The 48,726-nt window shown below is 42.0% G+C and carries 46 protein-coding genes and 1 tRNA gene (1 of these 47 cut by a window edge); 28 read left to right on the top strand and 19 right to left on the bottom strand.

Annotated elements, in window-relative coordinates; all coding sequences use genetic code 11:
- Nucleotides 1–102 precede the first annotated feature (102 nt).
- From CQ839_RS16990 to CQ839_RS16980, 3 genes are all read right to left on the bottom strand, one after another.
- Nucleotides 103–648: a hypothetical protein gene (locus tag CQ839_RS16990; protein ID WP_103669480.1), complete on the bottom strand. Its 546-nt coding sequence runs from the start codon at nucleotides 646–648 to the stop codon at nucleotides 103–105.
- A gap of 291 nt (nucleotides 649–939) precedes the next feature.
- Complete coding sequence (locus CQ839_RS16985; protein ID WP_181016228.1) at nucleotides 940–3,447, bottom strand: VIT domain-containing protein; 2,508 nt, start codon at nucleotides 3,445–3,447, stop codon at nucleotides 940–942.
- Between the two features lie 206 nt (nucleotides 3,448–3,653).
- Nucleotides 3,654–3,740: transfer RNA gene (locus tag CQ839_RS16980), tRNA-Ser, on the bottom strand.
- A gap of 284 nt (nucleotides 3,741–4,024) precedes the next feature.
- On the opposite strand from CQ839_RS16980, the gene CQ839_RS16975 reads away from it, so the two are divergent.
- Entirely contained in the window at nucleotides 4,025–5,347 is a 1,323-nt protein-coding gene (locus CQ839_RS16975) for an alpha-amylase family protein (RefSeq protein ID WP_103669478.1), read from the top strand.
- 118 nt (nucleotides 5,348–5,465) lie between these two features.
- Here CQ839_RS16975 and CQ839_RS16970 read toward each other — a convergent pair whose 3' ends face one another.
- Nucleotides 5,466–6,563 (bottom strand): WD40 repeat domain-containing protein, encoded by a 1,098-nt coding sequence (locus tag CQ839_RS16970; protein WP_103669477.1) that lies wholly within the window; start codon nucleotides 6,561–6,563, stop codon nucleotides 5,466–5,468.
- Between the two features lie 367 nt (nucleotides 6,564–6,930).
- On the opposite strand from CQ839_RS16970, the gene glyA reads away from it, so the two are divergent.
- From glyA to CQ839_RS16950, 4 genes are all read left to right on the top strand, one after another.
- On the top strand, nucleotides 6,931–8,229 hold the full coding sequence (gene glyA / locus CQ839_RS16965; RefSeq protein WP_103669476.1) for a serine hydroxymethyltransferase: 1,299 nt from the start codon (nucleotides 6,931–6,933) through the stop codon (nucleotides 8,227–8,229).
- 181 nt (nucleotides 8,230–8,410) lie between these two features.
- Nucleotides 8,411–9,751, top strand: coding sequence for a leucine-rich repeat domain-containing protein (locus CQ839_RS16960; protein WP_103669475.1), 1,341 nt, complete (start codon nucleotides 8,411–8,413; stop codon nucleotides 9,749–9,751).
- Between the two features lie 120 nt (nucleotides 9,752–9,871).
- Nucleotides 9,872–11,095, top strand: coding sequence for a leucine-rich repeat domain-containing protein (locus CQ839_RS16955; RefSeq protein WP_103669474.1), 1,224 nt, complete (start codon nucleotides 9,872–9,874; stop codon nucleotides 11,093–11,095).
- Complete coding sequence (locus CQ839_RS16950; RefSeq protein ID WP_219817799.1) at nucleotides 11,049–12,422, top strand: leucine-rich repeat domain-containing protein; 1,374 nt, start codon at nucleotides 11,049–11,051, stop codon at nucleotides 12,420–12,422. The genes CQ839_RS16955 and CQ839_RS16950 overlap by 47 nt, the downstream gene beginning before the upstream one ends.
- 187 nt (nucleotides 12,423–12,609) lie before the next feature.
- Here CQ839_RS16950 and lipA read toward each other — a convergent pair whose 3' ends face one another.
- The 5 genes from lipA to CQ839_RS16925 all read right to left on the bottom strand — a co-directional run bounded on the left by lipA (nucleotide 12,610) and on the right by CQ839_RS16925 (nucleotide 18,033).
- Entirely contained in the window at nucleotides 12,610–13,488 is an 879-nt protein-coding gene (gene lipA, locus CQ839_RS16945; RefSeq protein WP_103669473.1) for a lipoyl synthase, read from the bottom strand.
- 881 nt (nucleotides 13,489–14,369) lie between these two features.
- Nucleotides 14,370–14,729, bottom strand: coding sequence for a DUF3155 domain-containing protein (locus CQ839_RS16940; RefSeq protein WP_181016227.1), 360 nt, complete (start codon nucleotides 14,727–14,729; stop codon nucleotides 14,370–14,372).
- A gap of 168 nt (nucleotides 14,730–14,897) precedes the next feature.
- Nucleotides 14,898–15,350, bottom strand: a complete 453-nt coding sequence (gene nrdR, locus CQ839_RS16935) for a transcriptional regulator NrdR (protein WP_103669472.1) — start codon at nucleotides 15,348–15,350, stop codon at nucleotides 14,898–14,900.
- Nucleotides 15,351–15,652: 302 nt separating this feature from the next.
- Nucleotides 15,653–16,192: a hypothetical protein gene (locus tag CQ839_RS16930; protein WP_181016226.1), complete on the bottom strand. Its 540-nt coding sequence runs from the start codon at nucleotides 16,190–16,192 to the stop codon at nucleotides 15,653–15,655.
- A 314-nt stretch (nucleotides 16,193–16,506) separates the two neighbouring features.
- A complete protein-coding gene (locus CQ839_RS16925; protein ID WP_103669470.1) occupies nucleotides 16,507–18,033 on the bottom strand; it encodes a GUN4 domain-containing protein in 1,527 nt (508 codons plus the stop codon).
- Nucleotides 18,034–18,306: 273 nt separating this feature from the next.
- On the opposite strand from CQ839_RS16925, the gene CQ839_RS16920 reads away from it, so the two are divergent.
- From CQ839_RS16920 to CQ839_RS26065, 3 genes are all read left to right on the top strand, one after another.
- On the top strand, nucleotides 18,307–21,252 hold the full coding sequence (locus tag CQ839_RS16920) for a cation-transporting P-type ATPase (RefSeq protein ID WP_103669469.1): 2,946 nt from the start codon (nucleotides 18,307–18,309) through the stop codon (nucleotides 21,250–21,252).
- 297 nt (nucleotides 21,253–21,549) lie between these two features.
- Nucleotides 21,550–21,900 (top strand): Spx/MgsR family RNA polymerase-binding regulatory protein, encoded by a 351-nt coding sequence (locus tag CQ839_RS16915; protein ID WP_103669468.1) that lies wholly within the window; start codon nucleotides 21,550–21,552, stop codon nucleotides 21,898–21,900.
- A gap of 143 nt (nucleotides 21,901–22,043) precedes the next feature.
- Nucleotides 22,044–22,277 (top strand): hypothetical protein, encoded by a 234-nt coding sequence (locus tag CQ839_RS26065; protein ID WP_103669467.1) that lies wholly within the window; start codon nucleotides 22,044–22,046, stop codon nucleotides 22,275–22,277.
- Here CQ839_RS26065 and CQ839_RS16905 read toward each other — a convergent pair.
- Together CQ839_RS16905 and purF are read right to left on the bottom strand one after the other, a co-directional pair.
- Nucleotides 22,239–22,700 carry a VOC family protein gene (locus CQ839_RS16905; protein WP_103669466.1) on the bottom strand — a complete coding sequence of 154 codons (462 nt, stop codon included), beginning with the start codon at nucleotides 22,698–22,700 and terminating at the stop codon, nucleotides 22,239–22,241. The genes CQ839_RS26065 and CQ839_RS16905 overlap by 39 nt on opposite strands.
- Nucleotides 22,697–24,226, bottom strand: coding sequence for an amidophosphoribosyltransferase (purF, locus tag CQ839_RS16900; protein WP_103669465.1), 1,530 nt, complete (start codon nucleotides 24,224–24,226; stop codon nucleotides 22,697–22,699). The genes CQ839_RS16905 and purF overlap by 4 nt, the downstream gene beginning before the upstream one ends.
- Before the next feature lie 298 nt (nucleotides 24,227–24,524).
- Between purF and glpX the strand changes: the two genes are divergently transcribed.
- From glpX to CQ839_RS16885, 3 genes are all read left to right on the top strand, one after another.
- On the top strand, nucleotides 24,525–25,568 hold the full coding sequence (gene glpX / locus CQ839_RS16895; RefSeq protein ID WP_103669464.1) for a class II fructose-bisphosphatase: 1,044 nt from the start codon (nucleotides 24,525–24,527) through the stop codon (nucleotides 25,566–25,568).
- Between the two features lie 813 nt (nucleotides 25,569–26,381).
- Nucleotides 26,382–27,683 carry a glutamyl-tRNA reductase gene (locus CQ839_RS16890; protein ID WP_103669463.1) on the top strand — a complete coding sequence of 434 codons (1,302 nt, stop codon included), beginning with the start codon at nucleotides 26,382–26,384 and terminating at the stop codon, nucleotides 27,681–27,683.
- Nucleotides 27,684–27,878: 195 nt separating this feature from the next.
- The gene (locus tag CQ839_RS16885; RefSeq protein ID WP_103669462.1) at nucleotides 27,879–28,313 is read left to right on the top strand and encodes an HHL1-like protein; all 435 of its coding nucleotides are present in this window, start codon (nucleotides 27,879–27,881) and stop codon (nucleotides 28,311–28,313) included.
- Nucleotides 28,314–28,367: 54 nt separating this feature from the next.
- Here CQ839_RS16885 and CQ839_RS16880 read toward each other — a convergent pair whose 3' ends face one another.
- From CQ839_RS16880 to CQ839_RS16865, 4 genes are all read right to left on the bottom strand, one after another.
- The gene (locus CQ839_RS16880; protein ID WP_103669461.1) at nucleotides 28,368–29,072 is read right to left on the bottom strand and encodes a PleD family two-component system response regulator; all 705 of its coding nucleotides are present in this window, start codon (nucleotides 29,070–29,072) and stop codon (nucleotides 28,368–28,370) included.
- 38 nt (nucleotides 29,073–29,110) lie between these two features.
- Complete coding sequence (locus CQ839_RS16875; protein ID WP_103669460.1) at nucleotides 29,111–30,118, bottom strand: diguanylate cyclase domain-containing protein; 1,008 nt, start codon at nucleotides 30,116–30,118, stop codon at nucleotides 29,111–29,113.
- Nucleotides 30,105–30,482: a response regulator gene (locus CQ839_RS16870; RefSeq protein ID WP_103669485.1), complete on the bottom strand. Its 378-nt coding sequence runs from the start codon at nucleotides 30,480–30,482 to the stop codon at nucleotides 30,105–30,107. Before CQ839_RS16870 ends, CQ839_RS16875 begins: the two co-directional genes overlap by 14 nt.
- Nucleotides 30,483–30,563: 81 nt before the next feature.
- The gene (locus tag CQ839_RS16865; RefSeq protein WP_103669459.1) at nucleotides 30,564–31,727 is read right to left on the bottom strand and encodes a GuaB3 family IMP dehydrogenase-related protein; all 1,164 of its coding nucleotides are present in this window, start codon (nucleotides 31,725–31,727) and stop codon (nucleotides 30,564–30,566) included.
- A 261-nt stretch (nucleotides 31,728–31,988) separates the two neighbouring features.
- On the opposite strand from CQ839_RS16865, the gene CQ839_RS16860 reads away from it, so the two are divergent.
- The 3 genes from CQ839_RS16860 to CQ839_RS16850 all read left to right on the top strand — a co-directional run bounded on the left by CQ839_RS16860 (nucleotide 31,989) and on the right by CQ839_RS16850 (nucleotide 34,061).
- Nucleotides 31,989–32,945: a branched-chain amino acid ABC transporter permease gene (locus tag CQ839_RS16860; protein WP_103669484.1), complete on the top strand. Its 957-nt coding sequence runs from the start codon at nucleotides 31,989–31,991 to the stop codon at nucleotides 32,943–32,945.
- Between the two features lie 30 nt (nucleotides 32,946–32,975).
- The gene (locus tag CQ839_RS16855; protein WP_103669458.1) at nucleotides 32,976–33,602 is read left to right on the top strand and encodes a murein L,D-transpeptidase family protein; all 627 of its coding nucleotides are present in this window, start codon (nucleotides 32,976–32,978) and stop codon (nucleotides 33,600–33,602) included.
- A 222-nt stretch (nucleotides 33,603–33,824) separates the two neighbouring features.
- Entirely contained in the window at nucleotides 33,825–34,061 is a 237-nt protein-coding gene (locus CQ839_RS16850; protein WP_103669457.1) for a hypothetical protein, read from the top strand.
- Here the strand turns inward: CQ839_RS16850 and CQ839_RS16845 are convergent.
- Nucleotides 34,028–34,378 carry a type II toxin-antitoxin system PemK/MazF family toxin gene (locus CQ839_RS16845; RefSeq protein WP_103669456.1) on the bottom strand — a complete coding sequence of 117 codons (351 nt, stop codon included), beginning with the start codon at nucleotides 34,376–34,378 and terminating at the stop codon, nucleotides 34,028–34,030. The two genes, CQ839_RS16850 and CQ839_RS16845, sit on opposite strands and share 34 nt — an antisense overlap.
- The gene (locus CQ839_RS16840; RefSeq protein WP_258040768.1) at nucleotides 34,365–34,643 is read right to left on the bottom strand and encodes a hypothetical protein; all 279 of its coding nucleotides are present in this window, start codon (nucleotides 34,641–34,643) and stop codon (nucleotides 34,365–34,367) included. The genes CQ839_RS16845 and CQ839_RS16840 overlap by 14 nt, the downstream gene beginning before the upstream one ends.
- 80 nt (nucleotides 34,644–34,723) lie before the next feature.
- Between CQ839_RS16840 and CQ839_RS16835 the strand changes: the two genes are divergently transcribed.
- From CQ839_RS16835 to CQ839_RS16810, 7 genes are all read left to right on the top strand, one after another.
- Entirely contained in the window at nucleotides 34,724–34,954 is a 231-nt protein-coding gene (locus CQ839_RS16835; protein ID WP_103669454.1) for a DUF433 domain-containing protein, read from the top strand.
- Complete coding sequence (locus tag CQ839_RS26060) at nucleotides 34,951–35,088, top strand: DUF5615 family PIN-like protein (protein ID WP_374937748.1); 138 nt, start codon at nucleotides 34,951–34,953, stop codon at nucleotides 35,086–35,088. The genes CQ839_RS16835 and CQ839_RS26060 overlap by 4 nt, the downstream gene beginning before the upstream one ends.
- Nucleotides 35,088–35,477, top strand: a complete 390-nt coding sequence (locus CQ839_RS16830; protein ID WP_103669453.1) for a type II toxin-antitoxin system RelE/ParE family toxin — start codon at nucleotides 35,088–35,090, stop codon at nucleotides 35,475–35,477. The genes CQ839_RS26060 and CQ839_RS16830 overlap by 1 nt, the downstream gene beginning before the upstream one ends.
- A complete protein-coding gene (locus CQ839_RS16825; RefSeq protein WP_103669452.1) occupies nucleotides 35,455–35,766 on the top strand; it encodes a DNA-binding transcriptional regulator in 312 nt (103 codons plus the stop codon). The genes CQ839_RS16830 and CQ839_RS16825 overlap by 23 nt, the downstream gene beginning before the upstream one ends.
- A gap of 80 nt (nucleotides 35,767–35,846) precedes the next feature.
- Complete coding sequence (locus CQ839_RS16820) at nucleotides 35,847–36,122, top strand: hypothetical protein (RefSeq protein ID WP_103669451.1); 276 nt, start codon at nucleotides 35,847–35,849, stop codon at nucleotides 36,120–36,122.
- Entirely contained in the window at nucleotides 36,119–36,538 is a 420-nt protein-coding gene (locus CQ839_RS16815; protein ID WP_103669450.1) for a type II toxin-antitoxin system VapC family toxin, read from the top strand. The genes CQ839_RS16820 and CQ839_RS16815 overlap by 4 nt, the downstream gene beginning before the upstream one ends.
- Before the next feature lie 60 nt (nucleotides 36,539–36,598).
- On the top strand, nucleotides 36,599–39,367 hold the full coding sequence (locus CQ839_RS16810) for a COR domain-containing protein (RefSeq protein ID WP_103669449.1): 2,769 nt from the start codon (nucleotides 36,599–36,601) through the stop codon (nucleotides 39,365–39,367).
- 34 nt (nucleotides 39,368–39,401) lie between these two features.
- Here the strand turns inward: CQ839_RS16810 and CQ839_RS16805 are convergent, their stop codons facing one another.
- Together CQ839_RS16805 and CQ839_RS16800 are read right to left on the bottom strand one after the other, a co-directional pair.
- The gene (locus CQ839_RS16805; protein ID WP_103669448.1) at nucleotides 39,402–40,418 is read right to left on the bottom strand and encodes an aromatic ring-hydroxylating dioxygenase subunit alpha; all 1,017 of its coding nucleotides are present in this window, start codon (nucleotides 40,416–40,418) and stop codon (nucleotides 39,402–39,404) included.
- Between the two features lie 71 nt (nucleotides 40,419–40,489).
- Nucleotides 40,490–41,521 (bottom strand): aromatic ring-hydroxylating dioxygenase subunit alpha, encoded by a 1,032-nt coding sequence (locus CQ839_RS16800; RefSeq protein WP_103669447.1) that lies wholly within the window; start codon nucleotides 41,519–41,521, stop codon nucleotides 40,490–40,492.
- Between the two features lie 463 nt (nucleotides 41,522–41,984).
- On the opposite strand from CQ839_RS16800, the gene CQ839_RS16795 reads away from it, so the two are divergent.
- The 7 genes from CQ839_RS16795 to CQ839_RS16765 form a co-directional block, all read left to right on the top strand.
- Nucleotides 41,985–42,764, top strand: coding sequence for an ABC transporter ATP-binding protein (locus tag CQ839_RS16795; protein WP_103669446.1), 780 nt, complete (start codon nucleotides 41,985–41,987; stop codon nucleotides 42,762–42,764).
- Nucleotides 42,765–43,504: 740 nt separating this feature from the next.
- On the top strand, nucleotides 43,505–44,023 hold the full coding sequence (locus CQ839_RS16790) for a glyoxalase-like domain protein (RefSeq protein ID WP_103669445.1): 519 nt from the start codon (nucleotides 43,505–43,507) through the stop codon (nucleotides 44,021–44,023).
- A 127-nt stretch (nucleotides 44,024–44,150) separates the two neighbouring features.
- Nucleotides 44,151–45,323 carry a glutamine-hydrolyzing carbamoyl-phosphate synthase small subunit gene (gene carA / locus CQ839_RS16785; protein ID WP_103669444.1) on the top strand — a complete coding sequence of 391 codons (1,173 nt, stop codon included), beginning with the start codon at nucleotides 44,151–44,153 and terminating at the stop codon, nucleotides 45,321–45,323.
- 234 nt (nucleotides 45,324–45,557) lie between these two features.
- Nucleotides 45,558–46,652 carry a RuBisCO accumulation factor 1 gene (locus CQ839_RS16780; protein ID WP_103669443.1) on the top strand — a complete coding sequence of 365 codons (1,095 nt, stop codon included), beginning with the start codon at nucleotides 45,558–45,560 and terminating at the stop codon, nucleotides 46,650–46,652.
- A 376-nt stretch (nucleotides 46,653–47,028) separates the two neighbouring features.
- Nucleotides 47,029–47,586 (top strand): dCMP deaminase family protein, encoded by a 558-nt coding sequence (locus CQ839_RS16775; protein WP_103669442.1) that lies wholly within the window; start codon nucleotides 47,029–47,031, stop codon nucleotides 47,584–47,586.
- 9 nt (nucleotides 47,587–47,595) lie between these two features.
- Entirely contained in the window at nucleotides 47,596–48,045 is a 450-nt protein-coding gene (locus CQ839_RS16770; RefSeq protein ID WP_103669441.1) for a hypothetical protein, read from the top strand.
- 41 nt (nucleotides 48,046–48,086) lie between these two features.
- On the top strand, nucleotides 48,087–48,726 hold the 5' portion of the coding sequence (locus tag CQ839_RS16765; RefSeq protein WP_103669440.1) for a type IV pilin-like G/H family protein. It continues 278 nt past the right edge of the window; only the first 640 of its 918 coding nucleotides appear in the window; it begins with the start codon at nucleotides 48,087–48,089; its stop codon lies off the right edge, out of view.

Below are 48,726 nucleotides of genomic sequence, written 5' to 3'. Positions count from 1 at the left end.
TTGTTCTGGTGTCATGCTTTTACTGGCCTCTAAATTATTCTATTTTCCCTCCTTTTTCTCGCTTTTTCGCAAAAGTGACATGCTCCCTTGGTGCTCGCTAGTCTATTGACTTCTTTGGTTTCTTGCGGACAAACCAATTAGTCCGATAATCAATCCAATAATGAAATGCATTAATGCAATATTTACGTATGTAGTATTAGTCCCGTATAAGGTCAAAATTAAGATTGGAGAAACAAATATTCCCAATCCGATTGTGAGCAGAATGCTCCTGGAAATATTGCGGATTAGGCTCATTGGCTTTTTAGGCTTTTGCAATAGCCATCCACCAACACCAACAGCTAATCCCATAAAGCCAGAAATTAGAGGTGTAATAGGGCTACTAATTACTGTTGAAAATAATGTTAAGACAATCAATCCAATCCCAAAGACAATTAGTCCAGTCGTTAGCAAACTGCGGATAAAGCTTTGTGATGATGTCGATGTTCTCAAAAGCCATCCGATGTAACCTAAAATCAATCCGCTAGAACCAATCAGGAATGCCATAAATGCTGCATTTGGAGATGTAACAAAGATCCATATGGATAGAACAAATAATATAGCTCCAAAGGCGATCAGCAAGATTGTAAGTATACTGCGAGTTAAACTCATTGACACTCCTAGTTTTTTGTAAACTTGAATTGTTTCGTGTTGTAGATTTTTAAGAGAATTTGCAATTATAATTCTACTCTTAAATTGAGTTTAAACCGATAGAGCGGGATTCACAGTAGTGAAAAGAGAAAATAAGCGATCGCTTCATTTACATCAATGCCACCAAACCACTGATTAGCCTAATTTGATTATGCAACGCTAAAAATACAGCTATTTCCGATCAAACAAACCACAATAAAAAATTATTGTGGTTCAGGTTTGATCGCAAAGCACTTCAAATAAAATCAGTTGTCAATTTACATTCAATGTCAAACGAATAGTACCTGTTGCTGTTGATGGGAGGACAACATTTTGTAGCGATCGCTTGATCAAATCCACAATTGTCTTATCCTTCAGCGTCGAAGCCACATCATCTAGTACGAATCTTGTCAATCTGCCATTTTGAATTGGAATCTCCAAGATTACAGTGCCATTGAATCCAGTAGGAACGCTGATTGACTGCAACTGTTGCGCGATCGCTTGTTGGACAATACTAATATCAACACCCGCAATCCCTAAGATACTCACGATTTGGACTTTTGATACAGTAGATTGTTGACTTACTTTTGATGGTTCGGCAGGAGTGTTTTCGCTATCAACCTTAGGGCTGAGCCTAATGTTAAGCTGATCCTTGCCAGTAAAAGTAGTACCGCCTTGTACTCTGACTCGCGAATTATATAGCTGAGAAGGCATAGTCGTTGGGCTTGGGGCAGCGGGCTTGAGGCTTCGACTATCGGCGATCTCGCCTGAGGTTACGCCAAAAGTTACGCCCTGAGGCATTTCTACTGGAACATTTACTGTAACCTTACCGCCGTCAGGATTGACTCGCACTTCTTCACTCACCGCAACAAAGGCAGTGTATTGAGAGAGCAAGCGATAGTTGAGAGCAGTTTGAGTCACTGCATCAACTAAAGATTTGACTTCGCCGCCAAACATCTGATTCATTAAATCTTTAATGTGGGCGCGTCCCCATAGTTGGGCAATACCGAGATTACTATTGTCCTTCTCAAAATTCACATCAAGGGTTTGCTCGTAACGCTCACCACCAGCGGCGATACCAGTGATTTTGAGTTTGCCGTTAATGCGATCGCCCTTTTTGCCAAATAATACTAGAGGCTGCTCCGCAAATAGGTCAGGAGCATTGCTAGGATAGATTTCGGGAGCCGCGCCATCACCTTCCCATTTCACTTGAATATTAGTGAGAACAGGATTATTGATTTGACGGAAGAACTTCTCGGCAACTTCCTGCGTTGGTTCATCTTGACGCACGACTCGCGATGTACCACGCCCCATTTCGGCAACACGCTCTAGCAAGTAGCGATTAACGGAACTACCAACACCGAAGCTATAGAGACGGTTACCAGGTTTAAGATTTTTCTGAACGGCAGCGATTACTTCATTGTCGTTGCCAATATAACCATCGGTAATTAGTACCACGCTGCGAATACGTCCATTAGATGATGAAGGGAAGTTAGTTACAGCATTGATGCCATTCATTAATTCTGTACCTCCATTAGCATCAACTTGATCGATATAGTTCATCGCCTTTTGACGATTTGCCGCAGTATTTTGGAGAGGATAGCTAGAAAGCTGGCGAGTGGTGCTAGAAAAATCAATAATTGTGAAGGTGTCGTTTGGATTCAATCCATTGATAAAGCGACGCATCAGTTCCCTTGATTTGATAATCGGATCGCCAGATTGGGAACCTGATGTATCCATTAAAAACACAACGTCCTTGGGTACAATTTGATCGGCACGATAGGCGATCGCAGGAATCAGATAAGTTGCAAAGTGTGAGCCTTGGTCGGTTGTGGTTGTGAGGATCGTGGGCTGAGTGCGATCGCTACTGATTTTGTAACGCACAATCAAGTCTTTGTTAGGAATGTTATCGCCAGCCGCTAATTTTAGTTGCATGGTTTCGCCATTATTCTGAACATCAATGCGATGGGAAGTGGAGTAAAGATTGCGAATGGGAACGCCTGCATCAATTTGCAAGCTCACGGTAATATCATTGCCCGATCTCGTTTCAGGTTTCAGAACAGGTGGAGTAATTCGCGAGGCATCAGGGACTTGAGTAGTATTTCCCTTTGGATCGATCGCTGTTCCTGGAATATAGCGAGGTCCCACGACCATTGGGAATACAAACTCATAATCGCCTTGCTCAAATTTCAGGCTTTCGGTGTAGCGAATCGTCACCTTGATTTGTTCACCTGGTTTGATATTGGCAAGAGATTGCGTGAAGATATTATCCCGTTCCTGTTCTAGCAAACCCGCAGTGCGTCCTTCTTTGCGGGCGCGGTCATAGATTTCCTTGGCTTCTTCACGTTTTTTGATATCCCCTTTAATCACGCGATCGCCAATCTTAATTTCCATGTCATCGACAGCCGCTTGGTCTGGCAATGGGAATACATATATGGCTTCTAAGGGTTTGTCATAGGGATTCTGAAAAGTTTGGGTGACTTCTACCCTTGAAATGTTGCCAGATATTTTTCCTTTGACATCAGTATTGGTTAGGGTGAAAGCTTGTTGCTTGCGATCGGTGGTTTGGACATACAGCCCACCAACAGGACGATCTTTGTTTGTTTCGGCGCGAGGAGTGCGATCGCTAACTGGTTCGAGAATTCCTGTTCTAACCATAGTGCTAGGATTTTGTGGAGTTTTAGCGATCGGGCTAGACTGAGCTAAGGTGCGATGAGCGATCGCACCAGCAAGGATGATCGCAGCAGGTAAGGCGATATAGATAGGCTTAATTGATTTCATAGTAATTTCGCTCCTCAGCGCCTGCATCCTTGTGTTAGGCAGTTTTGCAAGCTGTTAGTGTTTCTTGATCTTGAGTCTCTCACTCTTAGTAAGGATTAGTTTCTCAGTTGCAGTTTTTGTAACGAGAAATTATGAAACCAATGTTTATAATTTTTTGCCCACAAAAAAGCGCTTGATGCTAGGCATCAAGCACTTTTTTGCTTTTACGGAGAGGGGGAGATTCGAACTCCCGTTAGGTGTGACCCCAAATCTGATTTCGAGTCAGACGCATTCAACCACTCTGCCACCTCTCCAAATATGTTTTGTAGTGTCTTTGGTAAGCAAAGCGATTGTAATAATATCACACTATGTATGCTTTGATAGCATAAATTGCTGAATTTCAGCAATTCTCATTATGAAACCGATTTTGGTTCATCACCGTCATAGGCGATTATCTCCGCAACTTGCTTTAATTAACTGAAATGAGATCACCTGCTCTAGCAGTAAATCCTTTAAAAAATCAGTACAATGTTTCCGTCCTTTACATCCAATCAGATTTTTCGACCATTTTTTCGACCATCATAGGGAAAGAATAACCATGCGAAATGTTACTCTCCATGCCTTTAATTGGCGATATACGGATATTATTGACAACCTTGATTCTATTCGAGATGCTGGATATGGAGCGGTGCTGATCCCACCTCCACTTTACTCAGATCCTAATGGCGATCAGTGGTGGCAGAGATATCAACCTAAAGATTATCGAGTATTGCTATCCCATTTGGGAGGCAAAAAGGATCTGGAGAGGTTGATTCAGGCTTGCCATGAGAGCACTCCCAAATTACAGGTGTATGCGGATCTTGTAGTTAACCACATGGCAAACGAAGCTCGTAAAGATCATTTCGATTTTCCAGGTGCAGCCGAGCTTGAGCGTTACCAAAAACAGCCTGCCTTGTTTGAGGAGAACCGATTATATGGTGACCTCAGTAAAGGATTATTTTCTGTTTTCGACTTTAACAATGCTGGTGAGATTGATAGCGATGAGTGGTCAAATCGAGATGCAGTAATCTATCAGAATTTATCAGGGCTACCTGATCTCAAAAATTCTGACTGGGTGTTGCAGCAGCAGACCGCTATGGTAGAGGCAATGATAGAGATGGGGTTTGATGGCTTTCGGATTGATGCCATTAAACATATCACCGAGCGAATGATTGATAACTTCGCTGATAATCCTAAGTTTCGAGATCGATTTTGGTTTGGGGAAGTTTTAACAGGTAGCGATCGCGATGAGCGGATATTCCTTGATCCATTTTTAAGGGAAACTTGGATTTCAGGCTATGATTTTCCTCTATTCCAAACTATGCGCGAAGCATTTGGATTTGGCGGTTCTTTGCGGTCATTAGCTCGTCCTGAAAGCCAAAATAATGCTTTGCCTTGGAATCGATCAGTAACCTTTGTAATTAACCACGATATTCCTCACAATGATGGATTTCGCTTTTGGTTATTTGATCCACAAGATGAACATTTGGCTCATGCTTACATCTTGGGACGCGATGGAGGAGTGCCTCTGATTTATTCTGACCATAATGAATCTCACCGTTCGCAAGACCGCGATCGCTGGTTAGATGTATACAAGCGAGCGGATATGGTGGCGATGATCCATTTTCATAATGCTGTTCATGGTCAGCCAATGGTTATCCTTTATGAAAGTGACTTATTGCTAGTATTCCGCCGAGGCGCAAATGGAATTGTGGCTATAAACAAAAGTGGATCGAACCAATGGGCAAATTTCAGCACTTGGGGACTAAAAAACCCTGCTAAATATCGAGATCTCATCCATCACAATGAGATGAACCTTTCTGGAAATACGCTGTCCCTATTTGTCCCACCCCGAACAGCCCAAATGTGGTTAGCCGAATAGCTGTCGCCAAACATGGCAGCACATGGAGCGCTATGTGCTCAAGCCCAAAGTAATAAATATTTATTGCTATAAAACCAAAAAAATTGAGTGGCGGCGCGAAGCGCCGCCACTCAATTTTTTAGCGAAAACCTTTGCCCTGTGAAGATTCTGTCCATAACATTAGCTCTCCGTCGGCATTTGCCGCCGCTAATTTTTTGCCCTGTGGGTGCCATTGCATCGCTGTAATCTCGCCCATTGGCGTTTCTAGCGCTTGCACCCAATCCTTAGCATCTTTCCAAATTGCGATTCTGCCATTCTCATCGGCGGAGGCAAGTACTTCAGATTTGGGCTTGAAGGCAACAAAGCCGACGATACTGTTATGTCCTTTGATCACTTCACCTTCCCAACCGACATTCAGATCAGCATGTTTTTCCCACACAACTACATCTGAGCCACTAGAGGAAGCTAATAACGGCGAAGTTTTGCTCGATGACCAATCAAAGCAACGAATCTTGCCAGGGAAGCCCTGCATCCGCCAAGGTGAGGCATCAAAGTCAGTACCAAGCCATTGCATCACCACAACCAAATTATCGAGGGTACTAGCAACTAAATATTCACCTACCCGATCCCAAACCAGTTTGGAAGTAGCTGTCGGCATTTCAAACCGAATCGGATCTTCATACCAATCCTTAGCTGTCCATACCTTAATACCACCATCACCTCCCACCGTGAGTAATTCGCCGCTTGGATGCCATGCGATCGCTAATACTGTTGATTGCTCAAAATGCAGAGTTGTCACAATATCGAGAGTCTCCGCGCTCCAGATTTGAACGTACTTGCCTAAACTAAATGCAAATTCGGGACGAGTGGGATGCCAAATCAGATGCTCAATCCATTTTGTACCAAGATCGAGGGTTGCCGCGATCGCAGGTTGATCGCCATCTAATTTCCACACTCGTACTTTGCCATCTTGCCCCCCAGCCGCCAGCCATCGCCCGTCCGCCGAAAATCCCAGACAATCCACTGAAATTTCTGTTGGTGCTTGTAATTCAATCAGCTTTTGGGTCAGATCGTTACCTGCCTTTGCATCATCAAACAGTACTGTCTCACCCGATGCAGTGGCAGCAGCGAGATATTTGCTATTGGGTGACCATGCGATCGCGGTGACATATTCACTGAGTGTAATTTGTGATTGAGGTTTGGGATTTAGAATAAGTGTGGTCTTAGGCTTGGGCATAGTAATTATTTGGCTGTCTCCATTTGTTGGCTCCCATGGATTTTAACTTAGCGCAAAGCGCTGTAAAACCAAAAAGAGAGTGGCGGCGCGAAGCGCCGCCACTCTCTTTTTAGTCTATAGCTATAATCACTGCGTGTTAGCATACTTTTACAGATATTTTCGTTCAGGCTAATCCAGCCGAGCTTTAGCAACCATTTAAGAATTGTCTAGATCCCCCTCAATCCCCCTTAAAAAGGGGGAAGAATTAATTCTCCCCCCTTTTTAAGGGGGGCTGGGGGGGATCTCTTAGAGCTTTTAATACTCAACAAGTAATTCTTAAACGTTTTTTCAGCCAACTTAATTTCAGACAATCAAGCAGCTTAGCAAAATGACAAACTTGTTTCCCATCCTCGCCGCATCCGATCCTCTTGTCGCAGGCTTTATCGGTAAAGAAACCGAGAGACAGCGCAATAATATCGAACTGATTGCCAGTGAAAATTTTACATCCCTCGCAGTTATGGCGGCGCAGGGATCAGTATTGACCAACAAATATGCCGAAGGGCTGCCATCCAAACGCTATTACGGTGGTTGTGAGTTTGTAGACGAGATCGAGTCGATCGCGATCGATCGCATCAAAGAATTATTTGGCGCAGCCCATGCAAATGTCCAGCCTCACTCTGGCGCACAGGCAAACTTTGCCGTATTCCTGACTCTGCTCAAACCAGGTGACACCTTCATGGGGATGGACTTGTCCCACGGTGGACATTTGACACATGGTTCACCTGTGAACGTTTCGGGAATGTGGTTTAACAAAGTTCATTACGGTCTAAATCAAGAAACCGAACAGCTAGATTTTGATTTGATTCGTGATTTGGCTTTGAAACATAAACCAAAATTAATCATTTGCGGCTATTCGGCATATCCCAGAATTATTGATTTCGTTAAATTCCGTGCGATCGCAGATGAAGTTGGCGCATACCTGATGGCAGACATCGCCCATATCGCAGGTTTAGTCGCGTCAGGACATCACCCCAATCCAATTCCCTATTGTGATGTCGTTACTACTACCACTCACAAAACTCTACGTGGACCTCGTGGTGGTCTAATCATGACTCGCGATGCTGCACTTGGTAAGAAATTCGATAAATCAGTCTTCCCTGGATCACAGGGTGGCCCCCTTGAGCATGTAATTGCAGCTAAGGCTGTTGCCTTCGGTGAAGCATTACGTCCTGAGTTCAAAACATACTGTGGACAGGTGATTGCGAACGCTCAAGCTCTTGCTGCTCAATTGCAAGAACGTGGATTCAAACTGGTTTCCAATGGAACTGATAATCACTTGTTGTTGGTCGATCTGCGTTGTATTAGTATGACTGGTAAGGTCGCAGACTTGTTAGTAAGCGGCATCAATATCACTGCTAACAAAAACACAGTTCCATTCGATCCTGAATCGCCTTTTGTGACTAGTGGTTTACGACTAGGTTCTCCTGCGATGACTTCTCGTGGCTTGAAAGAATCTGACTTCCGCGAAATTGGTAATATCATTGCCGATCGCCTTTTAAGTCCTGAGAGCGATGCTGTCCAAGCGGATTGTCTGGCAAGGGTTAAAACCTTGTGCGATCGCTTCCCTCTCTATCCTGAACTTGAGTACCCAGAGATCAGCATGAAGGAACCAGCTCTAGCCATCTAAGTAAAATCCAATTCAAAAAAGGGAAGAGTCATGACATGACTCTTCCCTTTTTTTTGGATTAATCGAATAAGTCTATCGGTGATAGCGATCACGAACGAATCTGCGATCGCTCACAACTAAAGATTTACAAGAGTGATAGCGTGTTTCCATGAATTTATAAAGAAATACAGCCAAAACTACCATGAAATCCTCATTGCGCTTTAGTATCATCTCAGCCGCTACATTGCTTTTTTCGCTTCAAGTTTCACAAGCAGAGGTAGTCTTAGCCGATAATCAGAGCTTTGAGCAATGGTGTTTGCAGAAGGATTCGCTTCCAGTAGAGACTAAGAAAACTGTTGAGGTAATGCTCAAGAAGTCTGGCACACAAGACTGCAAATTGTCTGATGTGAAGCTTAATAGCCTGTCTAAACTTCATCTAGGCGGATATGAAATTATTGATATTAAGCCTCTTGCGGGTTTAACTAAATTGATATCCCTCAATCTCAATAGCAACAAAATCAGTGATATTGAGCCTCTTGCGGGTTTGATTAATTTGACCACCCTTGATCTCAATAGCAACAAAATCAGTGATATTAAGCCTCTTGCGGGTTTGATTAATTTGTCTGAACTTTATCTTCACTTCAATCAAATCAGTAGTGTTCAGCCTCTTGCGGATCTAACGAAGTTGACTGCGATCTCTCTCATTAACAATCAAATCGCTGATATTAAGCCACTTGCGAACTTGACTAAGTTGACCTTCCTCAATCTCAGTATCAATCAAATTGGTGATATTAGTCCTCTTGTAGGTTTGACTAAGTTGACTTTCCTCGGTCTCGATCGCAATCAAATCACTGACATTAAGCCACTTATGAGTTTGACTAAGTTGACTGAAGTCGGTCTTGCAAATAATAAAATAAATGAAATTAGTGCTCTTGTGAGATTGACTAATTTGAAGAGACTAGATCTCAGTGGTCTTCAGTTTGAATTCAAGCCTCTCGATGACTTGAGCGCCTTTCCCGAATACAACCAAATACGTGATGTTGCAGATCTGGCGGGCTTAGTTAATTTGACTTACCTTAATCTTAGTGGCAACAAAATCAGTAATGTTGCACCTCTTGCAAGTTTGACTAATTTGACCAACCTCAGTCTCAGCTCCAACAAAATCAGTAATATTAAACCACTTGCGAACTTAACCAAGTTGACCAACCTCGATCTTCCTTTCAATCAAATAAGTGATGTTAAGTCACTTGAAGGTTTGACTAATTTGATCTATCTCAGTCTCAGCTTCAACAAAATAAGTGATATTAAGCCACTTGCGAGTCTAACTAATTTGACTGAACTCCAGCTCAATCATAATCAAGTCATCGATATAAAGCCACTTGCGAGTTTAACTAGCTTGATTGACCTCACTCTCTCAAGTAATCAAATTGTTGACGTTAGACCACTTGCGGGTTTGACTAAGTTGAAGGTACTTTATCTTGACAGTAATCAAATTAATGACAAATCTTGTCCAATCAAGCCAGAATCTATTTGTCAGTACTAAATATTCCGTAACTCGCAGATTTATTGGTGATGGCGATCGCAAATGAATCTGCGATCTGTCGAAACCAAAGAGTGATACGATATTTTTATGAATTTTACTATAGGATAAACCAAAATCAATATGAAACCATCTTTGCACTTTAGTATTACCTCAGCCGCTATAGTAATTCTATCGCTTCAAGTTGCACAGGTTGACGCTGCTCCAACCCACCATCAAAGTTTTGAGCAATGGTGTTTGCAAAAGGATTCTCTTCCAGTCGAGACTAAAAAAACAATTGAGGCGTTGCTCAATAATGCTGGCTCACAAGACTGCAAATTAGCTGATATGAAACTCAATAGTTTGTCTAAACTTTATCTGAGCGGATATAACATCACTGATATCAAGCCACTTGCAAGCTTGACTAAGTTAACAGAACTCAAGCTTGACGGGAATCAAATCAGTGACATTAAGCCACTTGCGAGCTTGACTAAGTTAACAGAACTCAAGCTTGACGGGAATCAAATCAGTGACATTAAGCCACTTGCGAGCTTGACTAAGTTGACAGAACTCAAGCTTGACTGGAATCAAATCAGTGACATTAAGCCACTTGCGAGCTTGACTAAGTTGACAAAACTCACTCTTTACTTCAATCAAATCGCTGACATTAAGCCACTTGCGAGTTTAACCAATTTGACAGAACTCAGTCTCTTCAACAATCAAATCAGTGATATTAAACCACTTGCGAGTTTGACTAAGTTGACTGTTCTCGTCCTCAACAACAATAAAATCAGTGATGTTAAACCCCTTGCGAGTTTGACTAAGTTGACTGGTCTCTGGCTCAGCGACAATAAAATCAGTGATGTTAAACCCCTTGCGAGTTTGACTAATATGACTATACTCATTCTCAGCAACAATCAAATCAGCGAGGTTAAACCCCTTGCGAGTTTGACTAATATGACTAGACTCATTCTCAGCGACAATCAAATCGGTGATGTTACGACTCTTGCGGGCTTAACTAATCTGACTGGTCTATTTCTAAATGGGAATCAAATCAGTGATGTTGAACCTCTTGCGGGTTTGACTAATTTGTCGAGTCTCTCTCTCTACAAAAATCAAATCAGTGATATTAAGCCTCTATCAAGCTTAAACAATTTGATTTTACTCATGCTTGACGACAATAAAATTATTAATGTCAAGCCGCTTACAAATTTGACTAATTTGACTTACCTCCATCTAGGCGGAAATCAAATCGCTGACATTAAGCCACTTGTGGGTTTGACTAAGTTGACTGAACTCCATCTAGGCGGAAATCAACTTAGTGACAAATCTTGTCCAGTCAAACCAGAATCTGTTTGTAAGTACTAAATATTCCGTAGAGCGATCGCATCTGATTCTCAATCACTTCATAGAGCGATCACAATATTTATTGGTGATGGTGATCAAGAATGAATATGCGATCGCACACAACCAAAGTTTTATAAGAGTGATACGATATTTTTATGATTTATGCTGTAAAGCAACCAAAATCAATATGAAATCATCTTTGCACGTTGATATTGTCTCAGCCACAGTACTAATTCTATCGTTCCAAGTTTCACAGGTTGATGCGGCTCCAACCAATAATCAAAGCTTTGAGCAATGGTGTTTACGGAAGAATTCTGTTTCAGTAGAGACTAAAAAGACGGTTGAGGTAATGCTCAAGAGATCTGGCACGCAAGACTGTAAGCTAGCTGATATGAAGCTCAATAGCCTATCTACACTTTCGCTCAACGGGACTCAAATCAGTGATATTAAGCCACTTGCAGGTTTGACTAAGTTAACAGAACTCTATCTCGGTGACAATAAGATTAGTGATATTAAGCCACTTGCGGGTTTGACTAAATTGACTTATCTCTATCTAGGAAACAATCAAATTAGTGACATTAAGCCACTTACAGGTTTGACTAAGTTAACAGAACTCTATCTCTTAAGCAATAAAATCGCTGACATTAAGCCACTTGCGAATTTGACTAAGTTGACTTGGCTCTCTCTCAACAGCAATAAAATCATTGATATCAAGCCTTTTGTGGGCTTGACTAATTTGACTCACCTCAATCTTAGTAGCAATCAAATTAGCGACATTAAGCCCCTTGAGAGTTTGACTAATCTAACGGCACTCTTTCTTGGCGAGAATAAGATTGGTGATATTAAGCCGCTTGAAGGTTTGGCGAATTTAACTTTTCTCTCACTCAGCAGGAATCAAATCACTGATGTTAAGCCACTTGCTGGTTTAACTAATTTAATGATCCTTTATCTCGGTAAGAATCAAGTTAGTAATGTTAAGCCACTTGGGGGGGTGCCTAAGTTGGCTAACCTTTATCTCGACGAGAATCAAATCAGTGATATTAGGCCACTTGCAGGTTTGACGAATCTAACGGAGCTCTCACTCGGCGGTAATCAAATCAGTGATATTAAGCCACTTGCGGGTTTGACCATGTTGGATCGACTCTCACTCAGCGGTAATCAAATCAGTGATGTTAAGCCACTTGCGGATTTGATTCATCTAACGGTACTTTCACTCGGCGGTAATCAAATCAGTGATGTTAAGCCACTTGCGGGATTGACTAAGTTGACGTACCTCGGTCTAAGTAACAACAAAATTAATGACAACTCCTGCTCAGTCAAACCTGAATCTGTTTGCACATACTGGTAGTCCTAAAAAGGAAAGGATTTATATGGTAAAGAGGGGCGGCGCTTAGCGCCGCCCCTCTTTACCTGTTTAGCACTACCCACATACTAAACATTCCGTAGCGCGATCGCATGTTTGATGTAGGAAATAGGCGATCGCTATGTTTATATATCATTAAAACATCAGAACAATGCTTATTGTACGCCAATTCCTAGATATCAGATTTAGGATACAACTTCATTAATGCTTGAACCTGCTCTGCATGGTAGGAACTGCGCGTAAGCGGCGAAGAAACAACTTGCAGAAATCCCATCGCCTCACCAGCAATTCTCCATGCTTCAAACTGCTCAGGTGTTACAAACTCATGCAAAGTCAAATGCTTTGCTGAAGGTTGCAGATATTGACCAATGGTAATAATATCGCAATCCACAGCTCTCAAATCACGCATCACCTCCAAAACCTCTTCATAGGTTTCGCTCATGCCCACCATAACGCCTGACTTGGTATAAACCCAAGGCGCAATTTCACGAGCTCGACGTAATAGCTCTAAACTACGTTGATATTCGCCCTGTGGACGCACTCGCCGATAAAGCCTTGGCACAGTCTCCGTATTGTGATTAAGTACATGGGGACGAGCTGCCAAAATTGTTGCTAAGGCTTCCCAATTAGAGCAAAGATCGGGAATAAGAAGTTCAATAGTAGTTTGTGGCATCAACTTACGAATCTCTTCGATGCATCTTACAAACTGGGAAGCACCGCCATCGGGCAAATCATCACGATTAACAGAAGTAACGACAACATGCTTAAGCTTCATCCGTCGGACTGCTTCACCCAAATTAATTGGCTCCATCGGATCGAGAGCTTGAGGTTTTTTCTCAAAGTCAATATCGCAGTAAGGGCAAGCGCGAGTACAAGCTGGCCCCATAATCAAAAATGTGGCAGTACCTTGGTTAAAGCATTCGCCAATATTTGGACAAGATGCTTCTTCACACACAGTATTTAGCCCCAAGTCGCGCAAGACTTCTTTCACATTACCAACGCGCTCCCACTGCGGGGCTTTAACTCGCAACCAATCTGGTTTGACTGCCATATTTGTAATTACCTATATCTCTAGCCTATGCAGTTCATGCAATTTTTGCAACATTTTGTATTCTAACATTATGGAATTGTATAGAGTTTCTCAATAGGCTTTCTTTGCAGCATTTCTCATTATAAAAATCGGTTGTTTGAAAGCCCGCCGTTGGCGGGCTTTCAAACAACCGATTTTGGTGTTTCCAGCGCCGAAGGCGCTGGAAACACCAAAATCGGTTTCATAATGAGAATTACTGCTTTCTTTGCTTGAGAAAAAATTTTTAGCTTTAGCTTTAACTTTTTAAATCTCCCAAGTTTCATATATCTAGTTCTTACACTCAGTAAATTCCATGTTAAATCCCAAAGACTTGTCGCTAAGTGGCTGATCTGCGTATTTTTTGGGTTTAATGTCTAATACCAAAACACAAAATGGCTGCGCCACTTTGTGTCTTTAAAACCCTTACAGGGTTTGTTTTTTAATTCGCAGAAGTGTTGTCACACTTTTGTGAATTGGGATAAAAGCATAGTAGAAATGCAAATACAGCACTTTATACCGTATCTGAATCGAGTCGTAAAAAAAATCCAGAAGTGACATTTCACTTCTGGAAGATGTAATAAAACAGTTCAGCAGGTAATATCTGTACAAATAAATAAAATCCCCATTTTCCAGCTACATAAATAACTGTAAAATTTTTAAGTATATTTAACTAGACAACAAATCAAATATACTTAGCAAATGAATTTACTTTTTACAGCAATTTATAAATAAATCCAGATTTCTTCAAATTGCCACGGTGGACTCCGCTTGTAGAAGAAATAAGGATCTATATATAAAAATGCTAAAAAAGTGACCAATACAAAAACCGAGATTTTTGGTTACTCTGATCGGACGATAAAAATTTATCTACAGCCAACCAGTGCAACTTCTCTTTCTTCGGGTGGTTTTAGACTAGGGAACAAGAAGTGATTTTCTTCAACATACTGTGCTCCAAATAGTCCTTTTTCTGCCCAAAAGTATCGATCTGTTGTGTGCTCGTTACGTCTTACAAGCAACAGTGCTGGAGGAAGAATGCCATGTGTATGAATGTACTTTCGTGCAGCCGTCACGGGCTTGTCTTCACCGCTATCGATACTAAATTGAGGAATATGTTCTAGGATTTTGCGCCCTTCTTGGCGACGTCTACTTTTGCGCTTACGTCTCCTTGCCAAATTGATACCTCCTAATTTAGACCCTGAAATGCGATCGGGATTACAAAACATTGTTATTATAGCTAGGGTAAATAAAAAATTTCAACTTTTCTTTACAAATTTTTGTCACTAAGTATTTTCTATACTATAGCTTGATATCAATTTAAAACCCAGAAGCTAGAGGCAGTGCGAGGTATATCTCTCTATTTTGCTTAATTGATAGCTGTAACAAACTTGACATTAATTTGCTGCAAAGTGGTTTAGAGCTTCGGCAAAATCTCGAACCCCCCGAAATTGTCGGTATACTGAAGCAAATCTCACGTATGCAACCTCGCTGACATCTTGTAAATATTGCAACACCATCTCGCCAATTTCCACGCTCGAAACTTGATGGCAATCGCGTACTTGTAGTTGCGCTTCGATTTCGTCAATAATTGATTCTAGAGTTGTTTGTGATACCCCCGTTTTTTCACAAGCTCGAATCATGCCTCGCAAAAGCTTAGAGCGATCGAAAGATTCACTGGCTCCATCTCTTTTTAAAACTGTAATTGGTACAAACTCAATGCGTTCGTATGTAGTAAACCGACGCTGACAATTAAGACATTCGCGTCTGCGTCGAATACTACAGCCTGCCTCTGCCGAACGAGATTCTAAAACACGGCTATCGGTATGCTGACAAAACGGGCAGAGCATGACATATCTCAAAATTTAGTGTGTAGAACATAGCGCATAGCAAAGCTTTACTCTATCTATAACAACTGTAAATTATAGTGGTCAGTTTCGCCCAACCAGAAGATTTTTGTCAGCTATTCTCATTTTAAAAATCAGTTTTGCGGACTTTCATCAAAACCGATTTTAGATTTTTCAGCGCCTACGGCGCTGAAAAATCTAAAATCGGTTTCATAATTAGAATTGCTGGATTTTTGTTGAGAGTGTTGCAAAGCAACACTCTCAACAAAAATCTTCTGGTTTTATTACAAAGCTTTCCTAGGGAACTATGGAGTGTACCCCAATGATAGCCATTTTAGAAGTTTGGGCTGGCAATATAATGGCTGCTCTTTGCAATATGTATTAGTGTCATAAACCATCAGAGAATCAGGGTTGATTGGGGCAATGTACTTCAAGTTAGCTCTGACATAGCACTCGCCAAGTTGATCAAAATTTGCAGGCTTTGCTGGGTAAGCCAACTCATTCTGTAAACCTCTAACCCTTAGCCAAGGAACACCTTCTTTGTCTAAAACGATCGCATCACTAGATGAGTCAGGAGGTTCGGCGCTATGCAGATTTGGATTTCCCTTGAAAACCGCAGTCATGATCGCACCTCTTTGAATTCGCGACCTAATTTGTCCATTCGGTGTGTATCGACAATTTAAAGCATAATCTTCTACACCAGATCCCATTGGCTGTACGACTAGCCATTTGCTAATGGTATAGAAACCACGATTGCCACGCTGAAAGGCGGATCTAAAGTCTCCATTACTATCAGGATTGGGGACTTCAGCAACTTGTGCGATCGCTGCATGATTACTCAACATTAGAGAGCTAATTGAGCTTGCGGTTATTAATAGGAGAAATAGGCTACGCAAATTTAATCTCATATTTTTATCCTTGATAGTGTTTATACAAATTCACAAAAGTGTCGGCACACTTTTATGAATTAAAAAACTAAATCCAGTAAGGGTTTTAAAAGACAAAATGGCGTACATTTTGTCTTTTGGTATTAAATGGCATTGTGCAGAGATGTAAACCAAGATTTTTATTAAAAGTTTTGCTTTGCAAAACTTTTAATAAAAATCTTGTGGCTTTCTAAGTTGTCATTTGCTGTGCGCTCAACGGTTAGGCTAAAAAATTAGGACGAACATCGATATAAAGTAGCCATGCGCTCTAAATTTTTGTTGGGATCGCGAAGCAAAAATGGCAGGTGCCCAACAGGTGGAGACTTGAAATTGGGCTGCCGACCTTCGATATATTCCCACCGTGAAGTCTTGCGATCGTAGGCAGTATCGATCGCTAGTTCGCCAGATGGACTGAGCCAACCAATATTTTCGTATGTTTTACGAATATCTTTAGCAAAATCTTCGTAAATCTTTTTCTGAGCAGTTAATCCCTGTTTGCCATTGCTTGCCTGTGTCCATAGTTGATCGATTAAAACTAGATCCGCACAAGTAATCCGATTAAATTCATCGGGGTGAAATGTCCCGTCAATATCAGATTGGCTTCCTGCGGCTTTGAGAAGTAATAAATAGGTTTCATGATCGGCAGCTTTCCAGTCTTTCTCTTTGAGATAGATACTTAGTTGCCCATAGTTAGCCTTGCGGTCTAGTATAGGTGCTGCTGAAGTCTGAACTAAAGGAGAAGGTGAAGTCTCAGGTGTAGAGATAGAAGGACTAGGACTAAGGCTGTTAATTGGCAGACTATTGCTTTTAAGCGGGTTCCATCCTGTACTAAACAGATAAATTCCACCAGTTAAAGCTAACAAGGCGATCGCGGATGTCAATAAGAGAGGATTTGACTTAACCTCTCGATCATCAGTAATTCGGGGGGAAACTGTACTTAATTTTGGTAGTTTCGCGATATCTTTCAGAACTTCATCAACTGTCTGATAGCGATCGCGGGGATTGCAACGTGCCATCCGATCTAAAACTGCGGCAAATTCACGACTCACTTTGGCATAGCTGCGCCAAGTAATCTCATTATCGCGATCTCTTGGGAACTGGCTAGGATGCTTACCAGTAAGAGCTTGCAGAGCCAGCATTCCCAAAGAGTAGATATCACTATTTGATACAGATTGACCGCGTTCTTGTTCGTAGGACATATACCCAGGCGTACCAATTGGTAATGTCACTTTTGCTTTATGATGGGCGCTAGCAACTTCCATTTGGACTTGCTTGACAGTACCAAAATCAATCAATACCAGTTTGCCATCGCTATGACGACGAATCAAGTTGCTAGGTTTGATATCGCGATGAATGACATTATATTTATGAACGAATTGCAGGATTTCTAATACTTCTTTGACAATTTGGGCAACTCGCGCTTCTGCCATTTGGCTTCCAGGAGACATTTCCTTACTGAGTGGATGTCCTGCGATAAATTCTTGAACGAGATAGAATTCTTTGTTTTCTTGGAAATATGCGTAAAGTTGAGGGATCAGATCATGTTTTCCCAATTCTTGTAATGTTTCGGCTTCGGCTTTAAATAGTTCTAGAGCCTTTTGGGTGAAAACAGGATCATCAATAGTGGGATTAAGATGTTTGACCACGCATTGAGGATTTTTTGGCAAGCGCGTATCTTCAGCAAGATAAGTTTGCGAAAAACCTCCTTCTGCTAATTCTCTGATAATGCGGTAGCGGCGATCAAGTAGCTTGCCTAACATATTGGCATTATACAGCAATATTCGATCAAACCCAAACCACAAAGATTATTGAAAGCTTTGATTGGCAAGACTTTCAATAATCTTTGTGGCGTTTGTTGTAGTCTTAAGATTTCGCGAAAGCTTCTGGTGCTAGGTTTATATTTGTAGTGATTTTCATTTTGCCTACGGCAAAATGAAAACTCAAAAATCTTACTGGGATTGAGTTTTTGTTTTCAAATGAGTACATACTCATTTGAAAACTGCGATATGAGGAATTAATAGGAGTAGACCAGCATGGCATCACTTCACCAGCCACTATGGGCTTTGTCCTTTGAAGAAGTCTACGAATCTCTTGGCACTAGTGCTAATGGATTATCGCAGATAGAAGCGCAATCACGATTAGAGAAATTTGGTGCAAATGAATTGCCTGAACCTGCCCATCGTCCTTTGTGGCTGCGGTTTGCCGATCAGTTAACTCATTTTATGGCTCTCCTACTCTGGATCGCAGGGATTCTAGCCTTTATTTCCCGTACTCCTGAACTCGGTTGGGCAGTTTGGTCAGTAATCTGGATTAATGCCATCTTTAGCTTTTGGCAAGAGTTTCAAGCAGAGAAAGCATTATCAGCTCTCAAAAAAGTTTTGCCGATGCAGGTGAAAGTTTATCGAAACGGTGAACTAAAGCAAATTCCTGCGAGAGAACTGGTGCGTGGCGATGTCATGCAACTGGAAGAAGGCGATCGCATTTCCGCAGATGCGCGGTTGATATCGGCAGAAAGTTTGTATCTAGATGTATCGGTAATGACGGGAGAATCTTTACCCGTAGCACGAAGTCCTTATCCAGTGAGGTTGCGCGAGACAGTGTCAGTGCGTGGCGGTAAAACGATGCTACGTCAAGGCGAACAGCCGATGCAGGAAAAAGTGAATCCATCAGAAATTGCCAACCTTGTGTTGGCAGGCTCAATGGTTGCCGCAGGGCGAGCAGTGGCAGTTGTCTATGCAACGGGCGCTGAGACAGAGTTTGGACAGGTCGCCCATTTAACTACAGAGGTAAAGCGTGAGCCCAGTACGTTAGAAATTCAAGTTTCGCGAATTGTGCGAATTATTACCGCGATCGCCCTTGGTATGGGTGTGACTGTATTTGCGCTCAGTTATTTTCTGATTGGGATGGATGTGACTGAGAGCTTTATTTTTGCGATCGGTATTATCGTCGCAAATATCCCTGAAGGTTTATTACCGACAGTAACGCTCGCACTTGCCCTTGGAGTGAAAAGGATGGCGCGGCGTAATGCCCTTGTCCGAAGGCTCTCGGCAGTGGAAACCCTCAGCGCAACTACGGTGATTTGTACCGATAAAACTGGCACATTGACAAAAAATGAAATGACGGTGCGCTATCTTTGGTTACCGACAGAACCAACAACCTCTGATCATCCAAATCCCCAATCTGAAGATGTTAATAATGTTCTAAAAAATCGGCTTATTGAAGTCACAGGTGCAGGTTACGACCCCACTAGTGGCAAAGTAAACATTCCCGCAGATTCTGAAACTGCTCGTAAAGCCAAAGTTTTGCTGATCGGTTCGGCACTTTGTTCTAATGCGCGTTTGGTGCATCTCAATGCCCCTAGTCGTTGGCAAGAAATTGGTGATCCCACTGAGGCGGCTCTATTAGTAGCAGCAGGAAAAGCGGAACTAAATTTAGAAGATTTACAAAAGCAGTACCCACGCTTACGAGAACTTCCATTTGACTCACGCCGCCTAATGATGACGGTAGTGTTAAATTGGCAAGATTCGGAACTATGGTCTAGCGATTTTCCCAATCTCGCCTTCACTAAAGGCGCACCGTTGGAAGTTCTCAAACATTGTCACTTGATTTTGCGCGATGGACAGGCTCAAGAATTAACTCATACCTATTGGGCAGAGGTCGTCAAAGCCAATGATGATTTGGCACGACAAGGATTTCGGGTGTTAGGTCTAGCGGCGCGTCAAGGTGGGCAGGAACTACTAGATCTCAAAGCTCAGGACTTAGAGCAAGATTTAATATTTATCGGTTTAGTTGCCATGTTTGATCCACCACGAGAGGAAGTCCCGAAAGCGATCGCCCAATGTCATCAAGCTGGCATCAAAGTCACAATGGTTACAGGAGACTATGGACTCACTGCGGAAGCGATCGCCCGTCAAATTGGGCTGGTTAGCGGCAAAGTGCGTGTGGTCACAGGTGAAGGCATGGAACATCTCTCGGACGCACAACTAAAACAAGTAGTAAAATATCGCTTTGGATTAGTATTTGCAAGAATGTCACCTGAACATAAATTGCGATTGGTACAGGCTTACAAAGATATCGGTGAAATTGTTGCGGTGACGGGGGATGGGGTGAATGATGCTCCTGCCTTGCGTGCCGCCAATATCGGGATCGCGATGGGTCAAAATGGTACAGATGTCGCACGAGAAGCGGCGGATATTGTCTTGACTGATGATAACTTTGCTACGATTGTGGTCGCGATCGAGCAGGGTCGGGCAATTTATCAGAATATCCGCAAGTTTATGACCTATATTCTTGCCTCAAACGTGCCAGAGATTGTGCCGTTTTTAGGTATGGTTGCTTTCAAGATTCCTCCCGCGTTAACGATTTTACAGATACTTGCGGTGGATTTGGGCACAGACATGGTTCCTGCCCTAGCGCTAGGAGCGGAAACTCCCGAAGCTGGAATTATGGATCGTCCACCCCGTCCTAAGCAAGAATTTCTACTCAATGTTCCTTTACTACTCCGTGCCTATCTATTTCTAGGCATGATCGAGGCAGTTCTATCGATGTTAGGCTTCTTTATTGTTTGGTGGAGCTACGGCTATTCTCTAGGAGATTTGCAACAAGTCACACCAATGATTCTCTCTCAAACTGCCGATCCCACAGTGACCGCTATCTATCGCCAAGCGACAACTGTTACTCTTGCGGCGATCGTTGCTTGTCAAGTTGGCAATCTATTCGCTTGTCGTTCTTATTGGAGTTCTATATTCCGTCAGTCGCTATCAAACAATAGTTTGATCTGGTTGGGAATCACTGTTGAATGTGTTGCGCTCTTCGCATTTATCGACTTTCCACCATTCAGACAAGTATTCGGAACTGCTTCCTTAGCAAATTGGCATTGGTTGATTTTGCTAACCTGTCCACCGATCTTGATTGCTATAGAAGAACTTCGTAAACTATTTCTTTGCCGAAATCATCGGCAGCATTCGCGATCGCTATGATTCAGTAATACCAAAACACAAAGTGGCGCAGCCACTTTGTGTTTTTAAAACCCTTACAGGATTTAATTTTTAACTCACAGAAGTGTTGTCCCACTTTTGTGAATTGGTATAATTCTCATACTAATTGTGATAATGAGAATTGCTGCCTATGATTGTATGCGTATCGAGGGTTGCTATAAATACCATACAATAGCTGTAGGTAGTCAAAGCTGCCTTGTAATGTTTTATCTGCCACTAAAGGATTGGGCTTGCCTATCCCTGTATCTTTTTTTAACAAGTCATAATCCGAGAAAATTTATGTCTATTCAAGTTTATGGCATACCCAATTGTGGAACCTGCAAAAAAGCGATCGCTTGGTTAGATAATCAAGGAATTGCCTACGAATTTATCAATACCAAAGACTATCCGCCATCTCGAACTGCGATCGCCGAATGGGTAAATGCATTAGGGGAAAGAGTAATGCGAAACACCTCTGGACAATCTTATCGATCGCTTGGCACTGAAAAAGATACATGGTCACACATTCAATGGATTGAAGCCTATGCTAAAGATTCAATGTTGTTGAAACGTCCTTTATTTGTCAAAGATGGCAAGGCGATCGCGATCGGATTTAGAAACCCTGAAGAAATCAAGCAAAAACTAGCCTAAAAATCAACCTAAAAGAGGGAGCGTTCTCAGCGCGCTCTCATTCTCAAGAGTGATAGTAATTCTTGCGTCAGCTAACGTAATATTAGATTAATAATTTAATAGGTATTAAATTATCTGTAAAAAATCAATATCGGTACAAAAATATGAGCCAAAGACTCAAGCGATGGGAATCCCCACGCAAAGAAGGTCGAAATGATAAAGGTAAGGGCGGATCTGCTCGCCAACGCCAAAAGAAAAAGCAAATGCAAATGCTTCGTAAGAAGTTAAAAGCAGGAATTAATCCTAAACAAAAAAGAGATGGTGCTTGCACCATCTCTTTTTTGTATTTTGCCAACAGATTAATGCGAAACCACAGGAACCTGTTGAGCAAAGTCTGAATCTCCGACTTTGTTGTAATCAGTCTCACCAAAAATTGCATTTTCAAATTTGTAATGCTTGAATTCTAAAATGTTGCCTGAATTATCAGCCAAGAAAAAGGTTCGATGCTCTAAAGGAGTGTCCACAAAGCGAATTTTTGGTTTTTGATAAAACTTAAGACGCTTATCATGAACTTTTTCTAACAGAGCCATCCAGTTATTTTCGGAATAAAAAACTAACCCGAAATGTCGCGGATAGATGCCACGTTGAGAATCTATATTCTCGTGATCAACATGCGCTACCAACTGGTGACCATACAAACTCATGATCAGCGAGTCGCTTGACTCGCGTCCTGCCAAACAACCCAAACCATCAATATAAAAAGCCTTGGTGCTTGGAATATCTTTAACTGGAAATGCGAGATGAAAGAGGATCTTGGTCATGTTGCCGTATTTTCTAGCATAAGTTTGGTGCGCTTGAGTTTATCAGGAACTTCAATCGGATATTTCCCAGTAAAACAAGCTGTGCAAAAATGCGCGGTATCAATTTGTGTCGCTTTTAACATTTCGTCGTGACTGAGATACGCAAGCGTATCGACCTCAATCTGTTTAGCGATCGCCTCGACAGAATTGTGTGAAGCAATCAAATGATCTTGCGAGTCCGTATCAATACCATAAAAACAAGGGTGAGTAACGGGCGGCGAAGAAATACGCATATGTACCTCAATTGCACCAGCCTCACGCAATGCTCTTACTATTTTACGACTCGTCGTTCCCCTTACGATCGAATCATCGATCACAATTACCCGTTTACCCTGCAAAACATCCTTGAGGGTATTGAGCTTCATGCGGATTCCTGATTCTCGCATCGCTTGGGTTGGCTGAATGAAAGTCCGTCCCACGTAACGGTTTTTGATCAAAGCCTCACCGTAAGGAATCCCTGACTCTCGTGAAAATCCGATCGCCGCAGGAATACCTGAATCTGGGACACCAATCACAATATCGGCTTCTACAAAACTTTCTCTAGCTAATGCGCGACCGATTCGCAGTCTGTAGGTATAAAGACTTTCATCATGCATCACACTATCAGGTCTTGCAAAATAGATCATCTCAAATACACATAGCTTTGGCTTAGCCTCCTCCCATTGTAAAGATTGAATCCCATTCTCGATCGTAATTATCACCAGTTCCCCAGGAAGAACCTCACGCACATACTCAGCGCCGATAATATCTAAGCCGCATGTCTCAGACGACAAAACATAAGAACCATCTTCAGTTTTGCCAATTACCAAAGGACGTACACCATAGGAATCTCTTGCTCCTGCGATCGCATTAGGCATCGCCATTACTAAACTAAAAGCTCCATGACATCGACGCAGTGCCGTTACAATCGCCTCTTGCCAATCCTTACCTTCTTCTACTGCCTCACTAACGGCAAAAGCTATTCCTTCAGAATCAGTAGTTGATTCTAGTGCGTGACCCTGAGCTGACAGTTCGCCGCGTAACTCTGTCGCGTTGACTAAATTGCCATTGTGAGCAAGTGAGAAATCACCCAGTCTGGTATTAACAACAATCGGTTGAGCATTGCAAACCTTGCTCGAACCTGTAGTCGAATAGCGATTATGGCCAATTCCTAATGCTCCCTTCATTTCAGCGAGGATAGTTTCATTAAATACTTGGGCAACTAATCCCATCGCTTTATATGTATGGGTCGTCCCATGCTCATCGTAGACGGTAATACCTGCTGATTCCTGACCACGATGTTGTAAGGCATACAGTCCAAAATATACAAGTTTAGCAACATCCCCTTCTGCCGCTAATACCCCAAAAACACCACAAGCTTCCTGTGGTTTGTCAGCCTCAATTTCATTGCCATCATTAAAAACTAGATTATCAAAATCTCTATGATTTATAAGGTTTTCAGGCATCTCATCGGCAAAAACAGAATGGTCAGAATGGTCTGGCAACATAGCAGTTATACGCAATACATTAGTTTGGGTAGAAGAGAAAAGCCCCTTACTTGATCGTACCAGTGTTAAGCATTTCTTAACCAAAATTAATAAACCAAACCCAAAAGATAGAGTGCACCGCTTCGCGGCGCACTCTATCTTTTGAGTTTTAATTTGTCCTTCTGCCCTGTAAACTTAATTACGAGGTTGTGTAGTAAGACACAACAAAACTTATATTTTGCTTTCTGGTTCTAAAAATTTCTAGAACGTAACAAAGTCTTAATAGTTATAAATTTTAGGTAAATAGGTATTTCTACGCATGGATAGTACAATCAGTCTTGAGATTATTGAGGTTGTTGAGCAAGCAGCGATCGCATCTTCAAAGTGGATGGGTTTGGGCAAAAAAGACGAAGCCGACGAAGCCGCAGTTGAAGCAATGCGCGAACGTATGAACAAGATTCATATGCGCGGACGTATCGTCATTGGCGAAGGTGAGAGAGACGAAGCACCTATGCTATACATCGGCGAAGAAGTTGGTATCTGCACACAGGAAAACGCTGCCGAATTCTGTACAATCGAAGAATTACAAGAAATCGATATCGCTGTTGACCCTTGCGAAGGCACAAACCTCGTTGCTTACGGTCAAAATGGCTCAATGGCAGTTCTTGCCATCTCTGAGCGTGGTGGCTTGTTCCAAGCACCTGACTTTTATATGGATAAACTAGCTGCACCACCTGCCGCAAAAGGTCATGTAGATATCCGCAACACACCAACCAAAAATTTACAAATTCTTTCTGAATGTCTAGGTCGTGCGATCGAAGAATTAGTGGTCGTTGTTATGGATCGTCCTCGTCACAAATCCTTGATCTCCGAAATCCGTGCAGCAGGAGCTCGTGTACGTTTGATCAGCGATGGTGATGTATCGGCAGCAATTTGCTGTGGTTTTGCTGGTACAAACATCCATGCTTTGATGGGCATCGGTGCTGCTCCTGAAGGTGTCATCTCGGCAGCCGCAATGCGTTGCTTGGGTGGACATTTCCAAGGTCGTCTAGTTTATGATCCAGCCGAAGTTAATACACCTGAAAGTGCTAAGTGGACTCGCGAAGGTAACTTGCTTCGTCTCAAGGAAATGGGCATCGAAGATGGCGATAAGGTCTATGATGCTAACGAATTGGCTTGTGGTAAGGATGTCTTGTTTGCTGGATGTGGCATCACTCCTGGTACTTTAATGGAAGGTGTCCGTTTCTTTGCTGGCGGTTGCCGTACTCAATCTTTGGTAATCTCGACTCAATCGAAGACTGCTCGTTTTGTAGATACAATCCACTTGACTAGCGACAAGCCTAAGACTATTAATCTCCGTTAATTATTAGTTTTCTTTGATTTCAGTATAAAAATAGGTATGGGGCAAAGTCCCATACCTATTTTTATGTTTTTTATTTGTTTTATCACTACAGCCATTTATGGTTAGGACAAAACTAAAACCCAATAGATAGTAGCAGCGTGTCTTCTCGCTGCCACTATCTATTAAGCAGGGAACTTGGATAAAAGCTATTGAAAAAATAAAAGCCAAAAATTGACTTTAAAAAATTGACTTTAACTTTAAGAGATGGCTAGCTTTGACAACCTTATCTTAGAAACCATTTAAAAATTGTCTAGATCCCCCCCCAGCCCCCCTTAAAAAGGCTACGGTGTACACACAAGTCATAAAACCTATTCAAGTCAACAATTAATCGCCCCCTAACCCCCAATTCTGGGGGAACAAGAAAATAAAATTCTTTCAAAGTCCCCCAGAATTGGGGGATTTAGGGGGCTGAGATAAATCGAAACGTAGACAGTTGACTTGTGTGTACACGGTAGCTTAAAAAGGGGGGAGAATTAAATTCTTCCCCCTTTTTAAGGGGGATTGAGGGGGATCTCTTAGAGCTTTTGACCGCAGAAAGTAATTCTTAAATGGTTTCTTAAAGTCAAAATGCAACCTTTGCTCGAACAGGTACTTACCGAAACTTTTTGGAGGAAGTCTTAATTTAGAACAAGTAGGTTATGCCACTTGCCTTTTCTGTAACATAAAGTTAAGGAGTAATAAGTACCTACGACAGTGGTAGCTATCTCCTGATAAGCTCTTCCCATAAGATAATTATTTCTAGTCCAGTTCTTAATTAAGAAACGCATTTACGATATGAATATTGCAGTTGTTGGCTTGAGTCACAAAACCGCGACTGTGGAAGTACGGGAAAAGTTGAGCATTCCCGAAGATCGCATGGAAGCTGCGATCGCTCAACTAATGAGCTATCCGAGTATAGAAGAAGCTGCTATCTTAAGCACCTGTAACCGCTTAGAGTTATATGTGGTTACTAGCGAAGCCGAAAGTGGTATTCGCGAAATTATGCAGTTTCTTTCTGAGTTTAGCCAACTACCTCTACAGTTCCTACGTCGCTATCTGTTTATTCTGCTCCGTCAAGATGCCGTGACTCACCTGATGCGAGTTGCTTCGGGTTTAGATAGTCTGGTGCTTGGCGAGGGACAAATTCTCGCACAAGTCAAAAATACGCATCGGCTCGCCCAGCAACATAATGGTGCAGGTCGGATTCTCAATCAACTTTTTAAACAATCTTTGTCAGCGGGTAAGCGAGTTCGGACTGAGACCGAAATTGGAACGGGTGCGGTGTCGATCAGTTCTGCTGCGGTGGAGCTTGCTCAAATCAAGTTACAAAATTTATCTGATAAGCACACGACAATTATCGGTGCAGGCAAAATGTCTCGCCTGTTGGTGAAACATTTAATTTCTAAAGGAGCACAAAAAATTGCGATCGTAAATCGATCGCGCGATCGCGCTGCGGCGATGCTCAAAGAATTTGAGACTAGCGATGCAGAATTTGATATCCGTCCATTGGATCAAATGTTAGATTGTATGGCAATTTCCGATCTTGTATTTACCAGTACTGCTTCGACTGAAGTGATTCTTAGCCGCCAAAATCTCGAAGCGATCGCCCGAAATCACACTGGTTTGACCCTTATTGATATTTCTGTACCCCGCAATATCAGTTCTGATGTTAAAGAGCTACCAAACACTAGAGCTTTCAACGTCGATGATTTGCAAGCAGTGGTAGCAGGAAATCAAGAAAGCCGCCGTCAAATGGCGATGCAAGCTGAGATTTTGTTGGAAGGTTGTGTGGCTGAGTTTGATATGTGGTGGCGATCGCTAGAGACTGTACCCACGATCAGCAAGCTCCGTCAAAAGCTAGAAATCATTCGCGAGCAAGAAATGGAAAAAGCTCTATCTCGTCTCGGTAATGACTTCGCGGACAAACATCAAGATGTAATCGAGAGTATGACTCGTGGCATCATCAACAAGATCTTGCATGATCCGATGGTTCAGTTACGTGCTCAACAAGACATTGAGACGCGCCGCCGTGCAATGCAAATGTTACAAGTACTTTTCGACCTAGATTCGCCATCTAGCCAACTCAAAGAAGGGTAAATAAAAAAGCCGCCTTAAGGCGGCTTTTTTATGACCACTAATCTCGGTCGATAGAAAGAGCGATCGCGTTTCTAAAGACAGATTGTTTTTGAACCATAGACTAAAGTAAACTTTTGTTAAATATAAAATTTAAGCAACTTAACTTAATTCACATATTTATAAAAAACTTATTTCTAGAAATATATAAGGTAAAAAATGTCTGAAACTAAGGCATCAGGGTTTGGGCAAGTCTCTGGGCAGCCCAAGAAAAAGAAGAAATCTCCAAACAAGCGTGAGGCTGCTGCTAGTAGATATGATGAGATGAAGGACAAGGGTTTACCTGAGTTCAACATTTTTATCCGCATCAAGGGGAAGGAATGGGTTCCTGCGGGTTCGATGGCAGTAGAACGTAGTAATAAAATTAGTCAGGCTATATTTCAACAGGAAGCAGAATTGTTGAAGGGCGCAATTCGTTTGTATCCTATCTTGCGGAAGTTCAAAGATAATCTGGAATATGGCTATCGTCTGAAAGATTTTCCTGATGAGGAAGTTACAGTTGCAGTTTTACCTGATCCAACAATTGGCGATAGAGTGAAGTATGCTTTTGCTAAGGCTAAGGAATACTTCAACAGCATAACTAAAAAGAAATAAAACCCCAAAGAGAGTTGCGCCGCAAAGCGGCGCAACTCTCTTTGGCGAGTAGTTTCATTCACCTACTCTAACTTTTCCTGATTGAATTGCATCAAATACTGAGTAAATTTGATAAACCTCTTGATCAGTTAATCCTGAATTCTCAAATAAAGCATTGAAAATTGCTTTACTAAAATACAAATATCCTTTTCGGCTAATCGTTCCTGACTGCATAATACGATAGACAACCTCATCAATGCTAATTGATGAGGTTGAAGTCCCACGAGTCGTATCTTCGGGTAATTTAAACTCAGAACTTTGTGCACTAAAATTTGCAAAACTAGGACTAGATAATCCAGAAACTTGTTGATTGGGAATTGGCGGAGTATTTGAATATTTCCCCCTGTCAGGTAGACAACGATTAATTGCGGCTTTTAACATCTCAGGATCGAATGGCTTAGTAAGGTAGTCATCAGCTCCTATTTCCATACATTTCATGACGCTGTCCATCTCTTCGATCGCTGAAATCATAATTACAGGAATGTCTCGGAATCTTGAGTTTTCTTTCAAATATTTGAGAACTGCATATCCATCAATTTCAGGCATCATGATGTCCAGTAAGATCAGATCATAGAGATTTACTTGAATCATTGACAAAGCTTCTCGTCCATCAACAGCCATTGACAAATTAAAATCTCTTCTATGCAAACGTCGAGCAAGCATATCGCGATTTATTTCATTGTCATCAACAATCAATACTTGAAAATTTTGAATTCCCATTTTTGCCACCCGCTATTTAAAATTCCAATATTTGATTATCAGTTCGTTGACCATACTTTTACGCAATTTCTCCCCTCTCGTTTTGCCTGATACAGGGCTAAGTCCGCTTCTTTAATTAATTGTTGCGCTGTGGAAATTTGTTCATGAGGGCAGATAGTTGACGTTCCTATACTAGCGGTAACACAAGAATTTATCTGTGAAGAGCTATGACTTATATTGAGGTTTTCAATAGCATAACGAATTTGTTCAGCACAAAACGCGGCTCCTACTTCATTCGTATCAGGCAAAATTATTGCAAACTCTTCACCTCCATACCTTGCTAACGTATCCCTAGGGCGTTTGATCACCTGCGAAGCAGTAATTGCCACCTGACATAGACAGTCATCTCCCGCTAGATGTCCATAGGTATCATTATATTTCTTAAAATAGTCTATATCAAATAATATGAGAGAGAGACGTTTTTTTTCTCTATGGGCTGCGTTCCATTCTCTTTCGAGTGTAGTATCAAAGTAGCGGCGATTGGCAATACCAGTTAATCCATCGCGATGCGATAGTGCTTCTAACTCATTTTTAACAACTTCTAAATCATGATATGCAATGGCGAGCTCTTTATACGCTGCCTCTAGTTTCTGATTATTTAAGACTTCGCGATCGTGCAATATTTTCTTCTCAAGACAAGCACTTACCCTTGCTTTGAGAAGAACGCGATCGTAGGGCTTGATCAAGTAATCTTCAGCCCCCTTTTGAATACAATTAAGCATCATTTCTTTTTCATCTAACGCAGAAATAATAATTACTGGAATCACCCGCGATTGGAAATTGGCTTTAAGGTGAGTTAGTGTTTCTAAACCATTCATTACTGGCATCATCATATCCAGCAAGATTAAATCTATTGAATTCGAGGCAACTATTTCTAGTCCACTTTTGCCCCCATCAGTCAAAGTAATATCTGAATATCCTAAGTTTCTTAAATGGCGATAGAGAATCTCTCGATTCATCGGATCATCATCAATAACTAATAACTTTGCCTCGTTAATTTCTGACATACTTTTTTAATAGATGCTCAATTTTTCCTAATAGTCGTGCAAACTCTATGGGTTTGGTGTCGTAATCATCACAACCAGCTTCAATCCCTCTTTCGCGATCGCCGACCATAGCATGTGCTGAGCAACCAATAATAGGAATATTTTGAGTAGCAGTTATTTGCTTCAATCGTTTTGTAGCTTCCCACCCATCTAATACTGGTAGACTCATATCCATAACAATAAGATCAGGTAGTTCTGCTTGGGCAGTTATTACCCCCGCCGCACCATCAACGGCAACTACAACATCAAACCCGCGACGTACTAGTCTGCGTGATAGCATATCGCGATTCATCTCATTATCTTCTACCAGCAGGATTTTGGGCATATAGTTTTTTTTGATAATACCTAAATTACTGTAATTTGTTAAATAAGGTAAAAGGCTTGCCATGCAAGCCTTTTACCTTATTTATTTGCCCATACCAAGCTGTTGGGCTTTTTGGTAAACTTTACCCTCAGTTAAAAGTGATGGCGCAATTACTACTTCAACCTGTTGCATTTCTCGGATAGTTGCCGCTCCTAGAGTTCCCATACTGGTTTTAAGTGCTCCTAAGAGGTTGTGAGTGCCATCGTCAAGTCCCGCTGGGCCACGCAAAATTTGTTCTAGTGAGCCTGTTGTACCAACTCGAATTCTGGTTCCGCGAGGCAATACAGGACTCGGTGTTGCCATCCCCCAATGAAAGCCACGACCTGGTGCTTCTTTGGCTCTAGCAAAGGGAGATCCGATCATTACGGCATCGGCTCCACAGGCGATCGATTTGCAAATATCACCCCCAGTAATCAAGCCGCCATCGGCAATGATTGGTACATACTTGCCAGTTTCTTTAAAAAAGTCTTCACGGGCGGCTGCACAGTCTGCTACCGCTGTGGCTTGAGGAATACCTACACCAAGCACCCCTCTAGATGTACATGCGGCTCCAGGACCAATACCAACAAGTACACCCGCTGCACCTGCTCTTAAAAGTTCTAGGGTGACATCGTAAGTGACGCAGTTACCCATCAAGACAGGGATCGGCATTTCTCGGCAGAATTTAGCGAGATCGAGGGAGACTAGTCCTTCGGCGGCAATGTGAGTAGTAGAGACGACTGTGGATTGTAAGAAAAATAGGTCGCAACCAGCTTCAGCAGCGATCGCACCATATTTAAAGGCGTTAACAGGAATGCTACTGGCGCAAGCAATACCACCTTTTTCTTTAATTTCGCGAATACGTTTTTGAATGAGTTCAGCCTTTACAGGTTCGGCATAGAGTTGTTGCATAAGCGCTACAAACTCATTAACTCCCACTGAGGCAATTTTTTCTAAAATTGGAGTCGGATCGTCATAGCGGGTTTGGATACCATCAAGATTGATTACCCCTAATGCACCTAACTCCGAGAGTCTTACCGCCATATCAACATCGATTACACCATCCATTGCACTAGCAATAATCGGAATTTCGCGACGAATTCCTCCAACTTCCCAAAATGTATTGGCAACGTTGGGATCGAGAGTCTTGCCCCCTGGCACTAATGCAATTTCGTCGATGCCATAGGCTCTGCGTGCAGTTTTACCACGCCCAATTTGAATGTCCACTGTTTGTACTCTCTAGAATTTGATATTTGCTAAGGTTTACGTAAAAATCTTGCATTTTTAAGATCTACGCTAAGGTTTAATGTGCTAAGCGGCGATCGCAGGATGATTGCTGCTTTATATTCGGCTGGCTTACAGAAAATCTTAATAATTCCTTAAGGTATTTCTGCTTGTTGACTAATGATAGCTAATTAGTGCGATAGGAGGTTATTTTTTAAGGGTAGAGCTTTGTTCTTTGCCTTAAAATAACTTGATTTAATAATGATGGCTGAATTTTTTAACACCTACGGTTTTTTGATTGTATCGGCAATTTTTGGTGCAACCCTTGGGATTTCTGTCTATTTGCCGTTGATGGCTGGGCAGCTATCATTAGCAACACCAGGATTTTATGCCCTAGGTGGATATATTGCCGCGATCGCCTCTACAAAAATTTTAACAACAACAACAGGGACTTTGCCAGTCTGGTGGGTATTGCTAGAAATGTTGGCGGCAGGATTGATATCAGGACTCTTGGCAGTGATTTTAGGAATTCCTGTGTTGCGATTGCGGGGGATTTATTTGGCGATTGCTACAATTGCCTTTGTCGAGATTTTGCGAGTAGTTGCTCTCAATCTTGATATTACTGGTGGTGCAGTGGGGATTTTTGGGATTCCGCAGCCGTTTCAGTCACCCTTAGAATATCTCTGGATTGCTCTGCCATTATTGGGATTGAGTATGGCATTTATGTATCGTCTGGAAAAAATTCGAGTTGGGCGGGCACTAATTGCGATTCGTGAAGATGAATTAGCAGCAGATTCGATGGGAATCAACCCCACTTATTACAAGGTCTTAGCCTTTACTCTAGCCGCAATTTTGGCTGGTATGGTGGGAGCCGTAAGCGCTCATTTTTTGAATACATGGAATGCTCGTCAAGGAACCTTTGATGCCAGTATTATTTTCTTAGCTTTTGTATTAATTGGTGGTTCGCGCACTTTTTTGGGGCCCGTGGTCGGGGGGATTGTGCTAACGGCTTTACCTGAGGTTTTACGAGGATTTTCAAGTGTTAATGGTGTTCCTGTATGGTTAGGGCAATTTCTTAAAGATGGACGCTTAATTATTTTTGGGGTTTTGATTGTGATTGGAACAATTTTCTATCCTAAGGGGATCATTACTCCAGAGTTCTTAGGTTGGTGCAAACGCACAACTAAAAAAGTACTTGCCAAAAATAAGCAAGGTGCTTAAGCCTCTTGTTCTAAATAATTTGAGGTTGATATGTTACAGAAGAAATTTTTAGGTTACTTAGTTGTACTGGCTAGCTTGAGCTGTCTCTATGCGATCGCTAATCCTCATATTTTTGAACTGCCATGTATCACAGACTGTGAAGCAAGGGCAGCAAATGAATTTCTCAACAAAGATAAGGCGATCGCGGATTTAATTAATCTCAAAAAACTCGATAAAAAGGCGATCAAACTCGTTGTAGAAAAATCTAAATATAAGCTGACTGTCTATTACCAAAACAAGCCGATTAAATCCTATGCGATCGTTTTGGGCGGTAATCCTAAGGATGATAAATTGCGTCAAGGCGATAAGCGCACCCCAGAGGGAATATTTCGAGTTAAAGATCTTTATTACCATTCGGAATGGTCAAAATTTATCTGGTTGGACTATCCCAATCAGGATTCATGGCGCAAATTTGCTCAGGCTCAGGCTAGAGGTGAGGTAACTGCAAAAGATGGTATTGGCGACGAGATTGGAATTCATGGTGTAGAGAAGGGGACTGATTGGCTGATTGATCGCAAAATCAACTGGACTTTAGGCTGTGTGTCTTTAAAAAACAAGGATGTTGATGAAATTTATTCTTTGTTGCAAAAGGGAACAACTATTGAGATTCTCCATTGAGACTAACTCAGATCTTGCACCATTCTTGAGTGACTTGATGGGTTACAGAAATGGGTAGCTAGGCAGAATCGCCCAATTGGAATTGCAGTAAAGTTGGTACATCGAGTCAAAAATCGCAGAATAGAAATAGTTGCTTTCCAGCTTTTCCTTTTGCCTTTGCAATGCGATCGCCTGCCTCAAAACCTTGTAAAATATTGTGAATCTGCTCGATTAGGGTGAATTATGATTACGTTTGAAAGTACGCTTGATGCGGTTAGTCAGTTGTCAATCGATCAGCAGGAAATGTTAATTGATATTCTCAGGAAACGGAATGCTGAGGTGAGAAGGAGGGAAATTCTAGAAGAATGTCATGAGGGTTTGACTGAGTATCGTGCTGGTGTTTTAAAGTCTCAGTCTGCGGAGGAAGCGATCGCCGAGCTGCGTAGTTATTTGGATACTGAAGATTGTGTCAAATGTTGAATCAAGTTGCTTAGAAGTCTTTGATATCTCGCTGATGAAATTTTACCAGTCGAACCAATTACATTTCTATTTGGTATAACTGTCAAAAAGCCTAAGCGGATAACGGATGCAGTAATTAGACCACTTGATTCAAAATCTTCATCGTTTTCAGTGATAATTTCGTCAAAGTTGGGGATATATTGCTTGAGTTGAGTGCTGATGCCACAAACTAAGAAATCCTTATATTTTGGCATTTCTCTAAGAATCAGGGCAGGACGCTTTTTGGTTACACCATCAGATTGTGGGATAGGCGTTAGAATGATATTACCTTCCTGCATAGTCCTTGTTGAATTCCTTGATTCGGTTTAATGGGTATTCTGGTTCGTTATCTTCGTAGCATTGATTTAGATTTTGTAGGGCAAAATATTCCCAATCCGTTTCTGGATTATTTTCTGTTTCTCTATTTAAAGGAATGGGAATGATTAATACTTTTGTTCCTTCTGGAATGGATAAAGGACTAGGTAATTGGATTTTGCCATTCTTAACAACCGCTAAAAGAGATGTTTCCATAATTATTTCTCTAGTTTTATTGCATTGTAGCATTTATTAATTTCAGCTAAAATATCAGCCATAGGTCTTTTTCCCTTTTTGATACTAATACGCTTTCGGAGCAAATAAAACCTATGAAATATTTAGCGCGAATTACCTTGGATTCTCAAGTGATGGGCGGTAAACCTTGCATTCGTGGAATGCGGGTGACTGTGGGCACATTGGTTGGACTATTGGCAGTTGGACATTCGGTTGAAGAAATTTTAAATGCTTATCCTTATTTAGAGAAAGAGGATATTATGGCGGCGTTGTCCTATGCAGCTTGGCGGTCTGAGGAGGTTGAGGTCGCTTTGGTGTCGGCATGAAGTTTTTGATTGATATGAATTTGTCGCCTGATTGGGTAAATTATTTTGCAGCGTCAGGAATAGAAGCGATATATTGGTCGAGAGTGGGTAGCGCACAGGTAAAACATATAGCACTTAGTGCTATAGTAAAGTAATGAGGAGCTATAAAACTCGTTGGTTCGACCGTTGGGCGCGAAAGCAAGGGCTAAATAATCTTAGTCTATGTTTAGCTGTGCGAGAAATGATGGAAGGGCTATATGAGGCAGATCTGGGTGGTGGATTAGTCAAAAAACGAGTTGCACGAACTGGACAGGGTAAAAGTGGAGGTTTTCGGACATTAGTTGCTACAAATAAAGGCGATCGCTGGATTTTTGTATTTGGTTTTGCTAAGAGTGATCGCGGCAATATCAATAAACAGGAAGAGGAAGCTTTGAAGAAATTGTCTAATCATCTTCTGGGATTATCGGTAGAGGATTTGGCTATTGCTCAGCGTAATGATGAATTAATAGAGGTACTTTGTGATGAAAAAATCAGCAATTCTTGAAGCGGTGCATGAAACTGCTAAGGGGCTACATCAGGCTGGTGTGATGGATCAAGTTACTTTACGCGAGTTCGATCGCTTGTGTTTGCCGCCAGTGGAACCGTTGCAGCCTGAGCAAATTAGGCAAATTCGAGAAGCTTGTCGAGTGAGTCAGGCGGTGTTTGCTTCTTTGCTAAATACGAGTGTGTCAACGGTGCAGAAGTGGGAGATCGGACAGAAGCGACCAAGTGGAACTGCGCTAAAGTTGTTACATCTGGTCAAAAATCGCGGTTTAGAAATCATCACTTTTTAGTTTTCCCTTTACAAGGCGATCGCCTATCTAAAAGATCTTGTAAAATGTCACTAGATTAAATATGCAGGAGGATTCAGTAAATGACGGTGTTAGAAAATGCTGTGAGTAAAATGCAGAAATTACCAACTGAGCAACAGCAACAAGTCTTGCGATTTATTGAATTTCTCACATTTGAGTTAGCCGATCGCCAAATTCACCAAGAACCTGAGAGCCTCAAAGAAGGTCAACAAAAATCTGTTTTCTGGAAAGGATTACAAAAATTTAGATTGACAATCCAAAATGAAGGAATGGAGTTTACTAATGAAGATTTTGCGGATTTGCGCGATCGCAGCGTGGGTAGAGAAATCATCCTATGAGCTTTCAATATTTGCTTGATACTAATACGCTTTCGGAACCAGCAAGACTTATTCCCAATGCGAATGTTTTACATAAGCTAGAAGTTTGTCAATCGGAAATTGTTACTGCGAGTATTGTTGTGCATGAGCTTATGTACGGTTGTTTGCGATTGCCAGAATCTAGAAAGCGAGAAGCTCTTTGGAATTATATTCAGGAGTCGGTATTGAGTTTGCCAGTGTTTAATTACGATCGCGATGCGGCGGAGTGGCACGCAAGGGAGAGAGCAAGGTTAGCGAAGATGGGTAAGACTCCTGCTTTTGCGGATGGGCAAATTGCGAGTATTGCTCATGTCAATAATTTGATTTTGGTAACTAACAATGTTGCAGATTTTCAGTTTTTCGATGGTTTAAGAATTGAAAATTGGTTTCTAGAATAAACTCATCGCAGTCTCAAATCCCATTTTTTCCTTTTTCCTTTCTACTTTTTCCTTGAATTTATGAACGATGCAGAGTTATTGGCAATAATCGCACAAGCAGAACGAGAGGGCTGGACGGAACTCGATCTGTCGGGGAACGATCTGGAAGGATTGCCAAGCGAAATTGGACGGTTGCAGAGTCTGGAAAAGTTGATTCTAGGTAAGCATGACTACAAAGAAAGAAAGACTAAAGGAAATCGTTTAACTGCTATTCCCCAAGAGATTTTTCAATTAACCAATCTCAAAGAACTTCATATTCCATACAACCAAATCACGGCGATACCAGACGCAATCACCAACTTAGCAAATCTGACTACGCTTGACCTCGATAACAATAAAATCATGGCGATACCAGATGCGATCTCCCAATTATCAAATCTAATGGAGCTTCGCCTCCATGGCAACAAAATCACAGTGATACCAGACGCAATCGCCAGTCTAACCAAGCTGACTACGCTTAACCTTTCATGCAATCAAATTCCGAGGATACCTGAAGCAATAACCTGTCTGTCTAATCTTGAGAATCTATCACTATGGGCTAATCAAATCAGCGAGATTCCAAGAGAAATTAATAAACTACAAAAATTACAAGGCTTCTTTGTTAGGAAAAATCAAATTAGATGTATACCTTATGAGGTTTCCGAATTAAAAAATTTAAAAAGACTCTGGCTTGACAATAATCAAATTGTACAGATCCCCTCCAATATTGGTAAATTAATAAACTTAAAAGAACTGTGGATTGACAATAATCTAATTCAAGAATTACCTGAAGAAATTGCCGAACTTAAAAATTTGGAAGAACTTGATTTACACGGTAATTCACTGGTGATTCCGTATGAGATTCTAGCAGACACAAAAAATCCTAAAGCAATTTTTGATTTTATATTAGAAACTGATCGACAGCCATTAAACGAAGTAAAGGTAATTTTAGTTGGACAGGGAACCGTAGGCAAAACCTCACTAGTCAAGCGCTTACTCGACAATCAATTTGATACAGACGAACGCAAAACCGATGGCATTAATATTCGCCATTGGCAGATTACAGCCAAAAATGAACAGGTGAAACTGCGGGTTTGGGACTTTGGCGGACAGGAAATCATGCACGCCACCCATCAGTTCTTTCTCACCGAGCGCAGCCTCTATTTATTGGTCATCAACACCCGCGAAGACGAACTTGCCAATCGCATCGAATATTGGCTGAAACTAATCGAAAGTCTCGGAAATCAAGCCCCCGTAATTATTGTCGGTAATAAAATCGATGACCATCCCCTCGACCTCGATCGCCACGGCTTGCAAACCAAATATCCCAACATCAAAGGCTTTATCGGCACATCCTGCGCCACAGGATTAGGAATTAGCGAACTCAAACAAAAAATCGCCGAAATCATCGCCAACGAAATGCCCCATGTCTTCGATCCCATACCCGTCAAATGGCTAAACCTCAAGGACAAACTGGAACAGGACGATCGCGACTACATCACCTATCAGGAATACGAACAAAAATGCATCGATACTGGCATCACTAGAGAATCATCGCGCCATACCCTCGTCCGCCTCCTGCACGAACTGGGCATCATTCTCAACTTCACCGACGACAAACGCCTCAAAGATACCAACGTTCTCAATCCCGAATGGGTCACAGTCGGCGCATACAAAATCATTAACGATAACCTCTTGATGACGGAATATAAAGGTGTATTGTATTGGCAAGACACAGAGCGAATTTTTCGGCCCAAATTGAACAAAGAACAGGACTGCTATGCCACCGAAGAAGCGCGTAAATTCATTCTCAGAATGATGGAAAAGTTTGAGCTATGCTTTGCAATGGAAAACTCCCGCGATCACGACTATCCCGAATACCTCATTCCCGACTTACTACCCAAAGAGGAACCCCATACAGGCACATGGGACGACTGCCTGAGATTTGAATATCGTTACGATAAAGTCCTACCCAATAGCGTCATTTCCCGTTTCATCGTCAAAGCTCACAAACTAATCGCTCGCACCAACAGCCGAACCTACTGGCGTACAGGCGTAATCCTTGCCTCCGATACTGGCAACTTCGCCTACATCAAAGCCGATCTCGAAGACACCAAAATCTCCGTCAAAATCAAAGGCAATCCCCACACCCGCCACAATTTTCTCTCCGTGATCCGCGACAAATTTGACGATATTCACGACCGTCCAAAACTCACTCCCGATGAGCGTATCGTTCTCCCCGACAATCTCCAAGTCACCGTCAGTTATAAACATCTACTCAATCTATTAGATCGAGGAAAAACAGACTATTCTCCTGAAAATAGCGATCGTGACTACAATATTCGCGAATTACTTGATGGTATTGAAGATAGGCGATCGCGTTCAAAAGATGAATTGCGAGAACGAGAGCCGTATAGCGATCGGCAAACCCCTGTAACAGTTATCATTAACAACAGCAACCATCAAGCAACCATAATGTCCGAACCTGAAAAGCCCCAACCTGAAAATTTGACCAAACCTCAAGAAGTTCAACTCCCTTCAGTAATTGCTGCATCGATTTCCTTTGGATTCCTTTTTTCAACTACGGCTGTTTTGGTGCTTTCCTTTGCAGGGATTTTGAATATTACCCAGCTAGTTGTAGCAATGTTTTCGATTATTTTGTTGATGATTATTGCTGTAGTTTTCGTACTCAAAGCATCTGGACAAATGAAAGGCAAATCCTTTGAAAAGATAATTCTCGCTGTCCTTAAACAAGCCACACTGTACGATGTTTTCCTCAGCAAAATTGGTGATCTATTTCGCAAAAAATGAAATGATTGCTTACGCCGAAACTTGAGTGCCTTGGCTAAGAATGATGCTCCGTCTCACCATACTGCTTGAATAGTGCAAGTAGTTTGCGCCGCATCACGATTCCTGGCTGGTCAGATGGCATATGCTGCTCGACTGCCACATCAAGTGGAGTGTCGTAGTTTGTCGTTTCCAGAACAACTCGATCTTCCAAAACGACTTGGCGATCAAAGGCAATCACATCTTCGGCACTTACATCAGATTCTGTGTCATTGCGTACACAGAACTGCACAATCTGAGAAATGCGATCGCTTACAGGAGTTGCCGCCGTAAAAATCGAATGCATTAATCCATTGGGATAAGTAATTTTTAATGTGCGGCTAAACGGCATATGCCAAGTCGATTCGACAAATCGAGTTGTAAAAGCTTCGGTCATGCCGAGATTCTTTTGTTGTGCAGGCGGATTAATTACTGGAACCTCTGATTTAATCACCAGACCAAATTCGAGGGTTGTGATTTCGGAAGCTGCTGGCTTTGGTTGCTCAATACTGCCAAATGATGCGGCATGGACAAAGCTAAAATGAGCATTATCAAAGGAGTTTTCCATTACCCGCAAACCGCTACATTGCCACTGGTCATAGCATTGAGGAATTAATCGATTAGCAGGATCTTCAGCTTCAGGAATATAAGGAATCGGCAGCAATGGTTCCTTATCTAGACATACCCAAACATATCCATAGCGCTCAGCACATTTGAAGGATTCCACTTTGTAACTGGGAGGGATTTTTTGATCGGGACTAAATTGAGGAACCTTCACACAGACCCCTTGCCCATCATATTGCCAACCGTGATAGGCACAGCGAACGCACCCATCAATGACAACTCCTTTAGAAAGTTGCGTTGTTCGATGACAACAGCGATCGCTTACTGCGACTGGATGACCATCAATATCTAGCCAAAGTGCTAGTTTTTGTCCCAGCAGCTCAAACGGCTGTGGCATTTGGGCACTGAGATGTGCGATCGGCATAACGGGATACCAGAACCGTGTGAGTACTGGTTGTTTAGTAACTAACATTGAGATATTCCTTCATGCTGCATAAGTGTAGATCCCAAACCCATAAGGTTGCGCCCCTTCGGAGCGCAACCTTATGGGTTTGGATAATTCAGACGTTGCTCCACTTCGCCATGCTCTTTCAGTAAAGCCGCTAGTCGATGCCTCATGATGATTCCTGGCTTATCCGACGGCATATGCTGCTCCTCTGCTAGAGACAATGGCGCATCAAATTCAGTGGTTTCCAATACATCACGATCTTCTTGCGTCACCTGACGATCAAAGGCAATAATGTCAGCCGCTTTTGCATCTTCTTCTGTATCATTTCGCAAACAGAACTGAACTAACTGAGTCGTCTGATCATCAATGGGAGTATAAGCCGTAAAAATTAGATGAATCAAGCCATTGGGATATTGGATTTTCAGCGTGCGGGCAAAAGGCATATACCAAGTGCGTTCGTTAGTCCGAATCGTCTTTTCGGAAGCAATTCCTAAATTCTTCTTTTGGAGGTCTGGATTCAGAACTTCCACCCAATGCTTCATCACAAAGCCAGTATCAGTTTCTATGGTTTCGTCGATAGGAGGTGGCACTGGGTTACTCTGATCACCCCATGATGAGGCATGGACAAAATGTCCATGCGCGCTATCAAAGGAGTTTTCGATCACCCGCAAGCCTCCAACTTTCCATGTTTCATAAAACTCATGAATCATGCGAAAAGATGGGTCTGTCACTGCTGCGATCTCAGGAATTGGATGCAATGGCTGCTGATCTAAACAAACCCAAAGATACCCATACCTTTCAACACATAGATAAGAGTTCACCTTGTAAGTTTTAGGTAGCTTCTCACTCTCTAGTTGAGGTACTTTCACGCAGGTTCCCTCAGAGTTGTATGACCACCCATGATAAGGACAACGAATGCAGCCATCAATCACAACGCCTCTGGATAGCTGGGCTGATCGATGGCAGCATTGGTCGGCAACAGCAGCAGGTTTACCATCTTTATCGATCCAGAGAGCAATCTTTTGTCCCAATAATTGAAATGGTTGGGGTTTGTCAGCAGAGAGTTGCGCGATCGGCATCACTGGATACCAGAAGCGCTTAAGTACAGGTTGTTTGGTGACCAACATGAATATAAAACCTTGGATAGAGAAGTTTTTTGAAAGTGAATTTCACTGTGTTGTAGATACTGCTAAGACCAAAGCCATACTTTCCTATCCCAAGCTTGCTGATAGTGTCAGCGCTAACAAAACTGTGCACATAAATAACATTCAAAGATCAATGCGTATACTGTATACAAGTTCTTGCTGTATCTAAGGCGAGTAGACAGGAAGTTTCTGTATATATAAATACAAAGAACTGTGGCTTAAAACCTTACCCAATCAAATGAGAGGTAAATTAGGTGATGCATCAGAGATTTGTGGAAGAAGTGTCACTGCGATCGCCATACTTGCCAATGCTACAAAGCTTAACCGAAGAGGACTTATTATTGTATTCATAGAACATCGTGAAATATGGTAGCGTATCGCTTACAGCGCAAAGCGATGTAAAAACAACTTTACCGAAAATCAGCAAAAGCACATCACAATTGTCATGAATATAAATAGCAAATCAATCTTAGCTATTCAGCAAGTAACCCGTCGCTTTGGGGGCTTGGTGGCAGTAAATGAAGTGTCATTTGATGTGCAAGAAAATGAAATCTTTGGCGTGATTGGACCAAACGGAGCAGGTAAAACGACGCTATTTAATACAATCACAGGATTAATTGCGCCGACGAGTGGCAAGGCTCTCTACGATGGGAAAGAAATCACTAACCGCCGTCCGCATCAGATTGCTAAATTTGGAATTGCAAGAACATTTCAGAACATCCGTTTATTCGGAGAACTATCTGCTTTAGAGAATGTAGCGATCGCAAGACATCTCAGTACGACTACAGATATTTGGAATGGAATTTTAGGACTTCCACCAACTGCAAAAGAAGAGAAGCAAACCTATGATCGCGCTTTAGAATTATTGGAACTTGTAGGACTGAGCGATCGTGCTGATGTTAAAGCCAAAAATTTCTCCTATGGTGATCAGCGCCGTCTTGAGATTGCTCGTGCTCTTGCGCTACAACCAAAATTATTATTACTAGATGAACCTGCCGCAGGAATGAATCCTAATGAAAAAGGGCAATTAAGTGATTTTATTCGCAGTTTGCGCGATCGCTTTGAACTCACAATTCTTCTGATCGAGCATCACGTACCTTTAGTAATGGGACTATGCGATCGCATTGCCGTTTTAGATTTTGGACAATTAATTGCGATCGGCAAGCCCGAAATTGTTAAAAGCGATCGGGCAGTAATTGAAGCTTATCTTGGTGATGAAGGTTAAATAAATGCGAGATACTTCTAAACCTTTTTCAACGGATTTGAGCTTTTAGTCCACAATTGAATGCACATCTACATTTATCGGCAATTTCTTGATTCCAAAATTGGCGACTTAGCAAAATTTGGTGTTTTTTAGATTTAGAAACCATTTAAGAATTACTTTCTGCGGTCAAAAGCTCTAAGAGATCCCCCTCAATCCCCCTTAAAAAGGGGGAAGAATTAAATTCTCCCCCCTTTTTAAGCTACCGTGTACACACAAGTCAACTGTCTACGTTTCGATTTATCTCAGCCCCCTAAATCCCCCAATTCTGGGGGACTTTGAAAGAATTTTATTTTCTTGTTCCCCCAGAATTGGGGGTTAGGGGGCGATTAATTGTTGACTTGAATAGGTTTTATGACTTGTGTGTACACCGTAGCTTTTTAAGGGGGGCTGGGGGGGATCTAGACAATTCTTAAATGGTTTCTTAGATCTAAGAAAATACAGCAATTCTCATTATGAAACCGATTTTAGATTTTTCAGCGCCTACGGCGCTGAAAAATCTAAAATCGGTTTTGATGAAAGTCCGCCAAAGGCGGACTTTCATCAAAACCGATTTTTAAAATGAGAATAGCTGAAGAAAATATTATTCTTAAACTAAAGAGAAAAATGCAAGATTTATCGCCAAAATGTTACTCAATGACTTAAACCTATTACAGTTGCGTTAAACTAAAAAAGCTTAGTCTCTAATATGTAGTTGCTTTCCGATGGAGTCACTGTTTTCTACTCAAGGCATCATGGTTATGCTGCTTGGGGCATATGCTGTTGCCATGTGGATGTTCCTCACCAGCGCACCTAAAGTACATACGATCATGGTATCAAATCTTGATCAAGCACGATATTTTTACGAAGGCGAGTTAAAGCTGCCGATCGCAGATGTGCCGCTACATTATTACTATGGCTATGAATATGGCATGGGCGCACCTGCCGATCCCATTTATATTCCTGCTGAAGCTAGACGCTCTCAATCCAAATATTCAGCAGACATGGAAGGCGCATGGTATCAGTTAAAGAAAAACATACAATTGCACATTGTCCCTGGGGCTAATGCTACCGACGCAAACCGAGGACGACATATTTGCTTTAATCGCGATTGTGTAGAGCAACTCTTGTTGCAGATTCAAGTCAAAGGTATTAAACACAAAGTCCGTAGTGAAAAGCCGCTCAACTTTTTGGTCAAAGACCCCGATGGTCAAGTAATTGAAATAGCTGAAGTTCTTAACTAAATCAAAAGAAGGCTTGCAATGCAAGCCTTCTTTTTTGATCTTGTGACCTAGATAACGTTTAGAATGTCCGCTAGTGTCCAAAATAAGTATCTGAACAGTGGACAGCAACGAACGAGTATTTGAAGATATGGCAACAAAGCAAGCAGCGATTTTGGTCTTGGCGGATGGTACTTGTTACCGTGGCTATGCGTTTGGCGCATCAGGAACCGCGATCGGCGAAGTAGTATTTAATACTGGTATGACTGGCTACCAAGAGGTAATGACCGATCCCAGTTACCGTGGTCAAATTGTAACTTTTACCTGCCCTGAACTTGGCAATACAGGCGTAACGCCCGAAGATGATGAGTCCGATCGCCCACAGGTGCGTGGCGTAATTGCGCGTAACATTACGGCTGTCCCCAGTAATTGGCGATCGCGTCAGTCTTTGCCCGATTACCTCAAAGCTCATAATGTCGTCGGCATTGCAGGAATTGATACTCGCGCTCTTACCCGTAAGTTGCGATCGCTGGGTGCGATGAATGGCGGTATTTCCACGGAAATTCTTGATCCTGAAGTCTTATTAGCGCAAGTAAAAGCAGCTCCTTCGATGCAAGGTCAAAATCTTGCTCAAGCCGCCTCGACTGATCGCATTTATGAATGGGCTGACAAAACCTTACCTGAATGGGAATTCATCGAACCATCGCAGTTAACTGGTGAAGCCATGACTGTTGTTGCGATCGATTTCGGTGTCAAGCGCAATATTCTTCGTCGCCTTGCTAGCTACGGTTGCCGCGTGATCGTCGTCCCCGCTGACACCCCTGCCGAAAAAATTCTCTCCTACAATCCCGATGGAATCTTCCTATCCAATGGCCCTGGAGATCCCGCCGCCGTCACTCAAGGCATTGAAACCGCTAAAGCGCTGCTAGCTTCTGACAAGCCCATGTTTGGTATTTGCTTAGGACATCAGATTCTCGGTTTATCGATGGGCGGTGACACCTTCAAGCTAAAGTTTGGACATCGTGGACTCAATCAACCTGCCCAAAACCAAGCCGAAAACGCCGATCGCCGAGTGGAAATCACCAGTCAAAATCATGGTTTTGCGCTCACAGGTGAATCCTTTGATGAGTCCGCTGCAAAGTTGACCCATATTAATCTCAACGATCGCACCGTCGCAGGCTTAGAACATAAAACCCTACCTATCTTCTCAGTGCAGTATCACCCTGAAGCCAGCCCCGGTCCTCACGATGCCGATTATCTCTTCGAGCGTTTTGTGAACTCAATGCGCGAACATAAAAATAATCACAAGCAAGTTGCTGCTTAAGACCAATAGCCCTGCACTCAAGTGCGGGCTAAAAACTAAAATCCGTTGAAATGGGTTGAAACAACAGGTTGATTTGATTTAGTCATCTTTAGATGACTTGAGCTTTTAGCCAAGAACTTGAGTTCTTGGCTATTTGTGTGGCTGTGGGATCAAGCCTCTAAGGTGAGATGATATAAAGTTATATGGCAGAGCGAAGCGATCGCTCTCATTTCTAATTTACTTCCAGTTACAACTATGCCAACCCCAGTACCCACACTTCCAACTGATTCTGAAGGGCTTTTGAGACTCTTGCGCCATAAAGAAGGCACTTGGGTGCAGTGGGGGATTGCTTGCCAAATGTTGCAAAAAATGGGCGAGAATTCCCTCGCAATTTTTGAAAACACGGGTTTTGAGCCAGTTCAACAAAATCAGATTGTCGTTGCTTCACAGGTATATGCCAGCCTACAAGCAGGTAATGCTGCTGCTATTGTACTTGCCCATTTTGAGCAAAAGGGAAGTGACATTCTCAATGAGTTGCGTGTACTCAATCAGTCCGAAAGAGTAGCGATGGCAACCTTTGCCCTTGAGAAGAATCTTGATGTTTTGGAAGCCAAAGATGTCGTCAAGGCAATTAAAGAAGCTTCTTCAGTGGCAAATTTACCAGAAGGATTTACTCGCCACCCTGGGGATGCAGTCGTATTGCAAGTTCTGAAAGCGGCTCAAGGCAAAATCGATCCGCAGGAACGCACGAGATTGATTGCGCGAGGATTGCGCTTTGCCCATAGCGAAAAGGCAAGATCGGCGATCGAACGTTTGCTCACCGACATGGCTAACCCCACCAAAAAGAAAGCTCCCAAGCTGCCTAACTTCCGTTACGATGCCGAAGATAGTATTCCTCGGATTTTGCCTGTCGTCGGAACTTTGCCAATGTCAAGCGAACAGTTCACAGCAGTTTCCTCCGCTAATGAAATTGAACCTTTTGGGATTGTGCATTCCTCTGGAGAGTCTACATGGGCAACTCTCCCAGGATGGTTTGTGGTACATGAAGCGGAAGATGGAGTGATCGTTTCTTGTAATACAAATACTTTGCAAGCCGCGATCGCTCAAGAAGAAGTGGTTAGTTCAATTCGCGATCGCGCAGAAGATATTTTAGTACTAGTCGATCGCGCCCAACAGGATTGGGATGAAAATGGCTATTTTGCGATCGCTGATGAAGATGGCAATCTCAAGTTTGCATGGTTTGAGTCCTCTCCAGATGTGAAGTTATTGGGTAAAATCACCCTAACTTTGCGACCTAAACGATTCTTCGACGAAACCGCATCTCAAGATCGTTGGCAGTTTGAAGAATAATCACCATTCAAAGACTTGTATAGCTGTCGCCATTTGTATTACAAATCAAAACCCAAGAATACGATTGGCGGCGCTTCGCGCCGCCAATCGTATTCTTGGGTTTTAAAAACACAAAATGGCTGCGCCACTTTGTGTTTTGGACTAATATGCTTGGCGATCGCTATAAAAATCGCATATTCTCCGATGAGTTATTTTCAATCAAACGAACCACAATAAAATTTTAAAAGTCGTGCAAATCACCACTTTTAAAATTTTATTGGTTCTGGTTTGGGCGTAAAGTGCCGTGAGTATAGCTTCATGCAGCCTATGATAAGCTCTAGACATTGCGGTAAACTATTTTGCACTATTCCTCAAACTCCATAATTATTTATCTCTCATGACAGAATTGATCGAAAATGCTGCATTGAAACAACGCCCCACATGGGATGAATACTTTATGCTGCTGACCAAACTTGCTGCTATGCGATCAACCTGTCTAGCTTTCCCCGTAGGTGCAGTAATTGTCAAAGACAGGCAGGTACTTGCTACAGGTTACAATGGCTCACCCTCAGGTTCAGTCCACTGCACTACACAAGGTTATTGTTATCCAGATATGAGTGATTGCACTGTGAACAAAGATTTCCCCTCAAGGGCAGTTCACGCAGAAGCCAATGCGATCGCCCAAGCAGCTAAACATGGAATTTCCACCGATGGCGCGAGTATTTATGTGACTTTAGAACCATGTATTTCTTGCTTAAAGCTGGTGGTGTCGGCGGGTATTCGCGAAGTTTTTTATGAGACGACTTTTAATAAAGGTAATAACGCAGCTCTATGTCAATCCTTTGTAAATGAGGGCTTGGTAGCTCTCAAGCAGATTAAGATATCAGCATCCGTCTTGCAAAGAGCAGATTTATTTCTGAATTCTCCAACTTCTGAACTACGCTTATTTATTTAGAATTGTTGTATGAGTAATGATAAAACGTCAATCTTATTAGCAGTACGTGGCACAGCTCAAGAAAGACTAAGAGAAATGAGAGCTAGAGTCTTTAGCATCGTTAGTACTGCGATTACTCTTTTTACAGTGTTTATTGGTTGGATTGTACAACGTTCAGTAAAGCCATCACTTCCCGAAACAATTCTATTTATTTGTATTATTGTGATGTTTGGAATTGGGAATTTACTGATTTTAATCGATATTAGGAGAGGTTATATTAAAACAATGGGAATTTCGGTGCGTGTTGAAAAAGCCTTGGGACTATACGAAGTTCAGGTGTTTGATGAGGAAGATGAATCAATATTCCCATCTAGTTATCTAAGACCGATTAAAGGTAAGCATTTTCAAAAATTTGAGCTTATTTTGATCTGCTCAGCGATCGCTTCTATTCTAATTGTGATTCTTAAATATGTTTATTAAGGTTTACTGATAGCTATGGCATGGGCTAAATAGGTGTAAATATGCGAAAAATAATTTTCCGAGAAAATGTCAAAACTATTGTAGTGAGAATGTTTTGCCAAGCGATCGCAATTCCCTGTATCACGGTTGGATTGATCAGTTGTAATAGCATGGGTGATCGCGCCAAAACCTCAACCAATTACAAACTAGCAGGAACTTGGGAATTCAAAAATCAAGATGGAGTCAAAACTGGCATAGCAATTTTTGAAAACCAAAATGAAGTTGATGGCAATGTCTATATTCTGTCTAATAATTCGCCATCAGGTGATTTGTCATTAGGAAAAACCGCGATCGCAGGTAAGTTCAAAGTCAATTCCAGCACAAATCCTCAGCAACTCGATCTTGTTTTTGGCGATCTCACCACTCAAACTATTTATGAAATCGACAATGATGGAAAGTTGAAAATTGCCAATGCGGTTCCTGAGCAACCTCGTCCCACAGTTTTGGATACTCAACCACAACAATTAACTAAGGTTTCAGATAGTACAACTGTTGCCAAAGATGTCAAAATCTTGCGATCGCCTGATTTAGTTAGCTCATCATTACTAATTCGTGAAGCAGAGGGCAAATCCTATATTCGTGTAATCATGCGATCACAGCAGCAAATATTCCAAGAGCAGGGACAATTCTCTCAAGATATCA

The sequence above is a fragment of the Pseudanabaena sp. BC1403 genome (assembly GCF_002914585.1).
Classification (GTDB): Bacteria; Cyanobacteriota; Cyanobacteriia; order Pseudanabaenales; family Pseudanabaenaceae; genus Pseudanabaena.
Note: the sequence above shows the minus strand (reverse complement) of the source record. Positions and strands in the feature narration are given on the sequence as shown.

Coding starts and splice junctions, on each gene's coding strand:
- lipA (WP_103669473.1), bottom strand. CDS start 13,488: ATGGCAGTCAAACCAGATTGGTTGCGAGTTAAAGCCCCGCAGTGGGAG.
- CQ839_RS16770 (WP_103669441.1), top strand. CDS start 47,596: ATGAGTAATGATAAAACGTCAATCTTATTAGCAGTACGTGGCACAGCT.
- CQ839_RS16835 (WP_103669454.1), top strand. CDS start 34,724: ATGAAATATTTAGCGCGAATTACCTTGGATTCTCAAGTGATGGGCGGT.
- CQ839_RS16880 (WP_103669461.1), bottom strand. CDS start 29,072: ATGGGAATTCAAAATTTTCAAGTATTGATTGTTGATGACAATGAAATA.
- CQ839_RS16990 (WP_103669480.1), bottom strand. CDS start 648: ATGAGTTTAACTCGCAGTATACTTACAATCTTGCTGATCGCCTTTGGA.
- CQ839_RS16975 (WP_103669478.1), top strand. CDS start 4,025: ATGCGAAATGTTACTCTCCATGCCTTTAATTGGCGATATACGGATATT.
- CQ839_RS16890 (WP_103669463.1), top strand. CDS start 26,382: ATGAATATTGCAGTTGTTGGCTTGAGTCACAAAACCGCGACTGTGGAA.
- CQ839_RS16885 (WP_103669462.1), top strand. CDS start 27,879: ATGTCTGAAACTAAGGCATCAGGGTTTGGGCAAGTCTCTGGGCAGCCC.
- CQ839_RS16845 (WP_103669456.1), bottom strand. CDS start 34,378: ATGCAGGAAGGTAATATCATTCTAACGCCTATCCCACAATCTGATGGT.
- CQ839_RS16795 (WP_103669446.1), top strand. CDS start 41,985: ATGAATATAAATAGCAAATCAATCTTAGCTATTCAGCAAGTAACCCGT.
- CQ839_RS16940 (WP_181016227.1), bottom strand. CDS start 14,729: ATGTTTTGTAATCCCGATCGCATTTCAGGGTCTAAATTAGGAGGTATC.
- CQ839_RS16790 (WP_103669445.1), top strand. CDS start 43,505: ATGGAGTCACTGTTTTCTACTCAAGGCATCATGGTTATGCTGCTTGGG.
- CQ839_RS16840 (WP_258040768.1), bottom strand. CDS start 34,643: ATGCTACAATGCAATAAAACTAGAGAAATAATTATGGAAACATCTCTT.
- CQ839_RS16970 (WP_103669477.1), bottom strand. CDS start 6,563: ATGCCCAAGCCTAAGACCACACTTATTCTAAATCCCAAACCTCAATCA.
- CQ839_RS16930 (WP_181016226.1), bottom strand. CDS start 16,192: ATGTTGAGTAATCATGCAGCGATCGCACAAGTTGCTGAAGTCCCCAAT.
- CQ839_RS16775 (WP_103669442.1), top strand. CDS start 47,029: ATGACAGAATTGATCGAAAATGCTGCATTGAAACAACGCCCCACATGG.
- CQ839_RS16855 (WP_103669458.1), top strand. CDS start 32,976: ATGTTACAGAAGAAATTTTTAGGTTACTTAGTTGTACTGGCTAGCTTG.
- CQ839_RS16780 (WP_103669443.1), top strand. CDS start 45,558: ATGCCAACCCCAGTACCCACACTTCCAACTGATTCTGAAGGGCTTTTG.
- CQ839_RS16870 (WP_103669485.1), bottom strand. CDS start 30,482: ATGCCCAAAATCCTGCTGGTAGAAGATAATGAGATGAATCGCGATATG.
- CQ839_RS16800 (WP_103669447.1), bottom strand. CDS start 41,521: ATGTTGGTCACCAAACAACCTGTACTTAAGCGCTTCTGGTATCCAGTG.
- CQ839_RS26065 (WP_103669467.1), top strand. CDS start 22,044: ATGAGCCAAAGACTCAAGCGATGGGAATCCCCACGCAAAGAAGGTCGA.
- CQ839_RS16915 (WP_103669468.1), top strand. CDS start 21,550: ATGTCTATTCAAGTTTATGGCATACCCAATTGTGGAACCTGCAAAAAA.
- glpX (WP_103669464.1), top strand. CDS start 24,525: ATGGATAGTACAATCAGTCTTGAGATTATTGAGGTTGTTGAGCAAGCA.
- CQ839_RS16960 (WP_103669475.1), top strand. CDS start 8,411: ATGAAATCCTCATTGCGCTTTAGTATCATCTCAGCCGCTACATTGCTT.
- CQ839_RS16810 (WP_103669449.1), top strand. CDS start 36,599: ATGAACGATGCAGAGTTATTGGCAATAATCGCACAAGCAGAACGAGAG.
- CQ839_RS16815 (WP_103669450.1), top strand. CDS start 36,119: ATGAGCTTTCAATATTTGCTTGATACTAATACGCTTTCGGAACCAGCA.
- CQ839_RS16985 (WP_181016228.1), bottom strand. CDS start 3,447: ATGAAATCAATTAAGCCTATCTATATCGCCTTACCTGCTGCGATCATC.
- CQ839_RS16860 (WP_103669484.1), top strand. CDS start 31,989: ATGGCTGAATTTTTTAACACCTACGGTTTTTTGATTGTATCGGCAATT.
- CQ839_RS16905 (WP_103669466.1), bottom strand. CDS start 22,700: ATGACCAAGATCCTCTTTCATCTCGCATTTCCAGTTAAAGATATTCCA.
- nrdR (WP_103669472.1), bottom strand. CDS start 15,350: ATGCTCTGCCCGTTTTGTCAGCATACCGATAGCCGTGTTTTAGAATCT.
- CQ839_RS16955 (WP_103669474.1), top strand. CDS start 9,872: ATGAAACCATCTTTGCACTTTAGTATTACCTCAGCCGCTATAGTAATT.
- CQ839_RS16920 (WP_103669469.1), top strand. CDS start 18,307: ATGGCATCACTTCACCAGCCACTATGGGCTTTGTCCTTTGAAGAAGTC.
- CQ839_RS16830 (WP_103669453.1), top strand. CDS start 35,088: ATGAGGAGCTATAAAACTCGTTGGTTCGACCGTTGGGCGCGAAAGCAA.
- CQ839_RS16805 (WP_103669448.1), bottom strand. CDS start 40,418: ATGTTAGTTACTAAACAACCAGTACTCACACGGTTCTGGTATCCCGTT.
- purF (WP_103669465.1), bottom strand. CDS start 24,226: ATGTTGCCAGACCATTCTGACCATTCTGTTTTTGCCGATGAGATGCCT.
- CQ839_RS16820 (WP_103669451.1), top strand. CDS start 35,847: ATGACGGTGTTAGAAAATGCTGTGAGTAAAATGCAGAAATTACCAACT.
- CQ839_RS16925 (WP_103669470.1), bottom strand. CDS start 18,033: ATGTTAGGCAAGCTACTTGATCGCCGCTACCGCATTATCAGAGAATTA.
- CQ839_RS16875 (WP_103669460.1), bottom strand. CDS start 30,118: ATGTCAGAAATTAACGAGGCAAAGTTATTAGTTATTGATGATGATCCG.
- CQ839_RS16850 (WP_103669457.1), top strand. CDS start 33,825: ATGATTACGTTTGAAAGTACGCTTGATGCGGTTAGTCAGTTGTCAATC.
- carA (WP_103669444.1), top strand. CDS start 44,151: ATGGCAACAAAGCAAGCAGCGATTTTGGTCTTGGCGGATGGTACTTGT.
- CQ839_RS26060 (WP_374937748.1), top strand. CDS start 34,951: ATGAAGTTTTTGATTGATATGAATTTGTCGCCTGATTGGGTAAATTAT.
- glyA (WP_103669476.1), top strand. CDS start 6,931: ATGACAAACTTGTTTCCCATCCTCGCCGCATCCGATCCTCTTGTCGCA.
- CQ839_RS16825 (WP_103669452.1), top strand. CDS start 35,455: ATGAAAAAATCAGCAATTCTTGAAGCGGTGCATGAAACTGCTAAGGGG.